General features: G+C 71.4%; 51 protein-coding genes, 2 tRNA genes and 4 pseudogenes (2 of these 57 only partly in view). 28 read left to right on the top strand and 29 right to left on the bottom strand.

Annotated elements, in window-relative coordinates; genetic code table 11:
- Positions 1 to 970, top strand: partial view of a histidinol-phosphate transaminase gene (hisC, locus tag ACZ7KF_RS15255; RefSeq protein WP_471073781.1) — the 3' portion only. The gene continues 110 nt to the left of window position 1, outside the view; 970 of the gene's 1,080 nt are visible here — the last part of the coding sequence; its start codon lies off the left edge, out of view; it ends in the stop codon at positions 968 to 970.
- A 13-nt stretch (positions 971 to 983) separates the two neighbouring features.
- Here the strand turns inward: hisC and ACZ7KF_RS15250 are convergent, their stop codons facing one another.
- Complete coding sequence (locus ACZ7KF_RS15250; RefSeq protein WP_471073778.1) at positions 984 to 1,361, bottom strand: cyclophilin-like fold protein; 378 nt, start codon at positions 1,359 to 1,361, stop codon at positions 984 to 986.
- 209 nt (positions 1,362 to 1,570) lie between these two features.
- Here ACZ7KF_RS15250 and ACZ7KF_RS15245 point away from each other — a divergent pair, with 209 nt between their 5' ends.
- From ACZ7KF_RS15245 to ACZ7KF_RS15230, 4 genes and pseudogenes are all read left to right on the top strand, one after another.
- Positions 1,571 to 3,079, top strand: coding sequence for a cytochrome ubiquinol oxidase subunit I (locus ACZ7KF_RS15245; protein WP_471073775.1), 1,509 nt, complete (start codon positions 1,571 to 1,573; stop codon positions 3,077 to 3,079).
- Between the two features lie 15 nt (positions 3,080 to 3,094).
- Positions 3,095 to 4,114: a cytochrome d ubiquinol oxidase subunit II gene (cydB, locus tag ACZ7KF_RS15240; protein WP_471073772.1), complete on the top strand. Its 1,020-nt coding sequence runs from the start codon at positions 3,095 to 3,097 to the stop codon at positions 4,112 to 4,114.
- Positions 4,115 to 4,164: 50 nt separating this feature from the next.
- Positions 4,165 to 7,941, top strand: a complete 3,777-nt coding sequence (gene cydD, locus ACZ7KF_RS15235) for a thiol reductant ABC exporter subunit CydD (RefSeq protein ID WP_471073769.1) — start codon at positions 4,165 to 4,167, stop codon at positions 7,939 to 7,941.
- An 87-nt stretch (positions 7,942 to 8,028) separates the two neighbouring features.
- A pseudogene (locus ACZ7KF_RS15230) lies at positions 8,029 to 8,283 on the top strand (histidine kinase); the annotation flags it as partial.
- Here ACZ7KF_RS15230 and ACZ7KF_RS15225 read toward each other — a convergent pair.
- The 6 genes from ACZ7KF_RS15225 to ACZ7KF_RS15200 form a co-directional block, all read right to left on the bottom strand.
- Positions 8,279 to 9,151, bottom strand: coding sequence for a Cof-type HAD-IIB family hydrolase (locus tag ACZ7KF_RS15225; protein WP_471073766.1), 873 nt, complete (start codon positions 9,149 to 9,151; stop codon positions 8,279 to 8,281). The pseudogene ACZ7KF_RS15230 and the gene ACZ7KF_RS15225 sit on opposite strands and share 5 nt — an antisense overlap.
- Positions 9,152 to 9,267: 116 nt before the next feature.
- Entirely contained in the window at positions 9,268 to 10,170 is a 903-nt protein-coding gene (locus ACZ7KF_RS15220) for an LLM class flavin-dependent oxidoreductase (RefSeq protein ID WP_471073763.1), read from the bottom strand.
- A 184-nt stretch (positions 10,171 to 10,354) separates the two neighbouring features.
- Entirely contained in the window at positions 10,355 to 10,903 is a 549-nt protein-coding gene (locus ACZ7KF_RS15215; RefSeq protein WP_471073760.1) for an RNA 2'-phosphotransferase, read from the bottom strand.
- Positions 10,904 to 11,023: 120 nt separating this feature from the next.
- On the bottom strand, positions 11,024 to 11,971 hold the full coding sequence (locus tag ACZ7KF_RS15210) for a MerR family transcriptional regulator (protein WP_471073757.1): 948 nt from the start codon (positions 11,969 to 11,971) through the stop codon (positions 11,024 to 11,026).
- 210 nt (positions 11,972 to 12,181) lie between these two features.
- A complete protein-coding gene (locus ACZ7KF_RS15205) occupies positions 12,182 to 13,936 on the bottom strand; it encodes an SDR family oxidoreductase (RefSeq protein WP_471073754.1) in 1,755 nt (584 codons plus the stop codon).
- A complete protein-coding gene (locus tag ACZ7KF_RS15200) occupies positions 13,933 to 14,775 on the bottom strand; it encodes a M24 family metallopeptidase (protein WP_471073751.1) in 843 nt (280 codons plus the stop codon). Before ACZ7KF_RS15200 ends, ACZ7KF_RS15205 begins: the two co-directional genes overlap by 4 nt.
- Before the next feature lie 279 nt (positions 14,776 to 15,054).
- On the opposite strand from ACZ7KF_RS15200, the gene ACZ7KF_RS15195 reads away from it, so the two are divergent.
- The 5 genes from ACZ7KF_RS15195 (at position 15,055) to ACZ7KF_RS15175 (ending at position 18,924) form a co-directional block, all read left to right on the top strand.
- Entirely contained in the window at positions 15,055 to 16,020 is a 966-nt protein-coding gene (locus ACZ7KF_RS15195) for an ABC transporter ATP-binding protein (RefSeq protein WP_471074489.1), read from the top strand.
- On the top strand, positions 16,010 to 16,918 hold the full coding sequence (locus ACZ7KF_RS15190; protein ID WP_471073748.1) for an ABC transporter permease: 909 nt from the start codon (positions 16,010 to 16,012) through the stop codon (positions 16,916 to 16,918). The genes ACZ7KF_RS15195 and ACZ7KF_RS15190 overlap by 11 nt, the downstream gene beginning before the upstream one ends.
- A complete protein-coding gene (locus tag ACZ7KF_RS15185; protein WP_471073745.1) occupies positions 16,918 to 17,829 on the top strand; it encodes an ABC transporter ATP-binding protein in 912 nt (303 codons plus the stop codon). Before ACZ7KF_RS15190 ends, ACZ7KF_RS15185 begins: the two co-directional genes overlap by 1 nt.
- A 9-nt stretch (positions 17,830 to 17,838) precedes the next feature.
- The gene (locus tag ACZ7KF_RS15180; protein ID WP_471073743.1) at positions 17,839 to 18,558 is read left to right on the top strand and encodes an ABC transporter permease subunit; all 720 of its coding nucleotides are present in this window, start codon (positions 17,839 to 17,841) and stop codon (positions 18,556 to 18,558) included.
- Positions 18,559 to 18,836: 278 nt separating this feature from the next.
- Positions 18,837 to 18,924, top strand: a tRNA-Ser gene (locus ACZ7KF_RS15175).
- 183 nt (positions 18,925 to 19,107) lie between these two features.
- Here ACZ7KF_RS15175 and ACZ7KF_RS15170 read toward each other — a convergent pair.
- The 10 genes from ACZ7KF_RS15170 to ACZ7KF_RS15125 all read right to left on the bottom strand — a co-directional run bounded on the left by ACZ7KF_RS15170 (position 19,108) and on the right by ACZ7KF_RS15125 (position 29,676).
- Positions 19,108 to 19,530, bottom strand: a complete 423-nt coding sequence (locus ACZ7KF_RS15170) for a hypothetical protein (protein WP_471073740.1) — start codon at positions 19,528 to 19,530, stop codon at positions 19,108 to 19,110.
- 52 nt (positions 19,531 to 19,582) lie between these two features.
- Complete coding sequence (locus ACZ7KF_RS15165) at positions 19,583 to 20,380, bottom strand: HAD family hydrolase (RefSeq protein WP_471073737.1); 798 nt, start codon at positions 20,378 to 20,380, stop codon at positions 19,583 to 19,585.
- Entirely contained in the window at positions 20,377 to 21,654 is a 1,278-nt protein-coding gene (gene serS / locus ACZ7KF_RS15160) for a serine--tRNA ligase (RefSeq protein ID WP_471073734.1), read from the bottom strand. The genes ACZ7KF_RS15165 and serS overlap by 4 nt, the downstream gene beginning before the upstream one ends.
- 636 nt (positions 21,655 to 22,290) lie before the next feature.
- Positions 22,291 to 23,223: a prephenate dehydratase gene (pheA, locus tag ACZ7KF_RS15155; RefSeq protein ID WP_471073731.1), complete on the bottom strand. Its 933-nt coding sequence runs from the start codon at positions 23,221 to 23,223 to the stop codon at positions 22,291 to 22,293.
- A 79-nt stretch (positions 23,224 to 23,302) separates the two neighbouring features.
- A complete protein-coding gene (efeB, locus tag ACZ7KF_RS15150) occupies positions 23,303 to 24,583 on the bottom strand; it encodes an iron uptake transporter deferrochelatase/peroxidase subunit (RefSeq protein WP_471073728.1) in 1,281 nt (426 codons plus the stop codon).
- A gap of 9 nt (positions 24,584 to 24,592) precedes the next feature.
- Entirely contained in the window at positions 24,593 to 26,650 is a 2,058-nt protein-coding gene (locus ACZ7KF_RS15145; RefSeq protein ID WP_471073725.1) for a copper resistance CopC/CopD family protein, read from the bottom strand.
- A 13-nt stretch (positions 26,651 to 26,663) separates the two neighbouring features.
- Positions 26,664 to 27,131 (bottom strand): copper chaperone PCu(A)C, encoded by a 468-nt coding sequence (locus ACZ7KF_RS15140; RefSeq protein ID WP_471073723.1) that lies wholly within the window; start codon positions 27,129 to 27,131, stop codon positions 26,664 to 26,666.
- Positions 27,128 to 27,781, bottom strand: coding sequence for an SCO family protein (locus ACZ7KF_RS15135; protein WP_471073720.1), 654 nt, complete (start codon positions 27,779 to 27,781; stop codon positions 27,128 to 27,130). Before ACZ7KF_RS15135 ends, ACZ7KF_RS15140 begins: the two co-directional genes overlap by 4 nt.
- A gap of 116 nt (positions 27,782 to 27,897) precedes the next feature.
- On the bottom strand, positions 27,898 to 28,659 hold the full coding sequence (locus ACZ7KF_RS15130) for a YcnI family copper-binding membrane protein (protein WP_471073717.1): 762 nt from the start codon (positions 28,657 to 28,659) through the stop codon (positions 27,898 to 27,900).
- A 147-nt stretch (positions 28,660 to 28,806) separates the two neighbouring features.
- On the bottom strand, positions 28,807 to 29,676 hold the full coding sequence (locus ACZ7KF_RS15125; RefSeq protein WP_471073715.1) for a hypothetical protein: 870 nt from the start codon (positions 29,674 to 29,676) through the stop codon (positions 28,807 to 28,809).
- A gap of 186 nt (positions 29,677 to 29,862) precedes the next feature.
- On the opposite strand from ACZ7KF_RS15125, the gene ACZ7KF_RS15120 reads away from it, so the two are divergent.
- Positions 29,863 to 30,306 (top strand): ATP-binding protein, encoded by a 444-nt coding sequence (locus tag ACZ7KF_RS15120; protein ID WP_471073712.1) that lies wholly within the window; start codon positions 29,863 to 29,865, stop codon positions 30,304 to 30,306.
- A 271-nt stretch (positions 30,307 to 30,577) separates the two neighbouring features.
- Positions 30,578 to 30,931 carry a DUF4333 domain-containing protein gene (locus ACZ7KF_RS15115; protein WP_471074486.1) on the top strand — a complete coding sequence of 118 codons (354 nt, stop codon included), beginning with the start codon at positions 30,578 to 30,580 and terminating at the stop codon, positions 30,929 to 30,931.
- 5 nt (positions 30,932 to 30,936) lie between these two features.
- Here ACZ7KF_RS15115 and pdxR read toward each other — a convergent pair whose 3' ends face one another.
- The 3 genes from pdxR to ACZ7KF_RS15100 all read right to left on the bottom strand — a co-directional run bounded on the left by pdxR (position 30,937) and on the right by ACZ7KF_RS15100 (position 35,539).
- Complete coding sequence (gene pdxR, locus ACZ7KF_RS15110) at positions 30,937 to 32,313, bottom strand: MocR-like pyridoxine biosynthesis transcription factor PdxR (protein WP_471073709.1); 1,377 nt, start codon at positions 32,311 to 32,313, stop codon at positions 30,937 to 30,939.
- A gap of 199 nt (positions 32,314 to 32,512) precedes the next feature.
- Entirely contained in the window at positions 32,513 to 33,997 is a 1,485-nt protein-coding gene (locus ACZ7KF_RS15105; RefSeq protein WP_471073706.1) for an aminopeptidase P family protein, read from the bottom strand.
- Between the two features lie 165 nt (positions 33,998 to 34,162).
- Positions 34,163 to 35,539 (bottom strand): PP2C family protein-serine/threonine phosphatase, encoded by a 1,377-nt coding sequence (locus ACZ7KF_RS15100; protein WP_471073703.1) that lies wholly within the window; start codon positions 35,537 to 35,539, stop codon positions 34,163 to 34,165.
- 606 nt (positions 35,540 to 36,145) lie between these two features.
- Between ACZ7KF_RS15100 and ACZ7KF_RS15095 the strand changes: the two genes are divergently transcribed.
- Complete coding sequence (locus tag ACZ7KF_RS15095; RefSeq protein ID WP_471073700.1) at positions 36,146 to 36,811, top strand: bifunctional DNA primase/polymerase; 666 nt, start codon at positions 36,146 to 36,148, stop codon at positions 36,809 to 36,811.
- Positions 36,812 to 36,866: 55 nt separating this feature from the next.
- Positions 36,867 to 37,439, top strand: a complete 573-nt coding sequence (locus tag ACZ7KF_RS15090) for a hypothetical protein (protein WP_471073697.1) — start codon at positions 36,867 to 36,869, stop codon at positions 37,437 to 37,439.
- Positions 37,440 to 37,723: 284 nt separating this feature from the next.
- Here the strand turns inward: ACZ7KF_RS15090 and ACZ7KF_RS15085 are convergent, their stop codons facing one another.
- From ACZ7KF_RS15085 to ACZ7KF_RS15075, 3 genes are all read right to left on the bottom strand, one after another.
- Entirely contained in the window at positions 37,724 to 38,686 is a 963-nt protein-coding gene (locus ACZ7KF_RS15085; RefSeq protein ID WP_471073694.1) for a DUF5926 family protein, read from the bottom strand.
- A 145-nt stretch (positions 38,687 to 38,831) separates the two neighbouring features.
- On the bottom strand, positions 38,832 to 39,530 hold the full coding sequence (locus ACZ7KF_RS15080; protein WP_471074483.1) for an ATP-binding protein: 699 nt from the start codon (positions 39,528 to 39,530) through the stop codon (positions 38,832 to 38,834).
- A 297-nt stretch (positions 39,531 to 39,827) separates the two neighbouring features.
- The gene (locus ACZ7KF_RS15075; protein WP_471073691.1) at positions 39,828 to 40,655 is read right to left on the bottom strand and encodes a glycerophosphodiester phosphodiesterase; all 828 of its coding nucleotides are present in this window, start codon (positions 40,653 to 40,655) and stop codon (positions 39,828 to 39,830) included.
- A gap of 220 nt (positions 40,656 to 40,875) precedes the next feature.
- On the opposite strand from ACZ7KF_RS15075, the gene ACZ7KF_RS15070 reads away from it, so the two are divergent.
- On the top strand, positions 40,876 to 42,300 hold the full coding sequence (locus ACZ7KF_RS15070; protein ID WP_471073688.1) for a S1C family serine protease: 1,425 nt from the start codon (positions 40,876 to 40,878) through the stop codon (positions 42,298 to 42,300).
- Between the two features lie 221 nt (positions 42,301 to 42,521).
- Positions 42,522 to 42,610 (top strand) — tRNA-Ser (locus ACZ7KF_RS15065).
- A 599-nt stretch (positions 42,611 to 43,209) separates the two neighbouring features.
- Here ACZ7KF_RS15065 and ACZ7KF_RS15060 read toward each other — a convergent pair.
- Complete coding sequence (locus ACZ7KF_RS15060) at positions 43,210 to 43,875, bottom strand: nitroreductase (protein WP_471074480.1); 666 nt, start codon at positions 43,873 to 43,875, stop codon at positions 43,210 to 43,212.
- A gap of 112 nt (positions 43,876 to 43,987) precedes the next feature.
- Here ACZ7KF_RS15060 and ACZ7KF_RS15055 point away from each other — a divergent pair.
- The 4 genes and pseudogenes from ACZ7KF_RS15055 to ACZ7KF_RS15040 all read left to right on the top strand — a co-directional run bounded on the left by ACZ7KF_RS15055 (position 43,988) and on the right by ACZ7KF_RS15040 (position 48,872).
- Positions 43,988 to 44,759: pseudogene (locus ACZ7KF_RS15055) on the top strand (IS5 family transposase).
- 730 nt (positions 44,760 to 45,489) lie between these two features.
- Positions 45,490 to 46,773, top strand: a complete 1,284-nt coding sequence (locus ACZ7KF_RS15050; RefSeq protein WP_471073685.1) for an ice-binding family protein — start codon at positions 45,490 to 45,492, stop codon at positions 46,771 to 46,773.
- A 400-nt stretch (positions 46,774 to 47,173) separates the two neighbouring features.
- On the top strand, positions 47,174 to 47,737 hold the full coding sequence (locus ACZ7KF_RS15045; RefSeq protein WP_471073682.1) for a DUF5819 family protein: 564 nt from the start codon (positions 47,174 to 47,176) through the stop codon (positions 47,735 to 47,737).
- Positions 47,738 to 47,816: 79 nt separating this feature from the next.
- The gene (locus ACZ7KF_RS15040; protein ID WP_471074477.1) at positions 47,817 to 48,872 is read left to right on the top strand and encodes an HTTM domain-containing protein; all 1,056 of its coding nucleotides are present in this window, start codon (positions 47,817 to 47,819) and stop codon (positions 48,870 to 48,872) included.
- A 174-nt stretch (positions 48,873 to 49,046) separates the two neighbouring features.
- Here the strand turns inward: ACZ7KF_RS15040 and ACZ7KF_RS15035 are convergent, their stop codons facing one another.
- Both ACZ7KF_RS15035 and ACZ7KF_RS15030 read right to left on the bottom strand, forming a co-directional pair.
- Positions 49,047 to 49,373, bottom strand: a complete 327-nt coding sequence (locus ACZ7KF_RS15035; RefSeq protein WP_471074474.1) for an ASCH domain-containing protein — start codon at positions 49,371 to 49,373, stop codon at positions 49,047 to 49,049.
- Positions 49,374 to 49,464: 91 nt separating this feature from the next.
- Positions 49,465 to 49,788: a hypothetical protein gene (locus tag ACZ7KF_RS15030; protein ID WP_471073679.1), complete on the bottom strand. Its 324-nt coding sequence runs from the start codon at positions 49,786 to 49,788 to the stop codon at positions 49,465 to 49,467.
- A 93-nt stretch (positions 49,789 to 49,881) separates the two neighbouring features.
- Between ACZ7KF_RS15030 and ACZ7KF_RS15025 the strand changes: the two are divergent.
- Positions 49,882 to 50,061 (top strand): annotated as a pseudogene (locus tag ACZ7KF_RS15025) (IS5/IS1182 family transposase); the annotation flags it as partial.
- Positions 49,985 to 50,359, top strand: coding sequence for a Shedu anti-phage system protein SduA domain-containing protein (locus tag ACZ7KF_RS15020; RefSeq protein ID WP_471073676.1), 375 nt, complete (start codon positions 49,985 to 49,987; stop codon positions 50,357 to 50,359). The pseudogene ACZ7KF_RS15025 and the gene ACZ7KF_RS15020, both read left to right, overlap by 77 nt.
- A gap of 275 nt (positions 50,360 to 50,634) precedes the next feature.
- Here ACZ7KF_RS15020 and ACZ7KF_RS15015 read toward each other — a convergent pair whose 3' ends face one another.
- The 3 genes from ACZ7KF_RS15015 to ACZ7KF_RS15005 form a co-directional block, all read right to left on the bottom strand.
- Complete coding sequence (locus ACZ7KF_RS15015; RefSeq protein ID WP_471073673.1) at positions 50,635 to 51,045, bottom strand: hypothetical protein; 411 nt, start codon at positions 51,043 to 51,045, stop codon at positions 50,635 to 50,637.
- A 100-nt stretch (positions 51,046 to 51,145) separates the two neighbouring features.
- The gene (locus ACZ7KF_RS15010; RefSeq protein WP_471073670.1) at positions 51,146 to 51,388 is read right to left on the bottom strand and encodes a hypothetical protein; all 243 of its coding nucleotides are present in this window, start codon (positions 51,386 to 51,388) and stop codon (positions 51,146 to 51,148) included.
- A 105-nt stretch (positions 51,389 to 51,493) separates the two neighbouring features.
- Positions 51,494 to 52,366, bottom strand: a complete 873-nt coding sequence (locus ACZ7KF_RS15005) for a bifunctional DNA primase/polymerase (RefSeq protein ID WP_471073667.1) — start codon at positions 52,364 to 52,366, stop codon at positions 51,494 to 51,496.
- Between the two features lie 118 nt (positions 52,367 to 52,484).
- Between ACZ7KF_RS15005 and ACZ7KF_RS15000 the strand changes: the two are divergent.
- From ACZ7KF_RS15000 to ACZ7KF_RS14975, 6 genes and pseudogenes are all read left to right on the top strand, one after another.
- Positions 52,485 to 52,681: pseudogene (locus tag ACZ7KF_RS15000) on the top strand (hypothetical protein); the annotation flags it as partial.
- A gap of 196 nt (positions 52,682 to 52,877) precedes the next feature.
- The gene (locus tag ACZ7KF_RS14995; RefSeq protein ID WP_471073664.1) at positions 52,878 to 53,810 is read left to right on the top strand and encodes a bifunctional MaoC family dehydratase N-terminal/OB-fold nucleic acid binding domain-containing protein; all 933 of its coding nucleotides are present in this window, start codon (positions 52,878 to 52,880) and stop codon (positions 53,808 to 53,810) included.
- On the top strand, positions 53,807 to 54,199 hold the full coding sequence (locus ACZ7KF_RS14990; protein WP_471073661.1) for a MaoC/PaaZ C-terminal domain-containing protein: 393 nt from the start codon (positions 53,807 to 53,809) through the stop codon (positions 54,197 to 54,199). Before ACZ7KF_RS14995 ends, ACZ7KF_RS14990 begins: the two co-directional genes overlap by 4 nt.
- On the top strand, positions 54,196 to 55,362 hold the full coding sequence (locus ACZ7KF_RS14985; RefSeq protein WP_471073659.1) for a lipid-transfer protein: 1,167 nt from the start codon (positions 54,196 to 54,198) through the stop codon (positions 55,360 to 55,362). Before ACZ7KF_RS14990 ends, ACZ7KF_RS14985 begins: the two co-directional genes overlap by 4 nt.
- Positions 55,363 to 55,509: 147 nt before the next feature.
- Positions 55,510 to 56,103, top strand: coding sequence for a SigE family RNA polymerase sigma factor (locus tag ACZ7KF_RS14980; protein WP_471073656.1), 594 nt, complete (start codon positions 55,510 to 55,512; stop codon positions 56,101 to 56,103).
- A gap of 124 nt (positions 56,104 to 56,227) precedes the next feature.
- On the top strand, positions 56,228 to 56,239 hold the start of the coding sequence (locus ACZ7KF_RS14975) for a long-chain fatty acid--CoA ligase (RefSeq protein ID WP_471074471.1). Its footprint extends 1,632 nt past the window's final position; the window shows 12 of its 1,644 coding nt (coding positions 1-12); the start codon lies at positions 56,228 to 56,230; its stop codon lies off the right edge, out of view.

The raw sequence follows: 56,239 nt of genomic DNA, 5'->3' as shown, positions 1-56,239 counted from the left end.
CGAGAACCCCTACCCGCCGCTGCCCGGCGTGCTGGAGAGCGTGACCGCGGCGGCCCGTGACTTCAACCGTTACCCGGACATGGGCTGCACCGGGCTGATGAACGAGCTGTCCGAGCGCTTCGGCGTGCCGCTCTCCCACCTGGCCACCGGCACCGGTTCGGTGGGTGTCGCCCAGCAGCTGATCCAGGCCACCAGCGGCCCCGGTGACGAGGTGATCTACGCCTGGCGGTCCTTCGAGGCGTACCCGATCATCACGCAGATCAGCGGTGCCCGGTCGGTGCAGGTGCCGCTGACGCCGGGTGATGTGCACGACCTGGACGCGATGGCGGACGCGATCACCGACCGGACGCGGCTGATCTTCGTCTGCAACCCGAACAACCCGACCGGCACGGTGGTGCGGCGGGCCGAGCTGGAACGGTTCCTCGACCGGGTGCCGGGCGATGTGCTGGTGGTGCTGGACGAGGCCTACCGGGAGTTCATCCGTGACCCCGAGGTGCCCGACGGCGTGGAGCTGTACCGGGAGCGGCCCAACGTCTGTGTGCTGCGGACCTTCTCCAAAGCGTACGGGCTGGCCGGGCTGCGCGTCGGTTTCGCGATCGCCCATGAGCCGGTGGCGGCGGCGCTGCGCAAGACGGCGGTGCCGTTCGGGGTGAGCCAGCTCGCGCAGGAAGCGGCGATCGCCTCACTGCGGGCCGAGGACGAACTGCTGGGCCGGGTGGGCTCGCTCGTGTGCGAGCGCACGCGCGTGGTCGACGCGCTGCGGGCCCAGGGCTGGACGGTGCCGGAGACGCAGGCCAACTTCGTCTGGCTGCGGCTGGGGGAGCAGACGGTCGCGTTCGCTCAGGCCTGCGAGGAGCACGGTGTGGTCGTCCGGCCGTTCCAGGGCGAGGGTGTGCGGGTGACGGTCGGAGAGGCCGAGGCGAACGACATCTTCCTGAAGGTGGCGGAGGCGTTCCGCAGGGGCCTGTAGGTCGTCAGGCGCGCTACGCGTCGATCAGTTCCACACGGACGGGGTCGCCGTTTCGTACGGTCGCCAGGAGGCGGGCGTCCCCGTCCACACGGCCCAGCACGTTGCACGGACTCGCGAGGCGGCACTCGTCGCCTTGCGAGATCGGCGTGGGCCCGTAGGGGAGGGCGAGCGCGTCGCCGTCCGTCCAGAAGGCCACCGTGCCCGGTTCCACGACCTGTCGGGCGTCCGTTTCACGTGAAACAGAGATGCCTGTGTCGAAATACACCTCCTCGCCCCATGTGCGCGCTGTTGAGGTGAGAGGCAACACCTTGGCGAGGGCCTGCGTGGTGGGGGTGCTTGCGTCGAGGGTCGCGGTGATGTTGCCCGCGGGCCAGGAGATACGTATCTGCATGGCGCGCAATTCAACAAGATGTTGAAGTCGCTGCCAAGGTCTTGACGTGAAGGCGAAGGGGGGACCCCCCTTCCGCAGCCGAAAATCAGTGGGTCATAATGGCTTGTGAATGTGAACGCGTTCACAAGCACGTCCCGTTTGCTCCTGTTTGTGTGCAGTAAAGGGGGCAAACCGCCGCTGTACCACGCCGTAGTAAGGAGAGTGACGACGTGGACCTGGCTTTGGCGCCGGAGACACTGGCGCGCTGGCAGTTCGGCATCACCACCGTCTACCACTTCCTGTTCGTCCCGCTGACGATCTCCCTGGCCGCTCTCACGGCCGGGCTGCAGACGGCCTGGGTGCGCACGGAGAAGGAGAAGTACCTCAGGGCGACGAAGTTCTGGGGCAAGCTCTTCCTGATCAACATCGCGATGGGCGTGGTCACGGGCATCGTGCAGGAGTTCCAGTTCGGCATGAACTGGTCGGACTACTCGCGCTTCGTCGGTGACATCTTCGGCGCCCCGCTCGCCTTCGAGGCACTGATCGCCTTCTTCTTCGAGTCCACGTTCATCGGGCTGTGGATCTTCGGATGGGACAAGCTGCCGAAGAGGATCCACCTGGCCTGCATCTGGATGGTCTCGATCGGCACCATCCTGTCGGCGTACTTCATCCTTGCGGCCAACTCCTGGATGCAGCACCCGGTCGGCTACAAGATCGACAAGGTCAAGGGGCGCGCCGAGCTGACCGACTTCTGGGCCGTGCTGACCCAGAACACCGCCCTCACCCAGGCCTTCCACACCCTGTCGGCGGCCTTCCTGACCGGCGGCGCCTTCATGGTGGGCATCGCCGCCTACCACCTGGCTCGCAAGAAGCACATCCGCGAGATGAAGACCTCGCTGCGCCTCGGCCTGATCACCGTGGTCATCGCCGGTCTGCTCACCGCGATCAGCGGCGACACGCTCGGCAAGGTCATGTTCAAGCAGCAGCCGATGAAGATGGCCGCCGCCGAGGCGCTGTGGGACGGGCAGAAGCCGGCACCGTTCTCGATCTTCGCCTACGGCGATGTGGAAAAGGGCCACAACACCGTGGCCATCGAGATACCCGGTCTGTTGTCCTTCCTCGCCGACGACAACTTCACCTCGTACGTCCCCGGTATCAACGACGTCAACAAGGCCGAGCAGCAGAAGTTCGGACCGGGCGACTACCGGCCCAACATCCCCGTCACCTTCTGGGGCTTCCGCTGGATGATCGGCTTCGGCATGGCCTCCTTCGCCATCGGCCTGGCCGGACTCTGGCTGACCCGCAAGAAGTTCATGCTGCCGCAGCACCTCAGGGTCGGCGACGACGAGGTGCCGCACCTGGTGCTGTTCAAGAACAAGGCGCTCAGCCCGAAGCTCACGCCCTGGTACTGGCGCATCGCGACCTGGACCATGGCCTTCCCGCTGATCGCCAACTCCTGGGGCTGGATCTTCACCGAGATGGGCCGCCAGCCCTGGGTCGTCTACGGCGTCCTCCAGACCCGTGACGCGGTCTCCCCCGGGGTCTCCCAGGGCGAGATCCTCACCTCGATGACCGTCTTCACCGCGCTGTACGCGATCCTCGCCGTGATCGAGGTCAAGCTGCTCGTGAAGTACGTCAAGGCCGGCCCGCCCGAGCTGACCGAGGCCGACCTCAACCCGCCCACGAAGATCGGCGGCGACACGCGTGACGCCGACAAGCCGATGGCCTTCTCGTACTAGGCCGGGGGAACAGTCATGGAACTTCACGACGTCTGGTTCGTCCTGATCGCCGTCCTGTGGACCGGCTACTTCTTCCTGGAGGGATTCGACTTCGGAGTCGGCATCCTCACCAAGCTGCTGGCCCGCGACCGGCCCGAGCGCCGGGTGCTCATCAACACCATCGGCCCGGTCTGGGACGGCAACGAGGTGTGGCTGCTCACCGCGGGTGGCGCGACCTTCGCCGCCTTCCCGGAGTGGTACGCCACTCTCTTCTCCGGCTTCTATCTGCCACTGCTGCTCATCCTGGTCTGCCTGATCGTCCGGGGTGTCGCCTTCGAGTACCGGGTCAAGCGGCCGGAGGAGAGCTGGCAGCGCACCTGGGAGACGGCGATCTTCTGGACCTCGCTGCTCCCGGCGTTCCTGTGGGGCGTGGCCTTCGGGAACATCGTGCGGGGCGTGAAGATCGACCGGAACTTCGAGTACGTCGGCAGTGTCGGGGATCTGCTCAACCCCTACGCCCTGCTCGGCGGCCTGGTGACGCTCACGCTGTTCACTTTCCACGGTGCCGTGTTCACGGCCCTGAAGACCGTCGGGGATATCCGGGTGCGGGCGCGGGCGCTGGCCCGATGGGTCGGCTTGGTCGCGGCCGTCGTGGGGCTCGCGTTCCTGCTGTGGACGCAGGCCGATCACGGTGACGGCACGAGTCTGGTGGCCATGATCGTGGCCGTCGTCGCCCTGGTGGCCGCCCTGGTGGCCAACCAGGCTGGGCGAGAAGGATGGGCGTTCGCTCTGTCCGGCGTCACCATCGTCGCCGCCGTGGCGATGCTCTTCCTCTCGCTCTTCCCGAACGTCATGCCGTCCACCCTGAACGGGGACTGGAGCCTGACGGTCACCAACGCCTCGTCGAGTCCGTACACCCTGAAGATCATGACGTGGTTGGCGGCCATCGCCACGCCGCTCGTCGTGCTCTACCAGGGGTGGACCTACTGGGTGTTCCGCAAGCGGATCGGCACGCAGCACATCGCTCCTGACGCTGCTGCCGGCGCCACGCACTGAGTCCGCCGAGGGTGTGTTTCACGTGAAACACACCCTCTGGACCGAAGGGCATGTTTCACGTGAAACCAATCGATCCACGCCTTCTGCGGTACGCCCGCGCCACCCGTCTCTTCCTTGTGGCGATCATCGGTCTGGGGGCCCTCGGTGCCGGGCTGGTCGTCGCTCAGGCGATGCTGATCGCCGAGGTCGTCGTCGGCGCGTTCCAGCATGGGCAGTCGGCCCCTGAGCTGCGTACTCCCCTGCTGTTGTTGGCCGCTGTGGCGGTGGGACGGTCGATTGTCGCGTGGCTCACCGAACTCGCGGCTCACCGTGCGAGTGCGGCTGTGAAGTCGGAGCTGCGCGGGCGGCTGCTCGACCGGGCGGCGGCGCTCGGTCCGGGGTGGCTCGGCGGGCAGCGGACCGGCTCGTTGGTCACCCTGGCCACGCGCGGTGTCGATGCCCTGGACGACTACTTCTCGCGCTATCTCCCGCAGCTGGGGCTGGCCGTGGTCGTGCCGGTGGCGGTGCTGGCGCGGATCGTCACCGAGGACTGGGTGTCGGCGGCGATCATCGTCGGCACTCTCCCGCTGATCCCGGTCTTCATGGTGCTCATCGGCTGGGCGACGCAGTCCCGGATGGACCGCCAGTGGCGACTGCTGTCCCGGTTGTCCGGCCACTTCCTCGACGTGGTCGCGGGCCTGCCCACGCTGAAGGTCTTCGGCCGGGCCAAGGCGCAGGCCGAGTCCATCCGCCGGATCACCGGCGAGTACCGCCAGGCCACCCTGCGGACCCTGCGTATCGCCTTCCTCTCCTCGTTCGCCCTGGAGTTGCTGGCCACGCTGTCCGTCGCGCTGGTCGCCGTGACGATCGGCATGCGGCTCGTCCACGGTGACATGGACCTCTCTACCGGGCTGGTGATCCTGGTGCTGGCGCCCGAGGCCTATCTGCCGCTGCGGCAGGTGGGGGCGCAGTACCACGCGGCGGCGGAGGGGCTGGCCGCGGCGGAGGAGATCTTCACCGTGCTGGAGACGCCGGTGCCGGTGTCCGGCACCGGGGCGGTGCCGGCGGGTGACGTGGTCTTCGAAGGGGTCTGTGTCCGTTATCCGGGGCGCTCTTCGGACGCGGTGACCGATGTGTCGTTCACCGTGGAGCCCGGTGAGACCGTGGCGCTGGTCGGGCCCAGCGGGGTGGGTAAGTCGACGCTGCTGAGCGTGCTGCTGGGGTTCGTACGGCCGACCGGGGGGAGGGTGCGGATCGGGGGTGCCGATCTCACCGAGCTGGATCTGGCGGAGTGGCGGTCGCGGATCGCGTGGGTGCCGCAGAGGCCGCATCTGTATGCCGGAACCATCGCGGAGAACGTGCGGCTGGCCCGGCCCGGGGCCGACGAGGGTGCCGTGCGGCGGGCTCTGCGGGACGCGGGTGCCCTGGAGTTCGTGGAGGGGCTGCCGGAGGGGCTCGACACCGTGCTCGGGGAGGACGGAGCCGGGCTGTCGGCGGGGCAGCGGCAGCGGCTCGCGTTGGCTCGGGCGTTTCTTGCGGATCGGCCGGTGTTGTTGCTGGATGAGCCGACTGCTGCGTTGGACGGGGCGACGGAGGGGGACGTCGTGGCGGCTGTGCGGAGGTTGGCGGCGGGGCGCACGGTGTTGCTCGTGGTGCACCGGCCTGCGTTGTTGGGGGTGGCTGACCGGGTGGTACGGCTGTCGGGGGCCGAGCCTGTGAGGAACCCGGCGCTTGCGTGGCCCCCCAGGGGGCTCCGCCCCCTGGACCCCCGCCCTCGCCCACCCGCCACCCGACTCGGTGGGCTGGAGGGTGAGCCGACGGGGTTGCGACTCGGTGGGCTGGATGGGCTGGGTGGGGAGCCGGCGGGGTCCGGGGTCGGTGGGCTGGAGGGTGAGCCGACGGGGTTGCGACTGGGTGGGCTGGATGGGCTGGGTGGGGAGCCGGCGGGGTCTGGGCTCGGTGGGCTGGAGGAGGAGGCGATCGCGTCCCGGCTCCGTGGGCTGGAGGAGGAGGCGAGTGGGTCCCGGTTCGGTGGGCTGAGTGGTGTGTCCGAGGGGGGCCGGTTTGGTGGGCCGGGACGGGGGCTGGTCGGGGGCGGGGCTCGTGTGGTGGGGCGGGTTCGAAGGGGGGGAGCGGGGCGGCCGGCGCGGCTCCTGGGGGCCCTGGTGCTCGGCAGTCTCGCGTTGGGCAGTGCCGTCGGACTGATGGCGACCTCCGGCTGGCTCATCTCGCGTGCCTCCCAGCAGCCGCCGGTGCTGTATCTGATGGTGGCCGTGACGGCGACGCGTGCCTTCGGGATCGGGCGGGCCGTCTTCCGGTACGCCGAGCGGCTGGTGTCGCACGACGCCGTCCTGCGGATGCTGGCCGACACCCGGGTCGCGGTGTACCGGCGTCTGGAACGCCTCGCTCCCGCGGGCCTGCGCGGCGCCCGCCGCGGTGACCTGCTCACCCGGCTGGTCGCGGACGTGGACGCGTTCCAGGACTACTGGTTGCGCTGGCTGCTGCCCGCCGGTGTCGCCCTCACCGTCTCCGCCGCCTCCGTCGGCTTCACGGCCTGGCTGCTGCCGGAGGCCGGCGCCGCCCTCGCCGCGGGCCTGATCGCGGCAGGCGTCGGAGTCCCCCTGCTGACCGCGACCGTGGCCCGGCGGACCGAGCAGCGGCTGGCGCCCGCCCGAGGAGTGCTCGCGACGCGCGTGACCGACCTGCTCACCGGCACCGCCGAACTGACCGTCGCCGGTGCGCTGCCCCACCGTGCGAAGGCGGTCCGGCGGGCCGACGGCACCCTGACCCGGATCGCCGCCCGCGCCGCAGCCGTCACCGGCCTCGGTGACGGGCTGACCGCGCTGATCTGCGGGCTGACCGTCACGGTCACCGCGATGTTCGGTGCCCAGGCGGTGGCCGCGGGCAGGCTGAGCGGCGTGGCGATGGCCGTGGTCGTACTGACCCCGCTGGCCGCCTTCGAGGCCGTACTGGGGCTGCCGCTCGCCGCGCGGTACCGGCAGCGGGTGCGGCGCAGCGCGGAACGGGTGTACGAGGTGCTGGACGCGCCGGAGCCCGTGAGGGAACCCGAGTCGCCCCGGCAGGCCCCCGCCTCGCCGTTCCCGGTGGTCGTCAAGGGAGTGGTGGCGCGATACCCGGGGCAGCGACGGGCGGCGCTCGCCGGGCTGGATCTCACCCTGGAGCAGGGGCGCCGGGTCGCCATCGTCGGGCCGTCCGGGTCCGGCAAGACGACCCTCGCCCAGGTGCTGCTGCGGTTCCTGGACCCGCAGGCCGGCGCCTACACGCTCGCCGGTGTGGACGCGTGCGCGCTGGACGGGGACGACGTACGACGCGTCGTCGGGCTGTGCGCCCAGGACGCGCATCTCTTCGACAGCTCGGTCCGCGAGAACCTGCTGCTGGCCAGGAAGGACGCCACCGAGGCCGACCTGCGCGCAGCGCTGGCCCGGGCGCGGCTGCTGGACTGGGTCGACTCACTGCCCGACGGCCTCGACACGCTGGTCGGTGAACACGGGGCACGACTGTCCGGCGGGCAGCGGCAGCGGCTGGCGCTGGCCCGTGCGCTGCTGGCCGGCTTCCCCGTGCTGGTCCTCGACGAGCCGGCCGAGCACCTGGACCTGCCGACGGCCGACGCGCTGACCGCTGATCTGCTGGCCGCCACGGAGGGCCGTACCACGCTGCTGATCACCCACCGGCTGGCCGGGCTCGACGCGGTCGACGAGGTGATCGTGCTCGATGCGGGCCGGGTGGCGCAGCGGGGGCCGTACGAGCGGCTGATCGCCGAGGAGGGACCACTGCGGGAGATGGCGCGCCGGGAGGCCGAGGCCGAGTCGCTGGTGGGCGTGTGGTGAGGAACGACGCACGGGGGCGCATGGGGTAAGCGGGCGCGGCCCCTGGGCCCGGTCCCGGGCCCAGACGGTCGCCGAACCTGATCGCCGGCCCTGCGGGAGGCGCTGTCCCGCGCCTCCCGGCACGTCGGCGCCTCCCGGGCCGACGTCCCGGTCGACGCGACCGTCACGCTGCCGGACGTGCGCCCAGGAGTACGGTCGGCCGCCGCCCGCGACGGGGCCGGGCTCCCCGAGGGCGGCCGACGCAGCGGCCTGCGGAGCCTCGAGCGGCGGGCCGAGTCCCCCGGCGGGGACAGCCGGCTCGTCGCGGTGCGTCGGCGGCGCACCGGTGGTGCGGGCGTTACGGCTGGCGGTCGGCGAGCAGTTGCTCGATCACCACGGCCACCCCGTCGTCGTTGTTGGCGACCGTACGGCCCGATGCGGCGGCGACGACGTCCGGGTGGGCGTTGCCCATCGCGTAGGACTGGCCGGCCCAGGTCAGCATCTCGACGTCGTTGGGCATGTCCCCGAAGGCCACGACCTCCTCGTGCGAGATGCCGCGCTCGGCGCAGCACAGGGCGAGGGTGCTGGCCTTGGAGACGCCGGGGCCGCTGATTTCCAGCAGGGCGCTGGGGCTGGAGCGGGTGACGTTGGCGTGGTCGCCGATCGCCAGGCGGGCCAGGGTGAGGAAGGCGTCGGGGTCGAGGGAGGGGTGGTAGGCGAGGATCTTGAGCACGGGCTGGTCGGCGTCCGGGCCGTCGGGCGCGAGCAGCTTCTCGGCGGGCAGGAGATTGTCGGGTATCTCCATGTGCAGCTTGGGATAGTCCGGCTCCTGGTGGAAGCCGTACGTCTGCTCGACCGCGAACACCGTGCCGGGCGCGGCCTCGCGCAGCAGCACCGCGGCCCTCAGGGCGTTCTCCCGGGCCAGCTCGCGGACCTTCACGAACCGGTGGGCGCCGGGGCCGCCGTGCAGGTCGACCACGGCGGCGCCGTTGCCGCAGATCGCCAGGCCGTGGCCGTGGACGTGGTCGCTGACCACGTCCATCCAGCGGGCCGGCCGGCCGGTGACGAAGAAGACCTCGATCCCGGCCTCCTCGGCGGCGGCCAGTGCGGCGACGGTCCGCGGTGAGACGGATTTGTCGTCGCGCAGCAGAGTGCCGTCGAGGTCGGTGGCGATCAGCCGCGCGGGTGAGGCGGCGGCAGGGGTCCCGGGCTGTCTGGTCGCTGAGGTCACCCGGCCATTCTCGCCCAGGCTTGCGCACGGCCGTGCGTCGGTCCGCACAGATGAGACACAGCTGACGCCGCGGCCGGGGCACGAGTGCCCCGGGGACCGGGAGACGGGCGAGGTCGTCAGGCCAGCTGGGCGAGGGCCTCCATGGCGATTCGCTCGAAGACCTTCTCGTCCGCGGCGAAGTCGGAGTCCGGGATGGGCCAGTGGATGACGATCTCGGTGAAGCCGAGTTCCTGGTGGCGGCCGGCGAAGTCCACGAAGGCGTCCAGGGACTCCAGCGGCCGGGCGCGGTCCGGGGTGAAGCCGGTGAGCAGGACCTTGTCCAGCTCGGCCGTGTCCCGGCCGGCGGCCTCGCACGCCTCCGACAGCTTGCCGAGCTGCCCGCGCAGGGCTTCGACGGACTGCTCCGGCGTGCCGGTCTCGTACAGCTTCGGGTCACCGGTGGTCACCCACGCCTGGCCGTACCGCGCGGCGAGCCGGAGGCCGCGCGGGCCGGTGGCCGCGACCGCGAACGGCAGCCGGGGGCGCTGCGCGCAGCCCGGGATGTTCCGTGCCTCGTGGGCCGAGTAGAACCGGCCCTCGTGCGACACGGTGTCCTCGGTGAGCAGCCGGTCGAGCAGGGGCACGAACTCGGCGAACCGGTCGGCGCGCTCCCGCGGGGTCCAGGGGTCCTGGCCGAGGGCGGTGGCGTCGAATCCGGTGCCGCCCGCGCCGATGCCGAGGGTGATCCGGCCACCGGAGATGTCGTCCAGGGAGATCAGCTCCTTGGCGAGGGTGACCGGGTGGCGGAAGTTCGGCGAGGTGACCAGCGTGCCGAGGCGCAGCCGCTCGGTGGCCGCCGCGGCGGCCGTGAGCGTCGGGATCGCGCCGAACCAGGGGCCGTCACGGAAGCTGCGCCAGGACAGGTGGTCGTACGTGTACGCCGTGTGGAAGCCGAGCTGCTCGGCGCGTACCCAGGCCGCACGGGCGCCTTCGTGCCAGCGGCGGTACGGCAGGATGACGGTGCTCAGACGCAGACTCATGCGTCCGAGGGTAAGCGGCGCCGCTGACGACGGACGAAACGGCCACCGTGCGCTGCTGTCCGGCGGCGTGGAGTGAGCGGCGTCGACGTGGTGGGGGTTTCAGCGGGCGGCCGGTACGTGCGGGCAGCGCGGGCGGGGGTGTTCCGCGAGGGGCGGGACAGCGCGGGCAGCGCGGCCAGGGGTTTCAGTGTGCAGCGGGAAAGCGCAGGTAGTGCGGGGGGACGGCTGCGGTCAGCCAGACGCCGTTGGCGCTGACGTGGAACACATGGCCGTCGCGGTGCATGGCGCCGGAGTCGACGGCGAGCACCACGGGGCGGCCCCGGCGGGCGCCGACACGGGTGGCGGTCTCCCGGTCGGCGGAGAGGTGGACGGCGTGCCGGGTCATGGGGCGCAGGCCCTCCGCGCGGATCGCGTCCAGGTGCGCGGCCACCGTCCCGTGGTAGAGGTACGGCGGCGGGGTCGCCGGGGGCAGGCCGAGGTCGACCTCGATGCTGTGTCCCTGGCTGGCGCGGATTCTGTCGTCCTCGATCACGAAGCGCTGTTTGTCGTTCACGGCGACCACATGGTCCAGCTCCGCGCGTGTGAACCGGAATCCGTGGTCCGTGGCGGCGGCGATCAGCGTGTCGATCTTCACCCAGCCGCCGGCGTCGGGTGTGAGTCCGATGCGTTCGGGCTGGTGGCGCAGGTGCCGGGAGAGATATTTGGACACCTTCACGGTGCGTCGTTCATCCATGCGTCCAGCGTGCGGGAGAGATCCGCATCACGCAGGTTTTTTTCTTCCGAGGTTTGATCCACAACCAAGTGTAGTTATCCACAGGCTAATTGGCGAAGTTGTGGACAACTGGCGTTCGTTCTACGGCGTTTCGTGAACACCTGTGCGGTCATGCGGTGATGCGGCAAGATCGTCCAATGCTCTCGCCCGGACCTCGCGTTCGGCGGCCAGAGCGAGGAAGTCCGAAACGTGCCCCTGCCCAACCAGCCTTTCCACGGCCTCGATCGTTTCGGTGGGCAGTGCCACGTTCCTCGTGTCGGCGGGTGGCGCGGGGGGCGGCTGCGCCACGAGGTGGCTGCGCAGGTGACGGGTGGCCAACGCGCGCATCGCACGGGCGAGTTCCGCGTCGACGGTCTGCTGGGCGAGGGGGCGCAGGCGGCGGACGAGTGAGGCCGCCTCCGCCGCGTGCGCGTCCGTGCGCTGCCCCGGATCGTCCAGGTAGCGCGCGAACACGTACTCCGTGGTGAACTCCAGGAAACGGGCCGCGATGTGCTCCACCTGCCCCCTCAACTCCCTGAGGTGACCGGCGATCGCCGACAGTGGCACTCCGGCCGCGTGCAACTCCACGGCCACCGCCAGTTCTTGGGGGCTCGGCACCAGGAAGGTGTCCGGCTTGCCGACGACTGGTTCCAGTACACCGAGGGCCACCGCCTCGGCCACGGCGTCCTCGTCCGGGGCGCCGCCGAAGCGGGCCTCCAGCTCGGCGCGGGTGACGCGGTCGGGCTGCTCGTCCGTCCACGGCCCCTCGACCTCGGTGACCAGCCCGAGTACGCCGGCCAGGCCACGGCCGGTGTCCCAGGCGTCCAGGAGTTCCTTGATCGAGGCCAGGGTGTAGCCGCGGTCCAGGAGGTGGGCGATCTGATGGAGGCGGGTGACGTGGGCCTCGGAGTAGAGGTTGGCGCGGCCTCGGCGCTCGGGGCGGGGGAGGAGGCCACGGTCCTGGTAGGCGCGGATGGTCCGGACCGTGGTGCCGGTGTGCTGGGCGAGGTCTTCGATGCGGTAGGTGTTCCGGGCCGGTGGGTCGGGCATCGTGGGGTTCCCTTGAGTCGTACCGGAAGTTGCTGGTGGACGGGTGGCACCACCGGCCGGGCACGCTGTCCACGGCCGTGTCGTACGGCCGTCGCCCGGGCTCGGCTGTCCACGGCCGTGTCGTACGACCGTTGCCCGGTTCGGCTGTCCACGGCTACGTCGTACGGCCGTCGCCCGGGTTCGGCTGCTCACCCGCCCTCCCCCGCCGCGTCACAACCGGGGTTCCACCCGGGCGATCCGCCGCAGCAGGCCCGGCGCGAACCGGGACAGCAGGTGCGCTCCCCGGGCCTCCGGGGTCACCGGTGCCACCGCCCGGTTGTGGATCACCGCGTCCAGGATCGCGTCGGCCACCTTCTCCGGCGGGTAGTTGCGCAGCCCGTACAACCGGGCCGAGCGCTGCCGGCGGCGCTGCTGCTCCGCCTCGTCGACGCCGGCGAAGCGGGCCGTGGCGGTGATGCCGGTGTTGACGATGCCCGGGCAGACCGCGGTGACACCGATGCCCTGGGCGGCCAGCTCGGCGCGCAGGCACTCGGAGAGCATCAGCACGGCCGCCTTGGAGGTGCTGTAGGCGGGAAGCGCGCGCGAGGGCTGGTACGCCGCCGCGGACGCGATGTTGACGATGTGGCCGCCCTGGCCGCGCTCGGCCATGCGCGCGCCGAAGAGGCGGCAGCCGTGGATGACACCCCAGAGGTTGACGTCCAGGACCCTGCGCCAGTCGTCGGTCGTCGTGGCGAAGAAGGAGCCCGACAGGCCGATGCCCGCGTTGTTGACCAGCACGTCCGGCACGCCGTACGCGCGGTGCACCTTCTCCGCCAGCTTCTCCATGGCCTGCTCGTCGGAGACGTCGGCCGGTTCGGCCCAGGCCTCGGGCGCGCCGACCAGCCGGGACAGCTCGGCGGTGCGGGCCGCGGCCTCGGCGTCGCGGTCGACGGCGATCACGCGCGCGCCGGCCTCGGCGAACGCGAACGCCGTGGCCCGGCCGATGCCGCCGCCCGCCCCGGTGACCAGCACCAGCTGCCCGCCGAACCGGTCGGCGTGGCGGCCGGTGGCGGCAGGCTCGGGACGGCCGCCCGTCACGGACGTCACGAACTCCTCGATCCACGCGGCCACCTGGTCGGGCCGGGTGCGCGGGACCCAGTGCTTGGCCGGGAGCGTGCGCCGGGTCAGCTGCGGCACCCACCGGTCCAGGTCGTCGTACAGCCGCTCCGAGAGGAACGCGTCGCCCTGGGGCGTGATGAGCTGCACGGGCGCGTGTGCGTACGCGTCCGGGCGCGGCCTGCGCAGCCGGGAGCGGACGTTGTCCCGGTACAGCCAGGCGCCGTGGGCCGCGTCGGAGGGGAGGGAGGCGGTCGGGTAGTCGCCGCCCGGGACCCGCTCGACGCGCTCCAGGATCTTCGGCCAGCGCTTGCCGAGCGGGCCGCGCCAGGCCAGCTCCGGCAGGGCCGGCGTGTGCAGCAGGTACACGTACCAGGACTTGGCGCCCTGGCCGAGGAGCTGGCCCACCCGGCGGGGCGTCGGACGCTTCACGCGTGCGTCGATCCAGTGCCCGAAGTGGTCGAGGGACGGCCCGGAGATCGAGGTGAAGGAGGCGATACGTCCCTCCGTGCGGCCCACCGTGACGAACTCCCAGGACTGCACCGAGCCCCAGTCGTGGCCGACGAGGTGCACCGGCCGGTCCGGGCTGACCTCGTCCACGACGGCCAGGAAGTCGTCCGTGAGCTTGGCCAGGGTGAAGCCCCCGCGCAGCGGCCGGGGAGCGGTGGAGCGGCCGTGTCCCCGGACGTCGTAGAGGACGACGTGGAAGCGGTCGGCGAGGCGGGCCGCGACCTGTGACCAGACCTCCTTGCTGTCCGGGTAGCCGTGCACCAGCACCACCGTCGGCTGCTCGGGGTCGCCCAGCTCGGCCACGCACAGCTCGACCCCGCCGGTCCGCACCCAGCGCTCACGCGCGCCTTCCAAGGTCACTTCTCCTCCGCCCAGCGCCGCACGTGCGGCAGATCGTCGTCCAGCCAGAACGCGCTCTCCACGGGGTCCCGGGAGTCGGTGACCACGAGGATCTCCTCGAACTTCGCGCCCGTGCCCCGGAAGCCGAGGTGCGGTTCGACCGCCCAGAGGCCCGGCTGCGGGGGGTGGTCCGAGAAGCGGTACGGCGACCACAGGGGCGACCAGCCCTCGCGATGGCCGTGCAGGGCGTCGGAGGCGAGCCCCTTCAGGGACTGCGTGCCGAACCCGAACAGATGGGGTGACCAGCGGCGCTGCCGCACCCGGTCCACCTTGTGGGCGATCACCCCGAAGGGGTAGGCCCGGTGCCGGTTGGCGTAGCCCTGGCGGACCATGAGCCGGTCCACGTCCTGGTAGATCTCGCGCAGCGGCCGCCGCTCGCGCACCTCGCGCAGGATCAGCTCCCGGTGCGCCTCCAGGTCGGCCATCAGCCGGTCCTGCACCGGGTTCACGCCCAGCGAGCCCGAGTAGCCGATGTCCGCCGTGTATCCCTCGTACACCGGTGCCATGTCCAGGATGAACGGCATCCCCGGCTCCAGCGCGCGCTCGGTCGGGAAGAACTGCAGCGGGATGCGGAAGTTCGCGAACGCCGTGCGGTCCCCGAACCAGGCGAAGGGGAGATGGAACCAGTCCCGCACCCCGTGCGCGCGCAGCCACTCCCGCTGCATCCGCGCGGCCTCGCGCTCGGTCACGCCCGGCTCCAGGCGGGCCGCGACCGCCTCCGCGCACTCGTAGGCGAGGCGCTGAACCCGCCTGAACCCCCGCAGCTCCACGGAGAGTTCGCTTTTCACTGCCGTCGTCATGCCGCCCCGTCCCGTCGTCCTGACGGCTCGTCCGCCGCCGGGGCGACTCGTCCCGTCGACCGCCGTACTCATCCGTAACTTGACACTGGTGAATGTGACAGTTGTTAGAGGCGGCGTCAATAGGAGGGATGGGGGCTGTGGACGACGGTCGTGCGCGGCCCGCCGGCCACCCTTGGGTGGGCGCCCCTTAGGGTCCCGTACTACCTGGGTCTGACGAGGAAACGGCTCTGAGGTCTGACGACGGACGTGGTCCGTGTCACTACCGTCGGAGACGTGACTGTGATCGCGACCGAAAGCCTGAGCAAGCGGTTCCCCCGGGTGACCGCGCTCGACCGGCTGTCCGTGGACATCGGGCCCGGTGTGACCGGACTCGTCGGGGCCAACGGCGCCGGCAAGTCCACCCTGATCAAGATCCTGCTGGGGCTGTCCCCCGCGACGGAGGGCCGGGCCGCGGTGCTCGGCCTGGACGTCGCCTCCGAGGGCGCCGCCATCCGGGAGCGCGTGGGGTACATGCCGGAGCACGACTGCCTGCCGCCCGACGTCTCGGCCACCGAGTTCGTCGTCCACATGGCCCGCATGTCCGGCCTGCCGCCCACCGCCGCACGTGAGCGCACCGCCGACACCCTGCGCCATGTGGGTCTGTACGAGGAGCGCTACCGCCCCATCGGCGGCTACTCGACCGGCATGAAGCAGCGGGTGAAGCTCGCCCAGGCCCTGGTCCACGACCCGCAGCTGGTCTTCCTGGACGAGCCGACCAACGGCCTCGACCCGGTCGGCCGTGACGAGATGCTCGGCCTGATCCGCCGCATCCACAGCGACTTCGGCATCTCGGTCCTGGTCACCTCGCACCTGCTGGGCGAGCTGGAGCGCACCTGCGACCACGTCGTCGTCATCGACGGCGGCAAGCTCCTGCGCTCCAGTTCCACCACGGACTTCACGCAGACCACGACCACCCTCGCGATCGAGGTCACCGACAGCGACACGCATCCCGACGGCACCCGCGCGGTCCGCGAGGCGCTGCACGCGCGCGGGACCGAGACGCACGCGGAGGCCGGCGGACTGCCCGGCGCCGGACACATCCTGCTGCTGACCGCCACGGGCGAGGAGACGTACGACCTCGTCCGGGACGTGGTCGCCGACCTCGGTCTCGGCCTGGTCCGCATGGAGCAGCGCCGCCACCACATCTCCGAGGTGTTCACCAGCGGCGACGAAGAGCGGAAGGAGGCCGTCGGCCATGGCGGTTGAGCATTCCCCGGCATCGCGCGCCGGTGACCAGACCCGCATCCACGACATCGGCTACCGCGGCTACGACGGCCCCCGCCTCGGCCGCGCGTACGCCCGCCGCTCGCTGTACTCGCAGTCCCTGCGCGGCGCCTACGGCCTCGGCCGCTCGGTGAAGTCCAAGGTGCTGCCGATGCTGCTGTTCGCGGTGATGTGCGTGCCCGCCGCCATCATGGTCGCCGTCGCCGTCGCCACCAAGGCGCACGAACTGCCGGTGTCCTACACCCGGTACGCGATCGTCATGCAGGCCGTGATCAGCCTGTACGTCGCCTCCCAGGCACCCCAGGCCGTCTCCCGCGACCTGCGCTTCAAGACCGTGCCGCTGTACTTCTCGCGGCCCATCGAGACCGCCGACTACGTCCGCGCCAAGTTCGCCGCGCTCGCCTCCGCGCTGTTCGTCCTCACCGCGGCACCCCTGCTGGTGATGTACGCGGGCGCGCTGCTGGCCAAGATGGGCTTCGCCCACCAGACGAAGGAATGCGCACAGGGACTGGTCGCCGTGGCCCTCCTCTCACTGCTCTTCGCCGGTATCGGCCTGGTGATCGCCGCCTTCACCCCGCGCCGCGGCTTCGGCATCGCCGCCGTGATCGCCGTGCTGACCATCTCCTACGGCGCGGTGTCCACGCTCCAGGCCATCGCCTACACCCAGGGCAGCGACGGTGCTGTTCCGTGGATCGGCCTGTTCTCGCCGATCACCCTGATCGACGGCGTGCAGTCCGCCTTCCTCGGCGGCAGCTCCGCCTTCCCCGGCGGGGTCGGCCCGTCCAGCGGCGAGGGCGTGGTCCACGTCCTGTTCGCCCTGGGCCTGATCGCCGCCTGCTACGGCCTCCTGATCCGCCGCTACCGGAAGGTGGGCCTGTGATGACCACGCTCTCCATCGACCACGTCTCCCGCTGGTTCGGCAACGTCGTCGCCGTCAACGACATCACCATGACCATCGGCCCCGGCGTCACCGGTCTGCTCGGCCCCAACGGCGCCGGAAAGTCCACCCTGATCAACATGATGGGCGGCTTCCTCGCCCCCTCCACCGGCACGGTCACCCTGGACGGACGGCCGGTCTGGCGCAACGAGGAGATCTACCGGCACATCGGCATCGTCCCCGAGCGCGAGGCGATGTACGACTTCCTCACCGGCCGTGAATTCGTCGTCGCCAACGCCGAGTTGCACGGCCTGGGCGACAAGGCCGCCCAGCGCGCCCTCGCCACGGTCGAGATGGAGTACGCGCAGGACCGGAAGATCTCCACGTACTCCAAGGGCATGCGGCAGCGGGTGAAGATGGCGAGCGCCCTCGTGCACGACCCGTCGCTGCTGCTGCTGGACGAGCCGTTCAACGGCATGGACCCGCGCCAGCGCATGCAACTCATGGATCTGCTGCGCAGGATGGGGGACGAGGGCCGTACGGTCCTGTTCTCCTCGCACATCCTCGAAGAGGTCGAGCAGCTCGCCCGGCACATCGAGGTCGTCGTCGCCGGACGGCACGCGGCCAGCGGCGACTTCCGCAGGATCCGCCGCCTGATGACCGACCGCCCGCACCGCTACCTGGTGCGCTCCAGCGACGACCGTGCCCTCGCGGCGGCGCTCATCGCCGACCCGTCGACGGCCGGCATCGAGGTCGACCACGCCGAGGGCGCCCTGCGCATCCAGGCCGTCGACTTCGGCCGCTTCACCGCCCTGCTGCCGAAGGTCGCCCGGGACCACGGCATCCGGCTGCTCACGGTCTCGCCGTCCGACGAGTCCCTGGAGTCCGTCTTCTCTTACCTGGTCGCGGCGTAGGAGGCCGAAATGTACGACCCCACCGTCGCCCGGCTCACTTACCGGGCCCTGCTCGGCCGCCGTCGGGCCCTCATCCTCGGCGCACTGCCGCTGCTGCTCATCGTGATCTCCGTGGCCGTGCGCGCCCTGACCGGTGCCGACGACCAGACCGCGTCCGACGTGCTCGGCGGCTTCGCGCTCGCCACCATGGTGCCGATCATCGGTGTCATCGCGGGCACGGGCGCGATCGGCCCGGAGATCGACGACGGCTCCGTCGTCTATCTGCTGTCCAAACCGCTCAAGCGGCCCGCGATCATCTTCACCAAGCTCATCGTCGCCATCGCCGTGACCATGGTCTTCTCGGCGGTGCCGACGATGATCGCGGGCCTGATCCTGAACGGCAACGGCCAGCAGATCGCGGTCGCGTACACGGTCGCCGCGCTGGTCTCCTCCATCGCCTACTCGGCGCTCTTCCTGCTGCTCGGCACGGTCTCCCGGCACGCGGTGGTCTTCGGGCTCGTCTACGCCCTGGTCTGGGAGGCGCTGTTCGGTTCGCTGGTGCCGGGCGCGCGCACGCTGAGCGTCCAGCAGTGGTCGCTGGCCGTCGCCCACAAGGTTGCCGGCGGTGACCTGGTGACCTCCGAGGTGGGTCTGACGACGGCCACCGTGCTGCTGGTGGCGGTTACCGTCCTGGCCACCTGGTATGCGGGCCAGAAGCTGCGGTCGCTGACGCTGGCGGGCGAGGAGTAGAGCAGGCGTCGCCGGTGGCGGTGTGCGCGGCCTTTATTCGGTGGCGTCCGATGCGGTGGCGGGGGACAGTGGTCGTGCCCCGTCCGCCGGGATCGTCCCGGCGTCAGGTACTGGGAGTGGAGGTGGGCGATGTCCATGCACGGCAGTACGCCCAGCTCCCGTCAGGGCAGTCCGAGGCCGGCTCCGGAGCGGATCGTCACCTCTTCGTAGAGCCATGGGAACTGCCCGGGGCGGCCGCTTCGAGCACGCGATGTCGCACGCGCGTGGGCCGCCCACCCGGAGGATTGGCCGAGTGGTAAGGCACCGGCTTGCTAAGCCGTGGTCGGGTCCGCAGGGCCCGCGCACGTTCGATCCGTGCATCCTCCGCGAGACGTTCTCACCGACATGTGGCCGGCCATGAGCCGGCCGGGTGCCGGGTGCCGGGTGTCAGGTGCGTCGGGTGCCAGGTGCCAGGTGCCAGGTGCCGGGTGTCAGGTGTCAGGTGTCAGGTGCCGGGTGTCAGGGGAGCGAAGGCGCCCGGCGCCGCAGGTCGTGCCGGGCGACGGTCGCTCAGGACGGTGCGGACGCCGGTCGGGCGCCCCGGGCGTCCGCGATCTTGTCCAGTTCCCGCATCGCCTCCGCGTGGGAACTCATCGTCCGGTTCACCGTGCCCGTCGTGAAGAGGATCGCGCCGGCCAGGGACACCGGGACCGACAGGCCGAGGATCGCCAGCGCCTCCGGCCAGTCACGCTCGTTCGCGCAGTAGTCGCCGTCGTAGAGGCCGTCGTTGGCGGTCCCGCGGTCCGTCAGCAGACGGGACTCGCACTGGGCGGGGTACTGATCGTCGGAACTGCGCTGCGCCTCGTAGGGCGTGAGGAGCAGCACGGCGCACCAGGTCCACAGCAGCCCCGCCACGGCCAGCAGGCCGATGCCCCAGGCGCGTATCCGGGAGGCGCGGTCGCGGAAGTCGAGGTCGAACTCTCGTGATCGCATGACCGCCGAGAGTAGCAACCGCGCCGGCGCCCGGCCCAGGCGCCCGGTGCGGTCAGCCCAGCAACCGCTCCAGGACCACCGCGATGCCGTCCTCTTCGTTGGAGGAGGTGACCTCGTCGGCCACCGCCTTCAGTTCCTCATGGGCGTTGGCCATGGCCACGCCCCGAGAGGCCCAGGCGAACATCGGGATGTCGTTGGGCATGTCGCCGAAGGCGATCGTGTCGGCGGCCTTCAGACCCAGGCGGCGGGCCGCCAGGGACAGGCCCGTGGCCTTGGACAGCCCCAGCGGCAGGAGTTCGACGATGCCGTGACCGGCCATGGCCACCGTGACGAAACCGCCGGCCGCCTGCCGGGCGGCCTCCGCCAGCTCGTCGTCGCCCATCGTCGGATGCTGTATGTAGATCTTGTTCAGCGGCGCCGCCCAGATGTCCGACGCGTCCGTGAACGGGGTCGCCGGGAGCGTGCCGGTGACCGCGTATCCCGGACCGACCAGCACCTCGCCGTCCAGGCCGTCCCGGCTGGCCGCCAGGTGGAGCGGGCCCACCTCGGCCTCGATCTTGGCCAGGGCCACGCCCGCCAGCTGCCGGTCCAGGGTGACGGAGGTCAGCAGGCGGTGGGCGCCGGCGTCGTACACCTGGGCGCCCTGGCCGCAGACGGCGAGGCCGTCGTAGCCGAGGTCGTCCAGGATGTGGCGGGTCCAGGGGACCGCGCGGCCGGTGACGACGATGTGCGCCGCGCCCGCCGCGGTGGCCGCGGCGAGCGCGTCACGGGTGCGCCGCGAGATCGACTCGTCGGAGCGCAGCAGCGTTCCGTCGAGGTCGGTGGCGATGAGCCCGTAGGGGAAGCTCACCGGGACACCGGCTCCAGGACCTCACGGCCGCCCAGGTAGGGGCGCAGCACCTCGGGCACCCGGACGGAACCGTCGGCCTGCTGGTGGTTCTCCAGGATCGCCACGATCGTGCGGGGGACGGCGCAGAGCGTGCCGTTGAGGGTGGCCAGCGGCTTGACCTGCTTGCCGTCGCGGACCCGGATGGACAGGCGGCGGGACTGGAACTCGGTGCAGTCCGAGGTCGAGGTCAGCTCGCGGTACTTGCCCTGGGTGGGGATCCACGCCTCGCAGTCGTACTTACGGGCGGCCGAGGCGCCGAGGTCGGCGGAGGCGACGTCGATGACGCGGAACGGCAGCTCCAGCGAGGTCAGCCACTGCTTCTCCCACTCCAGCAGGCGCTGGTGCTCCGCCCGGGAGTCCTCGGGAGCGACGTACGAGAACATCTCGACCTTGTCGAACTGGTGCACGCGGAAGATGCCTCGCGTGTCCTTGCCGTGCGAGCCGGCCTCGCGGCGGAAGCAGGGCGAGAAGCCCGCGTACCGCAGCGGCAGCTTGTCGGCGTCGATGATCTCGTCCATGTGGTACGCGGCCAGCGGGACCTCGGAGGTGCCCACCAGGTACAGGTCGTCCTTGTCGAGGTGGTAGACGTCCTGCGCGGCCTGGCCGAGGAAGCCGGTGCCGGCCATGGACTGCGGGCGGACCAGCGCGGGCGTCAGCATCGGCGTGAAGCCGGCCGCCGTGGCCTGCGCGATCGCCGCGTTCACCAGGGCCAGCTCCAGCAGGGCGCCGACACCGGTGAGGAAGTAGAAGCGGGAGCCGGAGACCTTGGCACCGCGCTCGACGTCGATCGCGCCGAGCAGCTGGCCCAGCTCCAGGTGGTCCTTGGGGTCGAAGCCCTCGGCACCGAAGTCGCGGATCGTGCCGTGCGTCTCCAGCGTGACGAAGTCCTCCTCACCGCCGACGGGCACGTCGGGGTGGACGAGGTTGCCGAGCCGGAGCAGCAGCTGCTGGGTCTCGGCGTCGGCCGCGTCGCGCTCGGCGTCGGCGGCCTTCACGTCGCTCTTCAGCTGCTCGGCGCGCTTGAGCAGCTCGGCCTTCTCGTCACCGGTGGCCTTGGGGATGAGCTTGCCGAGCTGCTTCTGCTCGGCGCGCAGCTCGTCGAAGCGGACGCCGGACGACCTGCGCCGCTCGTCGGCAGACAGGAGGGAGTCGACGAGCGCGACGTCCTCTCCACGGGCGCGCTGGGACGCGCGCACACGGTCGGGGTCCTCACGGAGCAGGCGAAGGTCAATCACGAGGCCAAGGCTACCGGTGCGCGACAGCGGCTCACGCATCACTATTCCGGGGGATTCGGATTCGCGGCTTACATTCCGGTATGCGGTAATTGCCGAACGCGTTCCCCGCTGCAAGCCGCGCATCAGGCCGCGCATCAAGGCGCGCCTCGGCCCGCGCGTCGCGCCGAGCGTCAAGGGGAAAGTGTCTCACTCCCTGGGACGGGGCACGGTCCGGACGGCCGGTTGACCGGATTCCCTTGCGGAGAACGGGATTTGGCAGCTGGGTTGTCGCCGGGTCGTCGCCGGGTTGTCCACAGGGATCCACACCCCTCGGAGAGTTATCCACAGGCTGTGTGGAAGGTCTGTGGACTTCGGAATTGATCACTCCGGAAACTGCGAAGCGACTGAAGAATTCCCGGGTCAAACCCCTTCGACGCCCACTTTCGGGTGGAAAACGGTCGCCCCAAAAGATGAACCAAAGGAAACGAGTGGACGAAGGGTGACGCGCGCGTTGGTGGCCTCGAACGGGGGCTCCAGGGCGATTTGTCGACCCTGTGCCCCTGCCCTGTCGACTTGTCCCCAGGTCGAGATGGGGACCTGTGGATAACTCCTGTGGATAACGTTCGTGTGCCGGTACGACCGATACGGGCCGTCTGGTCAGAACCGGCCGTCCTGGCAGCGCGCCACCCAGTCGGCCGCCGCCATGAACTCCTTGTCCGACGTCCCCGGGGGCGTCGGACGGATCTCGCCGGGCGTGATGTCCGCACGCGGATAGGAACCGAGGAAGCGCACTTGGAGGCAGATCCGCCGCAGCCCCATCAGGGCCTCCGCCATCCGCCGGTCGGCGATGTGGCCCTCGGCGTCGATGCAGAAGCAGTAGTTGCCGATGCCGGCGCCGGTCGGCCGGGACTGGAGCAGCATGAGGTTGATGCCGCGTGAGGCGAACTCGCCGAGCAGGTCGCGCAGGGCACCGGGGTGGTCGTCCCGCTGCCACAGCACCACCGAGGTCTTGTCGGCGCCGGTGGGCGCGGCCGGCCTCGCCGGGCGGCCGACCAGCACGAAGCGGGTCTGCGCGTTCTCCGCGTCGTGGATCCCGGTCTCCAGCGCTTCGAGGCCGTACCGGGCGGCGGCGAACTCGCCCGCGAAGGCGGCGTCGTAGCGGCCCTCCTGGACCAGGCGGGCGGCGTCCGCGTTCGAGGCGGCCGACTCCCAGACGGCGTCCGGGAGGTTCGTGCGCAGCCAGTTGCGCACCTGGGGCTGGGCCGCGGGATGGGCGGAGACGGTCTTGATGTCCGCGAGCGCGGTGCCGGGCCGGACCAGCAGCGCGAAGGTGATCGACAGCAGCACTTCGCGGTAGATCGTCAGGGGCTCGCCCGCGACCAGCTCGTCCAGGGTGGTGGTGATGCCGCCCTCGACGGAGTTCTCGATCGGCACGAACGCGGCCTCGGCCTCGCCGGCTCGGACCGCGTCCAGCGCGGACTGCACCGACACGTACGGGATCAGCTCCCGGGTGGCCGCCTCCGGAAGCGTGCGCAGGGCGACCTCCGTGAAGGTGCCCTCCGGGCCGAGATAGGCATAGCTCGCTGGCATGTCCTCACCCTAATGGCCCCAGGGAGACCCGTCGCATGTGTCTCACGAATGCCACTCGACCGTGTGGTTTGAAGGCGGTTCACCCCTCCAGAAGCCGCTGCCCCACGTATTCGCCCTTCGCCGCGCCGCCCGGCACCGCGTACAGGCCGCTCGCCTCGTGCCGGATGTACTTCGACAGCGCGTCGCCCCGGTCGAGCTTGCGCTGTACGGGGACGAAGCCGCGCAGCGGGTCCGCCTGCCAGCAGATGAACAGCAGACCGGCGTCGGGAGTGCCGTCCGCGTCGATGCCGTCGTGGTAGGAGAACGGGCGCCGCAGCATGGCCGCGCCGCCGTTGCGGTCGGGCCGGGTGATCCGGGCGTGCGCGTTGGCCGGGACGACGAAGCCGCCCTTGGCGTCGGTCTTCTCCAGGTCCATCGGGGTCGTCTCGTCGCCGCCGGACAGCGGCGCGCCGTCGGCCTTGCGGCGCCCGATGACCTGCTCCTGGGCGGAGAGGGAGAGCTTCTCCCAGTCGTCCAGGAGCATGCGGATCCGGCGTACGACGGCGTAGGAGCCGCCTGCCATCCACGCGGGCTCGCCCGAGGCGGGCACGAAGATCCGGCGGTCGAAGTCGGACTCGGCCGGCTTCGGGTTGCGGGTGCCGTCGAGCTGGCCCATGAGGTTGCGGGCCGTCATGGGACGGGCGGTGGCCCCCGGGCTGCGGTTGAAGCCGTTCATCTGCCAGCGCACCCGTGCGGCCGAGCCGGCGTCCTTCTGGATCGCGCGCAGGGCGTGGAAGGCGACCAGGGCGTCGTCCGCGCCGATCTGCACCCACAGGTCCCCGTCGCTGCGGTTCTTGTCGAGCCGGTCGGAGGAGAAGTCCGGCAGCGGGTCGAGCGCGCCGGGCCGCTGCTTCTCCAGCCCGGTCCTGCCGAAGAAGCTGTGCCCGAAGCCGAAGGTGACGGTCAGCGAGGACGGCCCCGCGTCCCGGGCCACGTCGGTGTCGTCGTGGGGAGCGGCCTCGCCCGCCATCAGCCGTTCGGCCGTCGTCGACCAGCGGCGCAGCAGGGCCGCCGCCTCCTTGCGGCCCGCGCCCGCCACCAGGTCGAAGGCGACGAGATGACCGCTCGCCTGGAGACCCTCGGTGATGCCGGGCTGATGTTTCCCGTGAAACATCGCCCGGCCGGAGCCGACGGAGGTGAGCGGGGTCGTCTCGGCGGGCGCGGCGGCGTATCCCACGGCCCCGCCTGCCGCGCCGAGCACGAGACCGGTGGCGCCGGCGGTGCCGAGCAGGGCGCGGCGGGAGATGCCGCTCGGGCCGGACACGGGCTTCACCACCGGCGTGTCGGACGTACGGGCCTGAGGGATGGACTGGTCGGGCATGGTGGGGGGTCAGCCGATCTGCGCGTTCTTGGAGACGGTCACCTGGTCGATGTCGGAGGTGCGGACCGTGACGGCGATCTTCCAGTCGCCGGCCATGGGGATCTGCACTCCGCTCGCCGACCAGTGGCCGGTGGTGATGTGGTCGGGGTTCACGGGCAGCGGGCCGATCTTCTTCGCCTCCAGGGTGAAGGAGACCTTCACCTCGGGGACGTCGAAGGCCCGGCCGTTGGGCCGCTGGACGTAGACGTGCATCTCGTTGCCGCCGACGCGCGCGGGGTCGAGGTCGATGCTGGCGACGCCCTTGCCGTCGGTGCCGCCGGTGTCGAACGGCATGTCCAGGGTGAGCGCGCCGGATGTCGCCGTGGTGCCGGAACCGGCCGGCCGGGAGGTGGCCGCCTTGGCCTCCTGCTCGGTGCGGCCCGGTTCGGTCTGGGTGAGCGCGGTGGTGACGGCCAGCAGGACGAGGGCGACACCGGCTTCGGCGAGCACCGAGCGGCGCAGTCCGAAGCGGTTCGGGTCGGCGTCCCGCAGCCGCCTCTGCCGGGCGGCGTCGGCGGCCGCGCGCTGCCGGGCGAGCTGGGCGGCGCGCTGGGAGTCACCGGCGCCGGCGCCGGCGCCGGTGCTGGTGCTGGTGTCCTGATCCGCGGCGCTGCCCTTGCCTCCGGTGCCGGCCTTGCCGGTCGCCTTCGAGGCCGGGACCTGCTCCTTCTCGGCCCGGCCCTTCTCGGCTCGGGCGGTCTCGGTCTGGCTCCGGTTCTTCTCGGCTCGGGCGGTCTCGGTCTGGCTCCGGTTCTTCTCGGCCCGGGTCTTCTTGGCCTTCCCGGTGCGGGCGACGGGGTCGGTGAGCCGTCCTGTCCACCGCCGGGACACGGCCGCGACGCCGACCAGCACCGCCACCAGCCCGATCTTGACGAGCAGCAGCTGCCCGTAGCGGGTCTCGGTGAAGGCCGACCAGGAGCCGAGCTGCCGCCAGGACTGGTAGACGCCGGTGGCGACCAGTGCGAGGACGGAACCGAAGGCCACCCGGGAGAAGCGCTGGACGGCGGCGGCCTCGACCGGGGTGTCGGCGGGCGCCCGGTACAGGGCGACGAGCAGCGCGGTGAGGCCGCCCAGCCAGGCGGCGACGGCCAGCAGATGGACCACGTCGACGGGCATCGCGAGGCCCGGCTGGAGCCCGGTGGAGGCGTGCTCGGCCATGGCCCAGCTGCTCGCGAGCCCGGCCGCGACGACCACCCCGCCGACCGCGAGCCCGAAGGTCAGGTCGCGCTTCTCCGCGCCGTCCTCCCGCCGGGTGTAGGCGCCGAAGAGGACGGCGACGAACAGCGCGGCGGCGGCGAGCAGCAGCAGTCGGGAGACCAGGGCGGCACCCGTCTTGGTCTGCAGCACCTGGCCGAGCAGATCGAGGTCGAAGACGTCGGCGAACTTCCCCGAGGTGGTGTAGGCGCCGCGCAGGAGCAGCAGCCACAGGGTGGCCGCGGTCAGCGCCACCCAGCCGCCCACGACCAGCCGTTGCAGGGCCCGCACGCCCGCGCCGCGCCGCCAGCAGCCGAGCACGAACGCCGCGCCGCCGGCGAGCACGATGAAGCCGGCGTACGACGCATAGCGTCCGAAGGCGTAGAGACCGCCCACCACTCCGCCGCCCGCGGCCGGCCCGGTGCCGGAGACGACGGTCCGCGAGGGTGCCCCGATGGAGAAGGTGTAGGCGCCGGCGACGGGATGGCTGTCCGCCGAGACGACCTGGTAGGTGACGGTGTAGGTGCCCTTGGCCAGGCCGCTCCTGAGCTTCACGGCGTACGTCGTGCCGCTCACGTTGGCGGGGCTGCCCGTCTGGACGGGCTTGCCCCTGGGGTCGAGGACGCGCACGGAGTCGTCGCTCATCGCGACCTTCTCCGAGAAGGTGAGCGACACCTGGGTGGGCGCCTTGTCGGCCACCACCCCCTGCGCGGGGTCGCTGCCGGTCAGCGCCGCATGGGCGGAGGCCGGGCCGGCGCCCGCCAGCAGCGCGCCGATGACGGCGAGGCACAGCAGTACCAGGGTCCGCAGGCGGGGGGTGATGGTCCGGGTCACGGTGGTCCCTCCCTCAGTGGCCGGTCGACGGGTTGTACGTGGCGGACTCCACCGGCATCTCGACGGTGAGGGGTCCGGATGCGGCGAAGGTGAGCTTCACGGTGACCGTCTGGCCCTGCTTCGGCGCCCGCTTCAGCCGCTCGAACATCAGATGGTTGCCACCGCTTCTGAAGACGAGCCGGCCGTGGGCCGGTATGGCGAAGGCGGACTTCTCCGCCATGGCCCCGCCGACGGTGCTGTGCATGGTGATCTGGCCGGCGAGGTCGCTGGTGACCGAGGTCAGCCTGTCGCCGGCCCCGCCCTTGTTGGTGATCGTCAGGAAGCCGGCCGCCATGTCGGCGGAGACGGGCTGCGGCATGTAGGGGGAGCTGACGGACAGGTCCGCCTTGTCCTGTCCGGACGTCGTACCGGACCCGGAGCAGCCCGCGAGGGCGAGCGCACCGGTGAGCGCGCCCGCGGCCAGCACGGCACGACGCCTCACGGGTTGGCTCCCTCGACGAGCTTGGGCAGGTCCTTGGTGTAGTCGTCGACCGTGGCGGCCTCGCCGTAGAGGACGTAACCGGCGTCGGTCTTCGGGGAGAAGGCGATCACCTGGGTGCCGTGCACCGAGACGAGCTTGCCGTTCTTGTCCTTCGTCGTCGGCTCCACGGAGATGCCGAGGGACCGGGCGCCCGCCTGGACCTTGGCGAAGTCGCCGGTCAGGCCGATGAACGCGGGGTCGATGCCCTTGAGCCACTTGCCCAGCTCGGCGGGGGTGTCGCGGCCGGGGTCGGTGGTGACGAACACGACCCGCAGGTCGTCCTGCTCGGCCTGGGGCAGCGCCTTCTTGGCGACGGCGATGTTGCTCATCGTCGTCGGGCAGATGTCGGGGCAGTGCGTGTAGCCGAAGTAGACCAGTGTCGGGTGGCCCTTGGTCTCCTTGCGGAGGTCGTACTTCTTGCCGTGGGTGTCGGTGAGCACCAGGTCCGGCTTGTCGAACGGCTGGTCGAGCACGGTGGCGACCTTGCTCGCGTCCGACCCGCCCGAGACCACGGCGACCGGCGACCCGCTGTCGTCCCCGTTGCCGCAGGCGGACAGGTTCAGGGAGGCGGCGGCGAGCAGCACGGCCGCGGCGAACGTCTTCTTGCGCATAGAAAAATGTCCCAGATGTGTGAACTCCGGCGCGCACCGGGGTCGTGCCGGGTGTCGTGCGAGGTGTCGTGCGACGGGATCGCCCGACGCCCGGTGCGCGCTACGGAACGAGGGGCTCAGGCGGTGGTGCGGCGGCGGCCCGCGAGGACGCCGTAGGCCACGCCCGCGATGCCGACGACGATGCCGACCACGCCGAGCACGCGCGCGGTGGTGTCTGTGGTGCTGTCGGAGTCGTCGGCGGCGGCCGTCTTCTCCGTCTTCTCGTCCGTGTCGGCGGCGTCCTCGGCGGCCGCCGTGCCGCCGTGGTGGTCGTCGGTGGCGGCGGACAGCTCCAGGACCGGGGCCGGGTTCTCCGGCTCGTCCTGGCCCTTCTGCTGCACCTCGATCCAGCGCACGACCTCCTTGTTGTCGTACGTCTGGATCGCCTTGAAGGCCAGTTCGTCGGTGTTCTCGGGCAGGGCGCCCAGGGAGAGCGGGAACTTCTGGAAGTAGCCGGGTTCGATGCCCTTGCCGTCGGCGGTCCAGGTGACCTTGGTGACGGCCTCGTCGATCTTCTCGCCGTGCATGGTGAGCGGCTTGTCCAGCTTGGACTTGGTGACGACGGCCTTCCAGCCGGGGACCGGCTGCGGCATCACCGAGGCGATCGGGTGGTCGGCCGGAAGGGAGACCTCGATCTTGGTGGTCGAGGCGTCGTCGCGCTCGTTGGGAACCTTGAAGTCCACGACCGCGTAACCGCCCTTGGCCGCGGTGCCCTCCGGCTGCACGGTGACATGCGCGAAGGCGGGGGCGGACAGCGCCAGGACGGCCGTGCCCGCGACGGCGGCGGCGGCGGTGACACGGGCGGCGGCGCGGCGCGGGGCGATACGAGAAGCCTGCATGGCAGGAGCACTCCACTCTGAGAGTTCCGGTGATGGGGAGAGGTACGCGTGCGCGTGGCCGTGCGACTCGTTCGAGGGCGCACGCGCGTGGTTGCCGCGCGACGGCGGCCCCTCCCCACCGGCCGGTGGAGTGACGGTCGCGTCGCGTCAGGCGGCGAGAGCGAAGGCGACGGGCGGGCCGCGCCTGATCACCGTGTGCTGGAGTGCGGCGGTGTGCGGGGCCGGGGCCTCGTCCCGCTCGGGGCGCGGGCCGCGCGGGCCGGGCCCGGTGGCGGGCAGCAGCCCGGCGCACAGGGCGCACGTCAGCGCGAGCGCAGCGCGCAGGGATCGTACGAGCGCTCCCTCCGCGACTCCATGCGCCGACAGCGTCAGCAGCCGCAGCACGGCCAGGTCCCCGCGGCGCAGCAGCCAGCCGGCGGCCACGGCCGCGAGCACATGGCCGAGCAGCATCGGCAGCGAGGGCAGCAGGCCGGCCGAGGCGCCCGTGGCGTCGTGCGCGTGCTGGAGGGTGCCCAGGGGGGCCGTCGGCCGGCCGGAGCGGTCTATGAGACGCGCGTCGAGCAGCAGACGGAAGGCGTGCCCCGGAGTGAGGGACGCCGGGGTCGACCCGCACACCAGCCGGGTGGCCTGCTCGATCAGCGCGCTGTCGCTCAGCGCCCCGGCCGCGGACCCGGAGGCACCGGTGCCGCCGCCGGCGGGCATCGACGCCATCGACATGCCGCCGGAGGCCGTCACGCTCCCGTGCCGGCCCAGCCCGAACAGCGTGTGCAGCACGGTCTGGCCGAGGGCGAGGAGCGCGGCGATGCCCGGCAGCGAGCGGGTGCGCCCGGCGAGTGGTACGACGAGCAGCAGACAGCCCAGGAAGCCCGCGCCGAGGGTCCACAGCGGCACCGACGCGCAGGAGGCCAGAGCATGCCCGGACGCGGCCAGCGCGACGCAGACCGCGGCGAACACCGCGGCCCGCAGGATCCGGAGCCCGGCTCCGGGACGCGCCGTGCGCGGGTGGGGGGCAGTCATGGCGCGCTCATCATCGCACTGCCCTTACCTCCGGCATACGGCAGGTCGTCTGAGCCGCCCCTCATACACCGATTCCTCCCCCGGCACATCGGCTGTATGGGGGGAGTCACGCCCACGGAGTGCTTACGGCCGCCTACGGGCGGCAATAGGTAACGGTATGTCGAGCCGCGGCCAGGAGGCTGGAGCATGAGCATCTGGTGGTCACTCCATCTGCGGCGCGAGGCCGCGAGTGTGCCGCTCGCGAGGCGGCTGCTGCTCGGCACGATGGAGACCGCGGGCGTCGACCCGGAGATCTCGTACGACCTGTCGGTCGCCCTGAGCGAAGCCTGCGCGAACGCCGTCGAGCACGGTGGGAACGCCACGTCGGGCGTCTCGGAGGCGTACCGGGTGACCGCGTACCTGGACGGCGAGAAGTGCCGCATCGAAGTGGCCGATTCCGGTCCCGGTATCGCGCGCGGCCTGGAACTGCGGCCCGCCAGACCGGACGCCGAGCACGGGCGCGGCCTCTGTCTGATCCGGGAACTCGCCGACCACGTCCACATCGGGCCCAAGCCCGGCCGGAGCGGGACGGTGGTCAGCTTCGACAAGATGCTCAAGTGGAAGAAGGACCCGTCGCTGCTCACGGCATAGCGCGCGCCTGCGGGTCGAGGCGGGCCCGGCCGGCCGAGGGGTCCACGCCGGGAGGCTCGGGCCGCCGCGGAGGCTCCACGCGCGTGCCGGTCAGGCGGGGGAGATGTCCCGCGCGGTGGAGATGTCCTGCAAGGAGGGCGAAGAAGTCGAGGTCGGAGGGGATCGTGGCGGACCGGGGCGGCGCCGGCGAGTAGGCTCCGGGGTCCTTCCCCGTCCTGATCAGCCCAGACCGGAGTCCCACGTGCCCGAAACCCGCCTGCCCCTCGGCCGCATACCCGCGACCCGGTGGTCCACGGCGCTGCCGGCCCTCACCGCCGTGGCGGCCGGCCTGCTGCTCGTCGGCTGCTCCGCCTCCGTCAAGGTCGAGAAGTCCACGCCCGAGCTGTCGGCGGACAGACTGGCCGACACCCTCGCCGAGAAGCTCGCCGCGACCACGGGGCAGCCGAAGCCGCGGGTCGACTGCCCCGAGGACCTCCCCGGCAAGGTCGGCACCACCACCCGCTGCACGCTGACGGCCGGCGACGGCAGCACGCTGGGCGTGACGGTCAAGGTGACCTCGGTCGAGGACGGCCAGGTGAACTACGACTTCAAGGCCGACGACCACGCTTCCCCGGCCGCCGGCTGACCGGTTCAGCCGGCCGTCTCCAGCACCTTCGCCAGCACCTCCAGCGCCTCCGGATACACCCGCTCCCGCGGCGTGCCGTAGCCGACGACCAGGCCCTGCGGCCGGCCCCGGCCGCGGCCGGGGACGTGCCAGTGCTCGCCGAGGGTGCCCAGCGCCAGGCCCTCCGCCTCCGCGCGGGCCAGCACCTCCGCCTCGTCCGGCACCTCGACGAGCGCGTGCAGTCCGGCCGCGATCCCGTGCACGTTCCGCGCCGCCCCCAGCCGGTCCAGCAACCGGTCCCGGCGCCGCCGGTAGCGCAGCCGGCAGGCGCGCACATGGCGGTCGTACGCGTGACTGTCGATCAGCTCGGCGAGCGCGAGCTGGCCGATGGTCTCGGTGTGGTGGTCGCTGTGCAGCTTGGCGTCGGCGACCGCGTCGACCAGCTGCGGCGGCAGCACCATCCAGCCGAGGCGGAGCGCGGGGCCGAGCGTCTTGGAGGCGGTGCCCAGATAGACGACCTGGCCCGGTGCCATGCCCTGGAGGGCGCCCACCGGCTGCCGGTCGTAGCGGAACTCGCCGTCGTAGTCGTCCTCGACGATCAGCCCGCCCCGCGCGCGGGCCCAGTCGGTGAGCGCCCGGCGCCGCTCGGGACGCAGCGTCACCCCGGTCGGGTACTGGTGGGCCGGTGTGACCACCACGGCCGCCGCCTCGCCCAGCTCTCCGGGGCGTGCCCCGCGGGAGTCGACCGGGACCGGCAGGACCGTTCCGCCGTTGCGCCGCACCACCTCCCGGTGGAAGGGCAGCCCGGGGTCCTCCATGGCGACGGCGGCGCCGTCCAGCACCCGCGTGAGCAGGGCCAGGCCCTGCACGTACCCGGAGGTGACGACGATCCGCTCCGGCGGTGCGAGCACCCCGCGCGCCCGCCCCAGGTAGCCGGAGAGCGCGGTGCGCAGCTCGATCCGGCCGCGGGGGTCGCCGTAGTCGTACGCCAGCGAGGGGGCCGTCGCGATGGCGCGGCGCAGCGCGCGCAGCCAGGCCGCCGCCGGGAACGCGCCGACGTCCGGGCTGCCGGGGCGCAGGTCGAGACGCGGCGCACGCGCGCGTGCGGCCGTGCCCGGCTCGTCCGCCCGTACGACGGGCAGCTCCGCGACCCGGGTGCCCGAGCCCTGCCGGGCCGTCAGATACCCCTCGGCGACCAACTGGTCGTACGCCGCCTTCGCCGTGCCCCGCGAGATGCCGAGGTCGGCCGCGAGCCGGCGGGTGGCGGGCAGCCGGGTGCCGGGGCCCAGCCGCCCGTCGCGCACGGCGTCCCGCAGGGCCCGCTCCAGACCGACCCGGCGTCCGTCCGCCGCGTCGGGTTCGAGATGCAGATCGGCACCCACACCGGACCAGAAGTCGTCCACGAACACCCTCCCCCTAGGCACGTGAAGCCTTCGCGCGTGTACGAGCACGCCGATGGCCGGGCACCTTCCCGGTGCCCGGCCATCAGTGTCTTATCAACCTGCGAGGTCTTATCAACCTGCGAGGTCTTATCAACCTGCCAGGTCTTACCAACCTGCCAGGTCTTACCAACCTGTGAGGTTGTCGACCCTTGAGGTCCGGTCAGCCCTTGAGCGCGGCCATCCACGCCTCGACCTCGTCGGACCGGCGCGGCAGACCGTCGGAGAGGTTCCGGTTGCCGTCCTCGGTGACGAGGATGTCGTCCTCGATCCGGACGCCGATGCCCCGGTACTCCTCCGGGACCGTCAGGTCGTCGGCCTGGAAGTACAGGCCCGGCTCGACGGTGAGCACCATGCCCGGCTCCAGCGTGCCCTCGACGTACGTCTCGGTCCGCGCGGCGGCGCAGTCGTGGACGTCCATGCCGAGCATGTGGCCGGTGCCGTGCAGGGTCCAGCGGCGCTGGAGGCCCAGCTCCAGGACGCGCTCGACCGGGCCCTCGACCAGGCCCCACTCGACGAGCTTCTCGGCGAGCACGCGCTGGGCGGCGTCATGGAAGTCGCGGTACTTGGCGCCCGGCTGCACGGCCGCGATACCGGCCTCCTGGGCCTCGTACACGGCGTCGTAGACCTTCTTCTGGATCTCGCTGTACGTGCCGTTGATCGGCAGCGTGCGCGTGACGTCGGCCGTGTACAGGGTGTGCGTCTCCACGCCCGCGTCGAGCAGCAGCAGGTCGCCGGAGCGGACCGGGCCGTCGTTGCGGACCCAGTGCAGGGTGCAGGCGTGCGGGCCGGCGGCGCAGATGGAGCCGTAGCCGACGTCGTTGCCCTCCACGCGGGCGCGGAGGAAGAAGGTGCCCTCGATGTAGCGCTCGGACGTGGCCTCGGCCTTGTCGAGGACCTTCACGACGTCCTCGAAGCCGCGCACGGTCGAGTCGACGGCCTTCTGCAGCTCGCCGATCTCGAACTCGTCCTTGACCAGACGGGCCTCGGACAGGAAGACGCGCAGCTCCTCGTCGCGCTCGGCGGTGACCTTGTCGGTCAGGGCCGCCTCGATGCCGGCGTCGTGGCCGCGCACCACGCGGACCGGGCCGGTGGCCTCGCGGAGCTGGTCGGCCAGCTCACGCACATCGGCGGCGGGGATGCCGTACAGCGCCTCGGACTCCGTGAGGGAGTGGCGGCGGCCGACCCACAGCTCGCCCTGGCCGGAGAGCCAGAACTCGCCGTTCTCGCGGTCGGAGCGGGGCAGCAGGTAGACGGTCGCCTCGTGGCCGTCACCCTTGGGCTCCAGGACCAGGACGCCGTCCTCGGTCTGGTTGCCGGTGAGGTAGGCGTACTCGACCGAGGCGCGGAAGGCGTACTCGGTGTCGTTCGAGCGGGTCTTCAGGTTGCCCGCCGGGATCACCAGGCGCTCGCCGGGGAAACGGGCGGAGAGGGCGGCGCGGCGGCGCGCGGTGTGCCCGGCCTGCTCGATCGGCGCCAGGTCCCGCAGCTCCGTGTCGGCCCAGCCGGACTTCATGTTCTCGGCCAGCTCGTCGGAGACGCCCGGGTACAGGCCGTTCTTCCGCTGCTTGACGGTCTCCTCGGACTCGGTCTCCGGGCCCTCCGCGGTAGCGGAGTCGGGGACGGCCGGGTTGAGCTCGTCGGACACGTGATCCTCCTCGATACGCCTTGTGATCTCCCCCGGGCCCGCGACGCTCCTGCTTGTGGCCGAGCGGGGACCTCCATCATCGTACGGTCGTACCCAGGGCGGGCGTGGGTCGGATGACCTGTTATGCCCGGTCATGCCAGCGGGCGCGGCCCGCGCTGCCCGCGCTCAGTCGAAGCGGGCCGCGAGCAGTACCACGTCCTCCTCGCTGTCGGCCGTGTCCAGGCCGTCGGGCAGGACCGTGCGCAGCACATGGTCGGCTACGGCCCCCGGATCGTGCCGGACCGTGCGCGGGACGCTCGCGGCGGCGGCGTGCAGCCGGGCGAAGGCGCGGTCCATCGGGTCGCCGGTGCGGTGCAGCAGCCCGTCGGTGTAGAGCAGGACCGTCTCCCCGGCCTCCGCCTGGACCTCCACGCTGGGCGCCTCCCAGCAGGCGAGCATGCCGAGCGGCGCGGAGACGGAGGTCTCGGCGAACTCGGTGCGCCGCTCGCCGATCAGCAGCGGCGGGCTGTGCCCGGCACCGGCCAGGGTGATCTTGCGCAGGGCGGGCTCGCAGTAGGCGAACAGGGCGGTGGCGGAGCGGGCGGGCTCGGTCAGCCGCAGCAGCAGCTCCAGGTCGGACAGGACGGCGACCGGGTCCTCGCCCTCCATCACGGCGTACGCGCGCAGGGAGGCGCGCAGCCGGCCCATGGCGGCCACGGCGCTCGGCCCGGAGCCGGTGACCGAGCCGACGGAGAGGCCGAGCGCGGCGTCGGGCAGCGGCAGGGCGTCGTACCAGTCGCCGCCGCCGCGCGGTCCGGTGCGGCGCCGGGCGGCGAGCTGGACGCCGGCCACCCGGGGCAGCCGGGAGGGCAGCAGTTCCTCGGTGACCGTCGCCATGCACGCGCGCGTGCGTTCCACCTCCAGCAGCCGGGCGAGGTGTTCGGTGGCGTGCCGGACGTACAGGCCGGCGAGGTGGCGCCGGCGCTCGTCGGGCTCGGCCGGTTCGTCGTAGAGCCAGACGGCGGCGCCGAGGCGGCCCGCGGACTCGGTGGCGAGGGGGAGGGCGTAGCTGGCGGCGTAGCCGAGGCGGGCGGCCACCTCGCGGTGGCGCGGGTCGAGGCCGTCCTCGGCGAGCAGGTCGGGGTGGACGATCTCGGCGGTGCCGCCGGTGTCGTACGGCAGCGCGCCGGGCGGCACGGTCTCGATGTGGCCGAGGTCGGCGCGGCCGAGACCGAGTCCGAGGCTGGTGCGGGGGCCGAGGCCGTCGGCGGGCTCCAGGACGACCAGACCGCGGCGGGCGCCCACCAGGGCGGCTCCGGCGCGCAGCAGCTCCTGGAGGGCGGCGTCGATCGCGTGGGTGCGGGCGAGGCGTTCGGTGAGTTCGTGGAGGGTCGTGAGATCGGAGACCCAGCCGGCCAGCCGGTCCTGGAGGAGGGTGCCGGGGGCGGGTGTGTGGGGGGCGGGGACGGGGGCGGGGCCGGTGGAGGCGGGCGCGACAGTGTGTGCGGGCGTGGGAACCGCCGGATCGATTCCGGCCACTTTCGCGGTGTGCGGGGCGTTCATGGCGTCCGGCTTTCAGACCGGTGCGTATTGCCCAAAAGCATCGCAAACCCCCATGTCATTCTGCGCCGCTAGCAGTGTCTCCACATGTACACGCACTCGTGAGGGGATGTCCAGCATTGTCCTGCGGGGATTCCTGGTGTCCATGGGTGGGACGAGGGTTTTTCCCGAACCTCTTGCCTTACTGCCAAGTTGGCTCAAAACTGCCTTAGGTATCGGTTCATTGCGGTCGACTGGCCTTGCTCCACAGAGCGTCACAGCGGTCGTGATGGGTACGTACTCGGAGAAGGCCAGGGGTGGTTGGGGACCACCCGGAACCTGGCGACGGACCCGGGCGTCATAACCACCGACGACCGAGCCCCATCCTCCCGTGGCGGAGGCGGAGAGAAATACGCGCGACGGCAAAACGCCAGACTTCGCCACCCCCATGCCGCAGCCGTGCTTTTGACAGACGCACTACGGACGCGGCCAACGCTCGACCCCCTGGGGTTCCTCCTGTCGTGTACAGGGGTGTGATGCGCCATCAGGTACGCACAGTGAAGTGATCGACACATGGTGTGATGTAGCCCACGGTGTTGCCAGCGGTGCAACGGAAAGGAACGAGCGCTCATGCGCGAGATCCTCGGAAGGCGACGCAGGCTTCTGTCCAGGCGGAACGACGGGAAGCCCGAGCTGCTCAGCGCGGCCCTGACCTTCGCCACGGAATGGCAGTGGCCGGTGCTTCCGGGTGTCGCACCGGACCCGCAGGGGCGGGCCCGCTGCGCCTGCCCCGACCCGGAGTGCACGGTGCCCGGTGCGCACCCCTTCGACCCCGGCCTGCTCGCGGCCACCACCGACGCGCGCATGGTGCGCTGGTGGTGGGCCAACCGGCCCGCCGCCCCCATCGTCCTCGCCACGGGCGGTACGGCGCCCTGCGCGGTGAGCCTGCCGGCGCTCGCCGCCTCCCGTGCCCTCGCCCTGCTCGACCGGCGCGGCATGCGGCTGGGCCCGGTGATCGCCGCGCCGACCCGCTGGGCGCTGCTCGTGCAGCCCTACTCCATGGAGCAGCTCGGCGAGCTGCTCTACGCCAAGGACTTCGTCCCCGGCTCCCTGCGCTTCCACGGCGAGGGCGGCTATCTCGCCCTGCCCCCGTCCGAGACCGGTCAGGGCGCCGTCCGCTGGGAGCGGGCCCCGCTGCCCGGCTCGGCCTCGCCCTGGGTGCCGGACGTGGAGGCGGTGGTGGACGCCGTGGTCGACGCCCTCACTCGTACGGGTGTGAGCGCGCCCGAGTTGTAGGGGATGTCCGGCGCGGAGGGGCGGGCGAGCCGCGCTCGCTCGTTATCTTCCGCACATGCTGCGTCATTCCGGCCGCCACAGTGCCCCCCAGCCGCCCCGTGGCCGGCGGGACCCCCGAAGGCTTCGTCTGCTCGCCCTCGTGGGCGTCGTGGCGGTGGTGGTCGCGCTGCCGCTGACCGTGGCGTCCGGCCAGGTGGGCGACGCCGGCCGGGCCGCCGAACCCGCCGCTCCCCGGGGTGACGCCAAGTCCCTGCCGGACACCGCCCGCCGCTCCCCCTTCCTGCTCGGCCTCGGGCTCGCCACCGCCACCCGCTGCGGCCCCGAGCTGACCTCGCCCGACGGCATCGAGGCGCAGACCTGTGTGCTCACGCAGGGCGAGGACACCTGGGCGCGCACCTACTACCGCAACGCCACCGGAGAGTCGCTGGACTCCCTGCTGAGCCTGATGGGACCGGGCGGCCGGACCGTGCAGATGCGCTGCGTCACCGGAGCCGACGACGAGCCCGCCACCTGTGAGACTCCGCGCGAGCACAGCCGGGGGGTACCGGACGCCTACACGGCCGTCGTCGAGTTCGCCGCGCACGGCGCGGACGGGGCGCTGCTGCTCCGCTCGGGCAGCAACTCCTGACAGAGGCAAGGGAGTTGGCACTCGGCGACGAGAGGGCGCCGGTGCGGGCGTGGCCGGGCGGACGGGCGCGGACATGGAAAGACCCGGTTGCTGGCGACGGGGGATGCACCAGCAACCGGGCTACTGGAACGGTAACAAGAGATCCGCGGTTCGCAAATTCCGTCTCGGCAATTCGGACACGGATTTCCCTGGCGGAACGGGGAGTTGTGACAGGAGTCACCTGCCGCGCGGCCGGTGTCACGGCTGACCGACCAGTCAGCCGTGACACCGGGGCGCGCGGGGCGTCAGCTGAGCGTGACCTGCCGGTTGGTCAGCCCGCCGCGCGCCCGGCGCTCGTCCGCCGTGAGCGGCTCCTGGACGGCGAGGGCGGCGGCGAGGCGCTCGGCGAACTCGGCGGCCGGCTTCTCCACGTCCTCGGCGGTGACCCCGCTCGGCAGGTCCCAGACCGGCACCGTGAGGCCGTGAGCTCGGAAGGAGCCCACCAGCCGGGTGCCCTCGCCCAGGCTGGAGCGGCCCGCCGCGTGCAGCCGGGCGAGAGCGTCCAGAAGCTGCTCCTCCGGATGCGGCATGACCCAGCGCAGGTGGTTCTTCTCCGGGGTCTCGCACCAGTACGCGGCGTCCACTCCGGTCAGCTTCACGGTCGGGATGGCGGCGGCGTTGGCACGCTCCAGGGAGGCGGCCACCTCCGGCGTGGCGTTCTCCGCGTCCGGCACCCAGAACTCGAAGCCGGTGTGCACGACCGGCTCGAAGGCGCCCTCCGGGTCGAGCAGGTCCTGCAGCCGCGGGCCGTCGGCGGGGGCGCGGCGGCCCTGCACCGGGGTGCCGGGCTCGGCCTCCAGCGCGCGCCGCAGCGTGTCGGCGAGGTCGCGGCTGATGTCGCCGGACGCCGTGTCGTTCTGCAGGCCGATCAGGACCGAGCCGTCGTCGCGGCGCAGTGCGGGCCAGGCCATCGGCAGCACCGTGGCCAGGGTGACGGACGGAACGCCCTCGGGCAGGCCGTCCTTCAGGGGCAGTTCGGCCGTCGCGGCCGGTACCAGCTCGCGCAGCGCGACCCAGTCGCACTCGCCGGGCAGCCCTTCGAACGGGCGCTGCACCAGCTCGGTCGCGGCGTGCGCGGCGGCCCGGCCGTGACAGGCCTTGTAGCGCCGGCCGCTGCCGCACGGGCAGGGTTCGCGAGCGCCGACGACCGGGATCTCCCCGTCGATCGGCTGCGGCTTGGCCTTCGTCTGGGGTCGCTTCTTGGCCATGGTGGGTGTCTCCCGGTTACGGCTCTTCTCGTACGGCGGGAGCCTAGCCGTTCGGGCCATGACCGACGGGAACCTGTGGACAACGCACGGGCGCTCGACTCCGGTGGTGTGAACCCGTGGACGACGCGGGCCGCCCGTCCGGCGTTCAGTCCAGGCCGTCGAACACGTCCGAGAAGTCCAGGCCGGACAGGTCCGGCAGCCGTACGTCCCGGGCCGTCAGGCCCGCGAACCCCTCGTCCGTGAGCGGCGGCTCCGGGGGTGCGGAGCGCGTGACGCGCGTAGCGAACGCGTCGCGGCGACACCCCGCATCGGGATCGTGGACGTCCTCGTGCACCAGCACCCAGACGGTCACCTCGCCCCGGACGTCGTCCCGGACCCCCCAGTCGTCGGCGAGGGCCGTGATGATGTTCAGCCCGCGACCGCCGTGCGCGGTCACCGACGGTGTGGCCGGCGCCGGGCGGGTCGGGCCGCCGCCGTCCGTGACCTCCACGACGAGCCGCCCGCGCGTGTCGACCCGCCAGGCGGCGCGGACGTCACCGTCCCCGGCCGGCGCGTCCCCCAGGGGCCGCCCGTGTTTGCAGGCATTGCTCAAAAGTTCGGAAAGGATCAGTACGGCGTCGTCGATGACCGTTTCCGCTACGCCACCGCTGCGCAGCTGCGCCCGCATGCGGTGCCGCGCCTTCCCCACGCCCGCAGGGCCATGGGGTACGGCCATGCTCGACGACGTGGGCACCTCCTGTGCCACCACCAACGCCACCCCCGAGACCTCCTTCGCCCCACGCCACGGTGTGGATGCCCCCCTGGCCTGTACCGGAAACCGGCCAATCCACTTCCGGTGACGCATTCGGTACGAGCGCACACGCAGCGAACGCGCCGGAGCACTCCCCGTGACGAACGGCGCCGCAGGGTGGCCTTCCGGGCCGGTTTCGGCCATCCGAAGGCCGCCCGACGTCCACCCGAAGGCCGCCCGGAGTCCGTCCGGCGTCCTGTCCCGAGTCCGTCCGGAGTCCGTCCGGCGTCCTGTCCGGAATCCGTCCGGCGTCCTGTCCGGAGTCCGTCCGGAGACTGCCCGGAGGTCGGTGGGGCGGCCGGTGGGACGGCCGGTGGGGTGGCCGTTCGGGCGGATGGTCGGATGGTCGGATCAGCGGCCCAGCCGGTGCAGCACCGCGCGCGGGCGGTTGGTGATGATGGCGTCGATGCCCAGCTCGACGCAGAGGTCGACGTCCTCGGGCTCGTTCACGGTCCACACGTGGACCTGGTGCCCGGCCCGCTTCAGTCGTTCCACATAGGCCGGGTGGTTGCGCACGATGCGGATCGAGGGGCCCGCGATGCCCACGCCCCCGGGCAGCCGGCCCTCGCGCAGCCGCGGCGAGAGGAACTGCACCAGGTAGACCGTCGGCAGCGTCGGCGCCGCGGCACGCACGCGGTGCAGCGAGCGCGCCGAGAAGCTCATGACCCGGACCGGCGACTCCTCGGCGGAGGCCGGCGCGTCCAGGCCGAAACGCTTCAGCAGGGTCAGCAGCCGCTCCTCGACCTGGCCCGCCCAGCGCGTGGGGTGCTTGGTCTCGATGGCCAGCTCGACCCGCCGCCCGGCGTCGGCGACCAGTTCCAGCAGCCGCTCCAGGGTGAGCACGGAGGTCTCCTCGCGGTCCTCCGGGCGGTGCTCCCAGTCGGGTTCCTCGTCCCGTCCCCGCCAGGCCTCGCGGGTCTTCCAGGAGCCGAAGTCGAGCGCGGCGAGGTCGGCCAGCTCCAGCGCGGAGACCGCGCCGCGGCCGTTGGAGGTACGGTTCACCCGCCGGTCGTGGACACAGACGAGATGGCCGTCCGCGGTCAGCCGTACGTCGCACTCCAAGGCGTCGGCGCCGTCCTCGATCGCCTTCCGGTAGGCGGCGAGGGTGTGCTCGGGTGCGTCTTCGGAGGCGCCCCGGTGGGCGACGACCTGAATGGAGCGGTGTGGTGCGTGGGTCACCGCGTCATGGTGCCACCGTCGCCGGGTACACGGGGCGGCGTGCATGCGGCCGTGCGACGAACGGGCGCATACAGCCTGCCCCTTTATGTAACTTTTGCGATAAAGGTTCTATATAAAGAGGACCGCCGGACCCACAGGCACCGCTTATGGTGCTCTGACGGCTCGTGGGAAAAGCTGACTGCAGACGGATGAAATCAGGCGTGGACCGAGGAGAAGAGCTGTGAGCACCGAGAACGAGGGCAACGCGGTACCCCCGGCGCCGTCCGCACCTCCCGTGCCGGTGGCCTCTCCCGCCGCTTCCCCGCAGGGCCCCGGCCCCGGGGGGAACGCGCCGACGGCTCCGCTGCCGCCCGTGCCCCAGGAGAGCCCGGCGGCCCCCACCGCACACGACCCGGTACCGGCCGGCCCGGCACCCGACGGCTCCTGGCCGCCTCCGCCGCCGGCCACCCCGGCCTACGCCGACGGCGGCGCGGGCGCCGGCTGGGGCGCCTCGTACCAGCAGCCCGCCCCCAAGCCGCGCGGCGGGCGCGGCGGACTGGTGGCGGCGGTCCTCGTGGCGGCGCTGGTCGCGGGCGGCCTGGGCGGCGGCCTCGGCTACACCCTGGCCAAGGACCGGGACGACCGCGGCTCCACCACCGTCTCCGCCTCCGACGGCAGCGCCACGCAGGTCAAGCGCGCGCCCGGGACGATCGCCAACGTGGCCTCCAGGGCGCTGCCCAGCACGGTGACCATCGAGGCCGAGAGCAGCAACGGCGAGGGTGGCACGGGCACCGGCTTCGTCTTCGACACCCAGGGCCACATCGTCACCAACAACCACGTGGTGGCGGAGGCGGTCGACGGCGGCAAGCTCACGGCCACCTTCCCGAGCGGCAAGAAGTACGACGCCGAGATCGTCGGCCACGCCCAGGGCTACGACGTGGCCGTCATCAAGCTCAAGAACGCCCCCTCCGACCTCAAGCCGCTCGCCCTCGGCGACTCCGACAAGGTGGCCGTCGGCGACGAGACCATCGCCATCGGCGCCCCGTTCGGCCTGTCCAACACGGTGACGACCGGCATCATCAGCGCCAAGAACCGCCCGGTGGCCTCCAGCGACGGCAGCTCCACCAGCAAGGCGTCGTACATGAGCGCCCTGCAGACCGACGCGTCCATCAACCCCGGCAACTCCGGCGGTCCGCTGCTGGACGCCTCCGGCGCGGTCATCGGCATCAACTCGGCGATCCAGTCGTCCGGCAGCGGCGGCGGCTTCGGCGGCTCCGGCCAGTCGGGCTCGATCGGCCTGGGCTTCGCCATCCCGATCAACCAGGCCAAGTACGTCGCCCAGCAGCTGATCAAGAGCGGCAAGCCGGTGTACGCCAGGATCGGCGCGTCCGTCTCCCTGGAGGACTCCTCCGACGGCGCCAAGATCACCGACCAGGGCACGGGCGGGGCCGCCGCGGTCGAGTCGGGCGGTCCCGCGGACAAGGCGGGCCTCAAGCCCGGCGACGTCATCACCAAGCTCGACGACCACGTGATCGACAGCGGCCCGACCCTGATCGGCGAGATCTGGACGCACGAGCCGGGCGACAAGGTCACCATCACCTACAAGCGCGGCGGCCAGGAGCACAACGTGACCCTGACGCTGGGAGCGCGGGAGGGCGACAGCTGACCCGGCCGGCCGGCACACGCCACCAGGGGCACCTCTCGGACGAGGGGTGCCCCTGTGCTTCGCGGGCACCTCTCGACGAGGGGTGCCCCTGCTGCTTCGCGTGATCCCGCCGCCCCGGCCCCTCGTCGGCTTCCGGCCGTGCCCAGTAGGGCAACCACGGCCCCGCGATCCGGCGGCGGGCCGGTAATGTGTACCCGCGCCGCCGGTGTCCGGCGACGCGGGGAGGCGTGCCCGAGCGGCCGAAGGGAACGGTCTTGAAAACCGTAGTGACGTGAAAGCGTCACCGTGGGTTCGAATCCCACCGCCTCCGCAGGTCACAGACGTGCTGGTCAGAAGGGGTGCCCCTCGGTGAGGGGCACCCCTTCTGCATGGGGGTTGTCTCACCCCGATCCGGCCCTGTCGCGTTGTGGATCACTGCGTGCGGACCAGGCGTGGACCAGATTGTGGAACGCCGTCCCTGCATTGACCTGGAGTCAGTTGAGAGGTCGCGTTTCCCGGCGAACGGGAGCCACTGGTGCTTGATCGAGGCCATGACGGCATAGCGACACCCGCCCGCCGGGCGGCGTTGCGGTACCAGTCCGACGCCGGCGCGGAGCGGGCACAGCTGACATGGGTGTGCCCCGTATCAGACTTCCGACGCGTGGCGCGGTGAGGTGACAGGCGGGCCGCCGACCATGCGCGAACCGGCGGCCCGTCCAGCCCGTCCCTGTGGCCGACACCGGAGGAACGGCAGGGGCGCATACAGCCTGCGGCCCGGCCCGTCACGATATCCGAGGTGACCGGAATCAGGAGCATCCGCGCACATCGCTGCTACGAATTTGTTCCACCTGCGTAAGCCTTTATCGCTCCCGACACTCGTAGGGGCGATCAGCCACCAGGCCCTGTCCTGTCGATCTCGGCCGTCAGCGGTCACATTCCGATGAAGCTCACCGTTTCCGTCATGTCCGCCCGCCCGGTACGCAGCCTTGGCACGCCTTCCTTCTCAAATCCCACTGAGATGCCGCAGTACAGCACAAGCTCGTCATCGGCTCCGACTGTTCGGCTGACGGCCTTGCGGTACATGGTCCACATCACCTGGGGGCAGCTGTGCAAGCCTTCCGCCCTCAGCAACAGCATGACCGTCTGCAAGTACATCCCCGCATCACCCCACTGTCCGGGCCCCATCGTGCGGTCGAGGTAGCAGAACAAGACGACCGGCGCTCCGAACGCCTCCGAGTTCAAGGTAGCGATCTTCTGGGGCCGGTCGGGGTCGTCGCGCTCGATCCCCAGCGCTTCGTATCGCTGAGCCGCCGCAGCGGAGAAGCGGTCCAGATACGGCGAGGTCAGTTCGTCCGGGTACATCGGATACTCCCGCTCATCACCCGGGTCTCCCGCCAGTGCCCTGGCCGTCGCGCGCCTCTTCAGTTCGGCCAGGGGTTCGCCGCTCACGACATACATGTGCCACGGCTGGAGGTTCCCGCTGGACGGAGCCCGCGTTGCTGCGGTCAACACTCGTTCGAGGACCTCCTTGGGCACCGGCTCATCGCTGAACGCCCGTACGGCCCGGCGGCTGTCGACGGCCTCATACACATCCACGTCTTCGCGTCCTCTCATGCAACCGGGCCCCTCCACCCCATTCAGCGGTCAGGACCGAGCATCGCTGGGGGCTGGACCACGTTCCGACGATCAGTCAGTCGTTGATACGACTATGGGGAGTAGGAGTGATCTGACAGATGCCCAGTGGGAGCGGCTGGAGCCGCTTCTGCCGGTGAGCAACGGGCGTTGCGGCAGGTGGCGGGACCATCGTCAGGTCGTGAACGGGGTGCTGTACCGGATACGCACGGGCGTGCAGTGGCGCGATGTGCCGGAGCGGTTTGGACCGTGGAAGACGGTGCACGAGCGCCCTCCTTCAAAGGGGGCTCTGTCCAGACGGTCAAAGTCGCTCGGGTCCGGTCGGAACTGATCGACCGGCCGGCGGAGGTGGTGCGGGAGGTGAGGCGCTCGGCCGCTCGCGTGGCGGGTTCACTACCAAGATCCACCTGAGTGCGGACGGGCGCTGCCGGGTGCTCTCGCTGGTCATCACGCCCGGGCAATACGCCGACTGCACCCAGTTCGAGTCGGTCATGGACAGGATCCGCGTGCCGCGGCTGACCTGCGGCAGGCCGCGCACCAAGCCGGACAGTGCCAGCGCCGACAAGGGCCACGGCAACCGCCGCACCCGCCGTTACCTGCGCAGACGAGGAATCCGGCACGTCATCCCGGAGAAGGCCGACCAGGCCGCCAACCGGGTCCGACGCGGCAGCTCCGGGGGTCGGCCGCCCGGTTTCGACAGGGACCGCTACAAGAAGTGCAACACCGTTGAACGGGCGATCAACAGGCTGAAGACCTTCCGCGCGGTTGCGACCAGGTTCGACAAGCGCGGCTACGTCTACCTCGGCACCGTCACCGCAGCCGCACTCGTCATCTGGCTCCGCTCGTGATCGCCAGGACAGGCCCCAAGGCCGCATGCCGATAACCCGGAACGAGCCGGATGCGAAGGCGTCCGCTTACCTTCGGCATCGGTGAACGTGTACTGCTTCTCTCCACCTGCGAGCGTTATCCGGGTGGGTGAGAACCGAGGCAACGGATCTGGCAACACCGGAGTCGGCCTTCTGCGGGTCCGGAGAAAGCGAACTCATGTGCAATTGAATTAGTATGACTTATTCGGCTTGGCTGTGCTCGTGCGTTGCGTGGTCCTGCACTCTTGAATCGGTCCCACCGTCGAATTTCCCGACCCGGCGGCGTGATCGCGGCGGGGGGAGAATCTCGCAGCCTGGGTCTACCGGGCTCATTTTGCCCGGAAGATCGCCGGAATGGTTCCGCTCCTGGGGGGTGCCTGCAAGGTGGTTGCCTTCGGTGGTGTCGCGCAGGGTACGAATAATCTCCCTGTGGTATGTCTTCTGTTCCCGTGACTCTGGCCGACTGTCTCTCTGAGAAGCAGTCCTCTTTGGTGATGTAGTCCTCGCCCGTCCGGGTGAGCAGTTGACGCCATTCGGCCTACCAGGCATTGCTGGCATTCGCGATTCGCTTGTCAAGTTCAGCGAAACCACTCAGATGAACCGTAATCCGATGCATGTTCCTGAGTAATATGCCAGCGAGAGAAACCTGGCGATTCTGTGCGACCGAGAACGCCAAATACCTCACCATCCCCTCACAGGAGTTGGCCCCTCGATGACGCTGAATATCCCTGTCGCGCCGCTACGGCGCACGCTGTCGGTCTGGATCGCGGCGGCACTTGCCGTGGTGATCGCCGCTGTCGTAGTCGCTGTGACGCCGACGCAGGCAAATGCCATCGCCACACCTGTGCCGCTGGGCACGGCGGACAGCTTTGCGGTACTGGCCGGTTCGGCCGTCACCAACACCGGTCCCTCGGTGGTCACCGGGGATCTCGGAGTGAGTCCGGGGACGTCCATCACTGGATTCCCTCCCGGCTTGGTGAACGGGGCGCAGCACTCTGCGGACGCCGTGGCCGACCAGGCCCAGACCGACCTGGTCACGGCGTACAACGACGCTGCCGGACAGGCCACCGACGGTGCTCTCCCCGCGGACGCTGGTGGCCTGACACTGGTGCCTGGCGTCTACACCGCTTCCTCCACTCTGGGGCTCACCGGCACTCTCACCCTGGACGCCCAGGGGGACCCCAACGCCGTCTGGGTGTTCCAGGTCGGTTCGGGTCTGACGACGGCGTCTGCCAGCCGGGTGCTTCTCATCAACGGCGCCTCGCCGTGCAACGTGTTCTGGAAGGTCGGCAGTTCGGCAACCCTCGGCACCAATTCCACCTTTGTCGGTAACATCCTGGCCCTGACGTCCATCTCTGCCACGACGGGCGCAACGATCGACGGGCGGGCACTGGCCCGTAACGGTGCCGTGACGCTGGACACCAACACGATCACCCGGCCACAGTGCGCGGGCGGGACGACGGGCACCACGACCGCTGGGACGACGGGCACCACGACGACCGGTGAGACGACGGCCGGGACGACGGGCACCACGACGGCCGGCACGACCGGTGAGACGACGGCCGGGACGACGGGCACCACGACGGCCGGCACGACCGGTGAGACGACGGCCGGCACCACGGGTGCGACGACGGCCGGCACGACCGGTGCGACGACGGCCGGCACCACGGGTGCGACGACGGCCGGCACGACCGGTGCGACGACGGCCGGCACGACCGGTGCGACGACGGCCGGCACCACGGGTGCGACGACGGCCGGCACGACCGGTGCGACGACCGCCGGCACCACGGGTGCGACGACGGCCGGCACCACGGGTGCGACGACGGCCGGCACGACCGGTGCGACGACCGCCGGCACCACGGGTGCGACGACCGCCGGCACCACCGGTGGAAACGGCCATGGGTGCAAGCCAGGCAAGCCAGGCAAGCCCGATAAGCCCGGCGACTACGGAGACCAGGGCGGCACGGACTATGGCTACGGCTGTGATCCTGCCTAGCGCGATTGTCAGCGCGGCCCGAAGCGATTCCCGCGCGTCCTGGGGATCTGCGACGGCGTAGCTGGGTCACGCGCGTGCGGTCTCCGGCGGCGTGTGTGCTCGGGGGCCACCGCCCACGTGCGTGAGTAGGACGGACGGCGTACGGCGCGAATCGTCACCGATTCCGCCGCACGCCGCCGGCGAACCTCAGGAGAAACAAGTGAGAGAAGTCGGGTGGGACCGGCCGGACGGGGCCGTGCGTGGTGGCGTCGCGTCACCGGACGCCGACGAGTCGGACCGGGCCGTCGCCGGGCGAGCCGTGCAGAACGGGGGCAGCGGACCACTTGCCGTCGACACACCGTCGAAGCCCCCCCTCGCCGTCAGGGCCGGGGTACGAGTCGCCGTAGTCTTGTGTCTGGCGATGACCTTGGTGCACGTGCTCCTGGTGTTCCTGGAGGTGGCACCACCGAATCCCGTTTCCCGGCAATACAGCCGGCAGGTCGACGCCTGGGTCTTCCCGCTGTTCGAGCAGAACTGGCGACTCTTCGCCCCGGACCCGGAGTCGGTCAACCGGAGGATCTCGGCGCGGACCATGCACACCGCTGCGGATGGCGCCGTCCGGGTCAGCGGCTGGTTCGACCTGAGCGCCGTCGATACAGCCGCGGTGAGACACGACCCCTTCCCGAGCCATACCGCGCAGAACATGCTGCGCCGGGCCTGGACTTCCTACCTCGAGACGCACGGAGGCGACGATCGGCCGCACTCCCAGCGCGCTGTGATGATCCAGGAATACCTGCGCAACATCGCGGCGGAGCGCGTCGCCGCTCGGCATCACGGCGCGTTCGAGTCCATCCAGCTGCGAGTGGTCAGCCTGCCCGTCGCCGCGCCCGCAGCGGTGGGCCCCGAACCCGCCGCGGCAGCACAGAAGCCCGCGGACACCCGTTACCTGCCCTGGTGGAAGGTGGCCCCCCATGCAACAGGCTGAGCAGACACCGATCGCGGCAACCATGCCCTCGCGCCCCGGACACGGCACCGAGCGGGCGGGCGTACGCGCGTCGCAGCACATGCCCGCCCGCATCCTCACGCTCCTCACCCTCCTGCTGGAACAGCCGATCTCCCTGTATGCCGCGGCGGTTCTGCGTATCGGGTACGGGTTCCTGTACTTCGCCTTCCTACTGCGCGAATTTCCCCACCGCGACGAGATCTGGGGTCCCGGCGCACCGTGGACGCCGACACTGGCCGGGCAACTCTTCGACCAGACCGGATGGGCCAGCATCCTCACCCTGTCCGACAGCCGCGCCTACTTCGAGGTCTGCTACACGGTGGCCCTCGTCACCTCCGCACTGTTCATGCTGGGCTGGCGGACCAGAGCGGTGTCTGTGCTCTTCGCGGTCGTGGTGGCCTCGTTTCACGCCAGGGCGATCTTCATGACGGACGGAGGGGACAACCTCATCCTCCTCATGGCCCTCTACCTCGTCGTCACCGCATGCGGCCGACGCTGGTCCCTGGACGCGCGCAGGGCCCGGCTGGTATCCGCCGACAGGACTCACCGGCTTCCGCTGGACCAGCCGTCCGGCGAGCTGCGACGCCACCTCCGCGACGCGCGCCTGACGGTGGTCACCGTGCTGCACAACTGCGGCATGCTCGTCATCGCCGCCCAGGTCTGCTTCCTCTACGGATCCGCGGGCCTGTACAAGGTGCAGGGCGCCACCTGGGGCAACGGAAGTGCCCTCCACTACGCCCTGAACCTCGACGTGTTCCGGCCCTGGCCGGTGCTCTCCACCATGGCGGACCGACACGACGTACTCATCACTGTCGTCTGCTACCTGACGGTGCTGGTGCAGGTGGCCTTCCCGTTCGTCCTCTTCGGCAGACTCAAGTACCCCGTGCTGGCAGTGCTGTTGGGCATGCACCTGGGTATCGCGCTCTTTTTGGGCCTGCCGCTCTTCTCCGGCGCGATGATCGTTGCGGATGCCGTGTTCCTCCCGGACCGCTTCTACCGGTATCTCGGTCGGCTGCGGCGGGGCACCACCTGGCGGACACACGGCAGGGAGGCGGGCACTCCGTCCGGCGGAGAGCTGGCGCTCGTGCCGCCGCAGCACACATCGCCGAGCCAGTGAGGGGCTTCGTTCTGCGAGGGTAACGATCAGGCGGATGGCGAGTTTGCACCCAGGTACCGGAGCTGGGCGGGGCTGCCGGGGCGGTCAAGCCTCCACGTCGGATGCTTCAACCGGCTGGACCAGCCGGTCTCTTTTCCGTACGCCCTCTCGGGGGAGCGAGGGCGACACGGCGGCTTACTGCGGCAGCAGCTCGATTTCGATGGCGAGCACGCCGAGCGCTTCCTTCTCCGCCGGGTAGATCTCGCGGATATCGGCGAGCTGCTGCTCGCGAGAGGAGGTCGGATCGACGTTCGCCGGACCCTCCCCGTCGAGCAGTTCCTCGAACGTCTTGTACTCCGTGACCCGCTTCACCAGGACGACACAGGTCTCGTCCGTGCCCTTGACGCGGAAGCGGATGACGTCTCCGGCGGCCAGGTCTTCGAGGTGGGGATACTTCACCCGCACCTCGATCGTCTTCTGGCCGGCGGTGACAAGATCGAAGTATCGGCGGTAGAGGTTCAGTTCGCGGACGCAGCGAGTAACACGTCCGTCGGACCGAGCAAGCGGTCGACGTACTCACCCAACGAGCCGGGCCACTCTCGGGTGTCGAGCATCACGGGGCCGCACCGTCCGGCAAGGGTGCGCGCCCCTCGCGGATCAGGGACTTGGACAGCTTCGCGCCCGTGTCCGTGACAACTTGGGGGCAGGACAGCCGGGCGGGCAACTGCCCTCGGGTGAGGCCGACCCCCTGGAGGGCACCGTCGACGAGGATGCAGCCGGGTATCCAGTCGCTGCCCTTGACCATGACATACAGCGTGCCGACCGCCCCGCTGATCATCAGTTCTTTGACCAGGTTCCGGTAGAGCGTGGCCAGGTCCAGGTAGCCGCCGTCCGCCGGTTCGATGACCACCTCGTACTCGCCATGGTGGAGACACACGGCCGAGACCGTTGCCCGCTCGAAGCCGTCGTCAGGTACGCGGGTCCGCTCGGCGTACTTCTCGGCCCACCCGCAGTCGGGACGCGGGCAGGGGAAGAGCACAACGCTTCTCACCGCCAGGTCCGCGCCCGCGTCGAGCACGCCTTGGCCCGCATGAAGACCTGGAAGATCCTCCGAGACTGCCGCCTGAGAGGCGATGGAGTGCAGCATGCGACGCACGGCATCGCCCGCCTGTACAACCTCGCACTCAACCGGCAGGCGAGCAGTAGATGAGGCCCTGCCCTCCCCATGCCTCCGGCCCCTGCTCATCTGCTCAGACGGCTCCCTGCATAGCGTAGAGCTCAAGGGTCCAAATATTCCGCGACTCGTTAAGCGAAACCGCAATCATTGGATCGTCGGTAACGACGTACACGAAGCGGTCGGCCAGGCTCAGAAATACCTTCGGGCGCTCGATGAACAAGGGCTTGACCTTCAAGCTGCATACGAGAACGAGCTGGGCGTAAGGTGCGATGTGAGGCGGGCAAAAGCGACGGGTCTTGATTGGTCATCCCGGGTTGCCCGAGCGGCCTAAGGGCGCGGTCTTGAAAACCGTCGGGGCAGCGATGTCACCGTGGGTTCAAATTCCACCGCCTCCGCGTGGTGAGCACTGAGAGCGGCCCCTGACCTGGACGTCCGGTCGGGGGCCGTGGTGTTGCGAGGTGACTGCTCGGCACCGTGCGCGCCGGTTCCGCTCCGGCCTCCGGGACGGGGCCACGTCCGCTGAGCCGCTCGCCCTTGTCCATGGCGGCCGACTGCGGCACACGCGTCGCCGGGGCACGGACGACCTGTGCCGCGCCGTCGGCGCACTCAGCCGTCTGCTGTGACCGAGCAGTCCTTGGCGGGGATGCCGAGGAGTTCACAGGCGGCGACGTCCTCCCCCGCCTCGGCACCCTCCGCGTCCGTGGATCGAAGCTTCTGCAGATACGCCGCTGCCGCACGAGTCGCGCTACCGAAACAGGTCGGGTTCTGCTCGACGATCAGGCCGAGGATCTGCACTCGGGCCGATTCCGCGTACGGGTTGAGCAAGCCCTCCTCGCGGGCTTCGCGCTTCCTCTGCTCCCGTAGCTGGTCGGCCCGCTTCCCGAAGTCGCTGCCGGCCCGCCGGCACGTGGCGGACCGCTCGGACGCGCTGTCGTGCCGCGTCGCTCCGACGGCGTACCCGCCCGCGGCGAGCGCGATTGCTCCTGCGCTGACCAGCGCGATCACCGAATGCTTCATGGTCGGGGATCGTATCCGCGCAGGTGAGGATGCCGGTCATCGGTGAGAGGCGCGTAGCCGGTCGATGCGATGACGTGATCGCTCCGTGTTCTGGTGAGCGTTACTCCACGGCCGGGTCTTCCTGCCCCTGCCGTACGGCCAGCCGGACCGCACCCTCCACCTCGTGCGGGTCGGTCCCCGTCGCCTCGGCGTGTGCGGTGATCGCCGCCTGCAGCGCCTCCGCGACCGCGCACCAGCGGCGCCGCTGCTCCTCGTACTCGTCGCCGGTGAGGCCCGCCAGGCGGGCGCGCTCCTCTTCGGTGGAGCGTTCCAGCTTCAGCAGTTCGTCGGGTATGTCCGTCACCTTCGGATCGTAAGAGTCATCGGGCCGCATCGCCTGTTCAGCCGGGGGCGGCCGTCGTGGTTGCGCCCGGCGCGGTCGGTGGGCGGCCGTCGTGGTGTGCCCGGCTCAGGGTCGGTGCCCCGTCATCCGGGCCGCCGAGGCGATCGTGGCACGGGCCTCGCGTTCCGACAGGCCCGTGTGGAGGGCCGCCTCGGTGAGGGGGGCCACCAGCGCGGGGCCGATGCCGTTCTCGTAGGCGCGGCAGGCCGCCCAGAAGAGTCGGGTGTTGCGCTGGCCCTCGTGTGCGGAGAGGACGAACTGGACCAGGCCGCGGCCGTGGTCGCCGGAGACCGGCGGCGCCGGGGTGTGGGCGCGCGGCGGGGGCAGCAGGAGGCGGAGGAGGGACGGGGGGCAGGGCGCCGGGGCCAGCCGGGCGGTGCCGGGCGCGGCGGTGTAGACGCCGTGGTCGGTGCGGGAGCCGGGGCCCACGAGGTAGCCGCCGGCGCCCCGGATGTCGATGCCGGGGGCGAGCCGGCCGGCCGAGTTGGGGACGACCAGGTCCGGCGGGCCGGTCAGCCACAGGTGGCGGCCTCCGCTCGGGGTGAGGACGACGACCGTCTCCGGGAGGGTGAACAGATGGCGCAGGGCCAGTTCGCGCAGCGCGGCCGAGGAGTCCGTGCCGGACTTGGTGTCCAGGTCGACGCCGATCAGGTGGTACGGGGGCAGGCCGCAGGCGATGCCGTAGCCGGTGGCCCAGGGGGCGGCGGCGAAGAGTGCGCGGATGCGGTCGGGGTCGGTGGAGGCGTCGTACACGCCGTGGCCGAAGCGGCCGCACTCGCCGTGGCAGGGACGGTCCGGGGGATCCGGTTCGTCGCGGTGCGGGGAGCGCAGGGCCGGGAGCTTCGTCCGGGACAGGGGGATCACGGCCAGGCCGCGTTCGGCGGCTGACAGGGCGTGTGCGAGGGCCAGCGTCGTGGCCTGCCGGTCGGTGGTGGCCATGCCTCCATGTTCGTACGTACGTTCGAAAAAGGGAAGGGTGGGTCGCGCCGGCGTGCCGGTGCGCGGCCGAGGGGCCGGAAAGGTGCTGGAACGATTCATCCCTTGTGTCGGCTGAAGGGCTGACTCCGGCGTGGCGGCCGTCCTCGGCGGCGGGGTGGGTGGCGACAACCACGGCAACGCGGCCACCACGAACCAGAACGCGGCCGGCTCCGGCGCCTCGGACCAGAGCAACACCGCTCAGGTCAACGGCTCCGCGTCCACGCCCTCCAGCAGGGCAACGAGGACGTCTCCGTCCTCTTCGACCACCTCTGGTGAGCCGGGGGCGAGGGCCCTCCTGACGAGGGTGCTCGCGGGGTGTACTTCGGGGTCGTGACACGTCCGCGCGGCGGTACTCCGGTACCGCCGCGTCGGCGTGCTCCGGGGCGCGGGCGCGCAGGCGGGTGACCTTGACACCCCGGCGTATCTGACGGACAGTCAGAAACTGTCCCGAGCCGAGCCAGGGGGTGGTGGCGTGAGCGACGAGCGGCGGTACGACGAACTGGGCGCGCGTCTGAAGGAGTTCGAGGGGCTGCCCGCGGCCCTCTCCGGCATCGGCAAGGACCCGGTGAACGCGCCGATGATCCGGCACTGGTGCGAGGCGATGGGCGACACCAACCCCGCCTACACCGGCCCGGACGCCGTCGCCCCGCCCACCATGCTCCAGGTCTGGACGATGGGCGGCCTGTCCGGACACCAGGGCCGCACCGGGGCGTACGACGAACTGCTCGGTTTGCTGGAGGCGTCCGGCTGCACCGCCGTGGTGGCCACCGACTGCGAGCAGGAGTACCTGCGACCGCTGCGGCCGGGTGACGAGGTCGCGTTCGACACGGTGATCGAGGCGGTCTCCGGCCGCAAGACGACGAAGCTGGGCACGGGCTACTTCGTCACGACCAGGACGGACCTGCGGGTGGGCGGTGAGCCGGTCGGCACCCACCGCTTCCGCATCCTTAAATACGCCCCCGCGCCCCGCGGACCCCGCCCTCCCCGCCCCCGCCCGGTGGTCAACCGGGACAACGCCGGCTTCTGGCAGGGCGTGGCCGAGCACCGCCTCCTCATCCAGCGCTGCACGGGCTGCGGCCTCCTGCGCCACCCCTGGCTGCCCGGCTGCAACGCCTGCGGAAGCCTGGACTGGGACACGGTGGAGGCGAGCGGCGAGGGCACGGTCCACTCGTACGTGGTGCAGCACCACCCGTCCTTCCCGGCCTTCGCCGCGGCCGGCCGGGCCACCGACGCGGCGGGCCCGTACGCGGTCGGCCTGATCGAACTCGCCGAGGGCGTGCGGATGGTGAGCAACGTGGTGGGAGTGCCGTACGACGAGGTCCGCATCGGGCTGCCGGTACGGCTCGTGTTCCAGCGGTACGACGCGGAGCTGACGTTGCCCGTGTTCCGGGCGGTGGAGCGGTGAGGGCCGGCGAGCGGCTGCCACCGCTGGAGATTCCGGTGACCCGCACCCTCGTCGTGGCGGGCGCGATCGCCTCCCGGGACTACCAGGACGTGCACCACGATCCGGAGCTGGCCCGGCAGAAGGGCGCGCCGGACGTCTTCATGAACATCCTGACGACGAACGGCCTGGTCGGCCGGTACGTCACGGACCACTTCGGCCCGACGGCGGTGCTCCGCAAGGTCGCCATCAGACTGGGCGCGCCCAACCACCCGGGGGACACCATGGTGCTGACCGGCAGCGTCGAGCGGGTCGACGGCGACACGGCCGTGGTCCGGGTCGTCGGCGCCAACGGACTCGGCGACCACGTCACGGGCACGGTGACGGTCACGGTCCCGGAGGTCACGCGATGAGCCTGCGGACCCGCGACACCCTCGGCGGACGCGCGGCGATCGCCGGCATCGGCGCCACCGAGTTCTCCAAGGACTCCGGGCGCAGCGAGCTGCGCCTGGCGGTGGAGGCCGTGCGGGCCGCGCTCGACGACGCGGGGCTGACCCCGGCGGACGTGGACGGCATGGTGACGTTCACGATGGACACCAGCCCCGAGATCACCGTGGCGCAGGCCTGCGGGATGGGCGAGCTGTCCTTCTTCTCCCGGGTGCACTACGGCGGCGGAGCGGCCTGCGCCACCGTCCAGCAGGCCGCGCTCGCGGTGGCGACGGGCGTGGCGGAGGTGGTGGTCTGCTACCGGGCGTTCAACGAGCGGTCGGGCCGCAGGTTCGGCGCGGGGGTCCGGCACCGGGAGCCGTCGGCGGAGGGCGTGGCGCTCGGCTGGGTGCTGCCGTTCGGGCTGCTCACCCCGGCCTCCTGGGTGGCCATGGCGGCTCAGCGGTACCTGCACGCCTACGGGCTGACCCCGGAGGCGTTCGGGCACGTGGCCGTCGTGGACCGCGCCCACGCGGCCACCAACCCGGCCGCGTACTTCCACGGCCGCCCGATCACGCTCGCCGACCATGCCGCGTCCCGCTGGATCACCGAGCCGCTGCGCCTGCTGGACTGCTGCCAGGAGACCGACGGCGGCCAGGCGGTCGTCGTCACCTCCCTGGAGCGGGCCCGGGACCTGCCGCGTCCGCCGGCCGTGATCGCGGCGGCGGCCCAGGGCGCCGGCCGGGCCCAGGAGCAGATGACCGGCTTCCACCGCGGCGACCTGACCGGCCTGCCCGAGATGAACGCGGTGGCCCGCCAGTTGTGGCGCACCTCCGGCCTCGGCCCGGACGACATCGACGTGGGCATCCTGTACGACCACTTCACCCCGTTCGTGCTGATGCAGCTGGAGGAGTTCGGCTTCTGCGGGAGGGGGCAGGCGGGGGACTTCGTGGCGGAGCGGAGGCTGCCGTTGAACACCCACGGCGGCCAGCTCGGGGAGGCGTACCTGCACGGCATGAACGGCATCGCCGAGGCGGTCCGCCAGGTGCGGGGCACCGCCGTCAACCAGATACCGGGGGCGTCCCGGACCCTGGTGACGGCCGGCACCGGGGTGCCGACGTCCGGGCTGGTCCTGACGGCGGACGGCTGATTCCTCAGGGTCCGACCCGCAGCCGGGGCGGACCCGCCGTCCACCTTCAGGAGGTGCAGCCACCCCCACCCCTACAACCTGAGGGGGACTCCGCTTCGGGACCTGCGGCCGATCCGCCGCGGTGGGCGCCGCTCCTAGCGTGGAGGCATGACCACACCCGTCTGCACCAGCGCCTCGGCCGCCGCCGCACCCGGGCGGCAGGGCGTCCCCCACGCCCGGCTCGGCTCGCGCGGGACCACCCCCGCCTACCCGTCGTTCGCGTCGTACGTGCGGGCCCGCCAGCCGGTCCTGCTGCGCGCCGCGCGTTCGCTGACCGCGAACCCGTGCGATGCCGAGGACCTGCTGCAGACCGCGCTCGCCAAGACCTATGTGGCCTGGGAGCGCATCGAGGACCAGCGGGCGCTCGACGGCTATGTGCGCCGGGCCCTGCTGAACACCCGCACCTCGCAGTGGCGCAAGCGCAGAGTGGACGAGTTCGCCTGCGACGAGCTGCCCGAGCCGGAGCCCCTGCCCGGCGGCGACGACCCGGCCGAGCGGCAGGCGCTGCACGACGCGATGTGGCGGGCCGTCATGAAGCTGCCGGCACGTCAGCGGGCGATGGTCGTCCTGCGGTACTACGAGGACCTCAGCGAGGCGCAGACCGCCGAGGTGCTGGGGGTGTCGGTGGGCACGGTGAAGTCGGCGGTGTCCCGCGCGCTGGGCAAGCTGCGCGAGGACCCGGAGCTGGAGCGGGCCCGCTAGCCGCGAATTCCTCCCCCTAGTGACATACTCCCTAGTGACATACCGCGCGGTATGTGAGCAGAATCAGCGCTACCTCTATCACCGCGTAGGCAATGTCGCCCGGGAGGACTCCGTGCTGAGCACCATGCAGGACGTA

It is taken from the genome of Streptomyces sp. NPDC038200, assembly GCF_055600785.1.
Note: the sequence above shows the minus strand (reverse complement) of the source record. Positions and strands in the feature narration are given on the sequence as shown.

Coding starts and splice junctions, on each gene's coding strand:
- ACZ7KF_RS15250 (WP_471073778.1), bottom strand. CDS start 1,361: ATGCAGATACGTATCTCCTGGCCCGCGGGCAACATCACCGCGACCCTC.
- cydB (WP_471073772.1), top strand. CDS start 3,095: ATGGAACTTCACGACGTCTGGTTCGTCCTGATCGCCGTCCTGTGGACC.
- cydD (WP_471073769.1), top strand. CDS start 4,165: ATGTTTCACGTGAAACCAATCGATCCACGCCTTCTGCGGTACGCCCGC.
- ACZ7KF_RS15220 (WP_471073763.1), bottom strand. CDS start 10,170: ATGAGTCTGCGTCTGAGCACCGTCATCCTGCCGTACCGCCGCTGGCAC.
- ACZ7KF_RS15215 (WP_471073760.1), bottom strand. CDS start 10,903: ATGGATGAACGACGCACCGTGAAGGTGTCCAAATATCTCTCCCGGCAC.
- ACZ7KF_RS15210 (WP_471073757.1), bottom strand. CDS start 11,971: ATGCCCGACCCACCGGCCCGGAACACCTACCGCATCGAAGACCTCGCC.
- ACZ7KF_RS15200 (WP_471073751.1), bottom strand. CDS start 14,775: ATGACGACGGCAGTGAAAAGCGAACTCTCCGTGGAGCTGCGGGGGTTC.
- ACZ7KF_RS15190 (WP_471073748.1), top strand. CDS start 16,010: ATGGCGGTTGAGCATTCCCCGGCATCGCGCGCCGGTGACCAGACCCGC.
- ACZ7KF_RS15185 (WP_471073745.1), top strand. CDS start 16,918: ATGACCACGCTCTCCATCGACCACGTCTCCCGCTGGTTCGGCAACGTC.
- ACZ7KF_RS15180 (WP_471073743.1), top strand. CDS start 17,839: ATGTACGACCCCACCGTCGCCCGGCTCACTTACCGGGCCCTGCTCGGC.
- ACZ7KF_RS15170 (WP_471073740.1), bottom strand. CDS start 19,530: ATGCGATCACGAGAGTTCGACCTCGACTTCCGCGACCGCGCCTCCCGG.
- pheA (WP_471073731.1), bottom strand. CDS start 23,223: ATGCCAGCGAGCTATGCCTATCTCGGCCCGGAGGGCACCTTCACGGAG.
- efeB (WP_471073728.1), bottom strand. CDS start 24,583: ATGCCCGACCAGTCCATCCCTCAGGCCCGTACGTCCGACACGCCGGTG.
- ACZ7KF_RS15135 (WP_471073720.1), bottom strand. CDS start 27,781: ATGCGCAAGAAGACGTTCGCCGCGGCCGTGCTGCTCGCCGCCGCCTCC.
- ACZ7KF_RS15130 (WP_471073717.1), bottom strand. CDS start 28,659: ATGCAGGCTTCTCGTATCGCCCCGCGCCGCGCCGCCGCCCGTGTCACC.
- ACZ7KF_RS15125 (WP_471073715.1), bottom strand. CDS start 29,676: ATGACTGCCCCCCACCCGCGCACGGCGCGTCCCGGAGCCGGGCTCCGG.
- ACZ7KF_RS15120 (WP_471073712.1), top strand. CDS start 29,863: ATGAGCATCTGGTGGTCACTCCATCTGCGGCGCGAGGCCGCGAGTGTG.
- ACZ7KF_RS15100 (WP_471073703.1), bottom strand. CDS start 35,539: ATGAACGCCCCGCACACCGCGAAAGTGGCCGGAATCGATCCGGCGGTT.
- ACZ7KF_RS15095 (WP_471073700.1), top strand. CDS start 36,146: ATGCGCGAGATCCTCGGAAGGCGACGCAGGCTTCTGTCCAGGCGGAAC.
- ACZ7KF_RS15090 (WP_471073697.1), top strand. CDS start 36,867: ATGCTGCGTCATTCCGGCCGCCACAGTGCCCCCCAGCCGCCCCGTGGC.
- ACZ7KF_RS15085 (WP_471073694.1), bottom strand. CDS start 38,686: ATGGCCAAGAAGCGACCCCAGACGAAGGCCAAGCCGCAGCCGATCGAC.
- ACZ7KF_RS15080 (WP_471074483.1), bottom strand. CDS start 39,530: ATGCGTCACCGGAAGTGGATTGGCCGGTTTCCGGTACAGGCCAGGGGG.
- ACZ7KF_RS15050 (WP_471073685.1), top strand. CDS start 45,490: ATGACGCTGAATATCCCTGTCGCGCCGCTACGGCGCACGCTGTCGGTC.
- ACZ7KF_RS15045 (WP_471073682.1), top strand. CDS start 47,174: ATGACCTTGGTGCACGTGCTCCTGGTGTTCCTGGAGGTGGCACCACCG.
- ACZ7KF_RS15040 (WP_471074477.1), top strand. CDS start 47,817: ATGCCCGCCCGCATCCTCACGCTCCTCACCCTCCTGCTGGAACAGCCG.
- ACZ7KF_RS15020 (WP_471073676.1), top strand. CDS start 49,985: ATGGAGTGCAGCATGCGACGCACGGCATCGCCCGCCTGTACAACCTCG.
- ACZ7KF_RS15015 (WP_471073673.1), bottom strand. CDS start 51,045: ATGAAGCATTCGGTGATCGCGCTGGTCAGCGCAGGAGCAATCGCGCTC.
- ACZ7KF_RS15005 (WP_471073667.1), bottom strand. CDS start 52,366: ATGGCCACCACCGACCGGCAGGCCACGACGCTGGCCCTCGCACACGCC.
- ACZ7KF_RS14985 (WP_471073659.1), top strand. CDS start 54,196: ATGAGCCTGCGGACCCGCGACACCCTCGGCGGACGCGCGGCGATCGCC.
- ACZ7KF_RS14980 (WP_471073656.1), top strand. CDS start 55,510: ATGACCACACCCGTCTGCACCAGCGCCTCGGCCGCCGCCGCACCCGGG.